Origin of the sequence: Acidovorax sp. Root568, from assembly GCF_001427445.1 — a bacterium.
Taxonomy (GTDB): domain Bacteria; phylum Pseudomonadota; class Gammaproteobacteria; order Burkholderiales; family Burkholderiaceae_C; genus Acidovorax; species Acidovorax delafieldii.
In genome coordinates this window covers 1-56,344 of sequence record NZ_LMGP01000003.1, presented here as the reverse complement: position 1 = coordinate 56,344, position 56,344 = coordinate 1, and the positions used below count along the sequence as shown (strand labels likewise).

General features: G+C 66.6%; 50 protein-coding genes and 1 other RNA gene (1 of these 51 cut by a window edge). 21 read left to right on the top strand and 30 right to left on the bottom strand.

The features are described 5' to 3' along the window. Positions 1-294 carry the 5' end (the start) of a transcription termination factor Rho gene (rho, locus tag ASD75_RS04455; RefSeq protein ID WP_056067265.1) on the bottom strand. 969 nt of this gene lie to the left of the window's left edge, so the window shows 294 of its 1,263 coding nt (coding positions 1-294); it begins with the start codon at positions 292-294; its stop codon lies off the left edge, out of view. A 277-nt stretch (positions 295-571) separates the two neighbouring features. Next, positions 572-904, bottom strand: coding sequence for a thioredoxin TrxA (trxA, locus tag ASD75_RS04450; protein WP_008906761.1), 333 nt, complete (start codon positions 902-904; stop codon positions 572-574). Positions 905-1,014: 110 nt separating this feature from the next. Here trxA and ASD75_RS04445 point away from each other — a divergent pair, with 110 nt between their 5' ends. The 3 genes from ASD75_RS04445 (at position 1,015) to ASD75_RS04435 (ending at position 8,561) form a co-directional block, all read left to right on the top strand. After that, a complete protein-coding gene (locus ASD75_RS04445; RefSeq protein ID WP_056743576.1) occupies positions 1,015-3,633 on the top strand; it encodes a PD-(D/E)XK nuclease family protein in 2,619 nt (872 codons plus the stop codon). Further along, positions 3,630-7,139, top strand: a complete 3,510-nt coding sequence (locus ASD75_RS04440) for an exodeoxyribonuclease V subunit beta (RefSeq protein ID WP_056743574.1) — start codon at positions 3,630-3,632, stop codon at positions 7,137-7,139. The genes ASD75_RS04445 and ASD75_RS04440 overlap by 4 nt, the downstream gene beginning before the upstream one ends. A 105-nt stretch (positions 7,140-7,244) precedes the next feature. Beyond that, a complete protein-coding gene (locus ASD75_RS04435; protein WP_056743572.1) occupies positions 7,245-8,561 on the top strand; it encodes a TIGR03862 family flavoprotein in 1,317 nt (438 codons plus the stop codon). 77 nt (positions 8,562-8,638) lie between these two features. Here the strand turns inward: ASD75_RS04435 and ffs are convergent. Next, positions 8,639-8,735: signal recognition particle sRNA small type (gene ffs, locus ASD75_RS23100), an RNA gene on the bottom strand. Between the two features lie 102 nt (positions 8,736-8,837). Between ffs and dnaX the strand changes: the two genes are divergently transcribed. From dnaX to ASD75_RS23095, 6 genes are all read left to right on the top strand, one after another. Beyond that, positions 8,838-10,895: a DNA polymerase III subunit gamma/tau gene (dnaX, locus tag ASD75_RS04430; RefSeq protein ID WP_056743570.1), complete on the top strand. Its 2,058-nt coding sequence runs from the start codon at positions 8,838-8,840 to the stop codon at positions 10,893-10,895. 51 nt (positions 10,896-10,946) lie between these two features. Then, positions 10,947-11,279, top strand: coding sequence for a YbaB/EbfC family nucleoid-associated protein (locus ASD75_RS04425; RefSeq protein ID WP_056743567.1), 333 nt, complete (start codon positions 10,947-10,949; stop codon positions 11,277-11,279). Positions 11,280-11,522: 243 nt separating this feature from the next. Continuing rightward, positions 11,523-12,113, top strand: a complete 591-nt coding sequence (recR, locus tag ASD75_RS04420; RefSeq protein ID WP_056743565.1) for a recombination mediator RecR — start codon at positions 11,523-11,525, stop codon at positions 12,111-12,113. Positions 12,114-12,227: 114 nt separating this feature from the next. Further along, entirely contained in the window at positions 12,228-12,653 is a 426-nt protein-coding gene (locus tag ASD75_RS04415; RefSeq protein WP_056743563.1) for an MAPEG family protein, read from the top strand. Positions 12,654-12,807: 154 nt separating this feature from the next. After that, positions 12,808-13,863 (top strand): ABC transporter substrate-binding protein, encoded by a 1,056-nt coding sequence (locus ASD75_RS04410; RefSeq protein WP_056743561.1) that lies wholly within the window; start codon positions 12,808-12,810, stop codon positions 13,861-13,863. A 211-nt stretch (positions 13,864-14,074) separates the two neighbouring features. Then, positions 14,075-14,227 carry a DUF3096 domain-containing protein gene (locus tag ASD75_RS23095; protein WP_015013605.1) on the top strand — a complete coding sequence of 51 codons (153 nt, stop codon included), beginning with the start codon at positions 14,075-14,077 and terminating at the stop codon, positions 14,225-14,227. Positions 14,228-14,302: 75 nt separating this feature from the next. Here the strand turns inward: ASD75_RS23095 and ASD75_RS04405 are convergent, their stop codons facing one another. Together ASD75_RS04405 and gloB are read right to left on the bottom strand one after the other, a co-directional pair. Beyond that, positions 14,303-15,832: a transglycosylase SLT domain-containing protein gene (locus ASD75_RS04405; protein WP_056743559.1), complete on the bottom strand. Its 1,530-nt coding sequence runs from the start codon at positions 15,830-15,832 to the stop codon at positions 14,303-14,305. Continuing rightward, on the bottom strand, positions 15,829-16,605 hold the full coding sequence (gene gloB, locus ASD75_RS04400) for a hydroxyacylglutathione hydrolase (protein ID WP_056743557.1): 777 nt from the start codon (positions 16,603-16,605) through the stop codon (positions 15,829-15,831). Before gloB ends, ASD75_RS04405 begins: the two co-directional genes overlap by 4 nt. Here gloB and ASD75_RS04395 point away from each other — a divergent pair. From ASD75_RS04395 to ASD75_RS04380, 4 genes are all read left to right on the top strand, one after another. Then, on the top strand, positions 16,604-17,458 hold the full coding sequence (locus tag ASD75_RS04395) for a class I SAM-dependent methyltransferase (RefSeq protein ID WP_235511540.1): 855 nt from the start codon (positions 16,604-16,606) through the stop codon (positions 17,456-17,458). The two genes, gloB and ASD75_RS04395, sit on opposite strands and share 2 nt — an antisense overlap. Before the next feature lie 76 nt (positions 17,459-17,534). Then, the gene (gene rnhA, locus ASD75_RS04390) at positions 17,535-17,984 is read left to right on the top strand and encodes a ribonuclease HI (RefSeq protein WP_015013609.1); all 450 of its coding nucleotides are present in this window, start codon (positions 17,535-17,537) and stop codon (positions 17,982-17,984) included. 192 nt (positions 17,985-18,176) lie between these two features. Then, positions 18,177-19,595 (top strand): efflux RND transporter periplasmic adaptor subunit, encoded by a 1,419-nt coding sequence (locus ASD75_RS04385; RefSeq protein ID WP_056743553.1) that lies wholly within the window; start codon positions 18,177-18,179, stop codon positions 19,593-19,595. Positions 19,596-19,634: 39 nt separating this feature from the next. After that, entirely contained in the window at positions 19,635-22,790 is a 3,156-nt protein-coding gene (locus ASD75_RS04380; RefSeq protein ID WP_056743551.1) for an efflux RND transporter permease subunit, read from the top strand. Positions 22,791-22,934: 144 nt separating this feature from the next. Here ASD75_RS04380 and ASD75_RS04375 read toward each other — a convergent pair whose 3' ends face one another. The 6 genes from ASD75_RS04375 to ASD75_RS04350 all read right to left on the bottom strand — a co-directional run bounded on the left by ASD75_RS04375 (position 22,935) and on the right by ASD75_RS04350 (position 27,775). Continuing rightward, positions 22,935-23,261 carry a thioredoxin family protein gene (locus ASD75_RS04375; protein ID WP_056743549.1) on the bottom strand — a complete coding sequence of 109 codons (327 nt, stop codon included), beginning with the start codon at positions 23,259-23,261 and terminating at the stop codon, positions 22,935-22,937. A 93-nt stretch (positions 23,262-23,354) separates the two neighbouring features. After that, positions 23,355-24,710: a molybdopterin molybdotransferase MoeA gene (locus ASD75_RS04370; RefSeq protein ID WP_056743547.1), complete on the bottom strand. Its 1,356-nt coding sequence runs from the start codon at positions 24,708-24,710 to the stop codon at positions 23,355-23,357. Between the two features lie 19 nt (positions 24,711-24,729). Beyond that, positions 24,730-25,275: a GNAT family N-acetyltransferase gene (locus ASD75_RS04365; RefSeq protein ID WP_056743544.1), complete on the bottom strand. Its 546-nt coding sequence runs from the start codon at positions 25,273-25,275 to the stop codon at positions 24,730-24,732. Between the two features lie 16 nt (positions 25,276-25,291). Beyond that, positions 25,292-25,930: a molybdenum cofactor guanylyltransferase MobA gene (gene mobA / locus ASD75_RS04360; protein ID WP_056743543.1), complete on the bottom strand. Its 639-nt coding sequence runs from the start codon at positions 25,928-25,930 to the stop codon at positions 25,292-25,294. Between the two features lie 241 nt (positions 25,931-26,171). Then, positions 26,172-27,308 carry a GTP 3',8-cyclase MoaA gene (gene moaA, locus ASD75_RS04355; RefSeq protein ID WP_056743540.1) on the bottom strand — a complete coding sequence of 379 codons (1,137 nt, stop codon included), beginning with the start codon at positions 27,306-27,308 and terminating at the stop codon, positions 26,172-26,174. A 47-nt stretch (positions 27,309-27,355) separates the two neighbouring features. Beyond that, complete coding sequence (locus ASD75_RS04350) at positions 27,356-27,775, bottom strand: BLUF domain-containing protein (RefSeq protein WP_056067298.1); 420 nt, start codon at positions 27,773-27,775, stop codon at positions 27,356-27,358. Positions 27,776-28,005: 230 nt separating this feature from the next. Between ASD75_RS04350 and ASD75_RS04345 the strand changes: the two genes are divergently transcribed. Continuing rightward, entirely contained in the window at positions 28,006-28,818 is an 813-nt protein-coding gene (locus ASD75_RS04345; RefSeq protein WP_056743538.1) for a type IV pili methyl-accepting chemotaxis transducer N-terminal domain-containing protein, read from the top strand. A 28-nt stretch (positions 28,819-28,846) separates the two neighbouring features. Here ASD75_RS04345 and ASD75_RS04340 read toward each other — a convergent pair whose 3' ends face one another. From ASD75_RS04340 to ASD75_RS04315, 6 genes are all read right to left on the bottom strand, one after another. Continuing rightward, positions 28,847-29,524, bottom strand: a complete 678-nt coding sequence (locus ASD75_RS04340) for a hypothetical protein (RefSeq protein ID WP_235511539.1) — start codon at positions 29,522-29,524, stop codon at positions 28,847-28,849. Continuing rightward, complete coding sequence (locus tag ASD75_RS04335) at positions 29,524-30,498, bottom strand: hypothetical protein (RefSeq protein WP_082564886.1); 975 nt, start codon at positions 30,496-30,498, stop codon at positions 29,524-29,526. Before ASD75_RS04335 ends, ASD75_RS04340 begins: the two co-directional genes overlap by 1 nt. 379 nt (positions 30,499-30,877) lie before the next feature. After that, the gene (locus tag ASD75_RS04330; RefSeq protein ID WP_056067300.1) at positions 30,878-31,639 is read right to left on the bottom strand and encodes an SDR family oxidoreductase; all 762 of its coding nucleotides are present in this window, start codon (positions 31,637-31,639) and stop codon (positions 30,878-30,880) included. Positions 31,640-31,695: 56 nt separating this feature from the next. Then, positions 31,696-32,322: a DUF2889 domain-containing protein gene (locus ASD75_RS04325; protein ID WP_056743536.1), complete on the bottom strand. Its 627-nt coding sequence runs from the start codon at positions 32,320-32,322 to the stop codon at positions 31,696-31,698. A gap of 88 nt (positions 32,323-32,410) precedes the next feature. After that, positions 32,411-33,844, bottom strand: coding sequence for an aldehyde dehydrogenase family protein (locus ASD75_RS04320; RefSeq protein WP_056743706.1), 1,434 nt, complete (start codon positions 33,842-33,844; stop codon positions 32,411-32,413). A 103-nt stretch (positions 33,845-33,947) separates the two neighbouring features. Further along, positions 33,948-34,652 carry a Crp/Fnr family transcriptional regulator gene (locus ASD75_RS04315; RefSeq protein ID WP_056743535.1) on the bottom strand — a complete coding sequence of 235 codons (705 nt, stop codon included), beginning with the start codon at positions 34,650-34,652 and terminating at the stop codon, positions 33,948-33,950. Between the two features lie 117 nt (positions 34,653-34,769). On the opposite strand from ASD75_RS04315, the gene ASD75_RS04310 reads away from it, so the two are divergent. Next, positions 34,770-35,306: a DUF962 domain-containing protein gene (locus ASD75_RS04310; RefSeq protein WP_056067306.1), complete on the top strand. Its 537-nt coding sequence runs from the start codon at positions 34,770-34,772 to the stop codon at positions 35,304-35,306. On the opposite strand, the gene ASD75_RS04305 is transcribed toward ASD75_RS04310, so the two are convergent. From ASD75_RS04305 to ASD75_RS04285, 5 genes are all read right to left on the bottom strand, one after another. Then, positions 35,300-36,508, bottom strand: coding sequence for an ABC transporter permease (locus tag ASD75_RS04305; RefSeq protein ID WP_200947562.1), 1,209 nt, complete (start codon positions 36,506-36,508; stop codon positions 35,300-35,302). The genes ASD75_RS04310 and ASD75_RS04305 overlap by 7 nt on opposite strands. After that, positions 36,508-37,680 carry an ABC transporter permease gene (locus tag ASD75_RS04300; protein ID WP_056743533.1) on the bottom strand — a complete coding sequence of 391 codons (1,173 nt, stop codon included), beginning with the start codon at positions 37,678-37,680 and terminating at the stop codon, positions 36,508-36,510. Before ASD75_RS04300 ends, ASD75_RS04305 begins: the two co-directional genes overlap by 1 nt. Before the next feature lie 216 nt (positions 37,681-37,896). After that, positions 37,897-38,883, bottom strand: coding sequence for an HlyD family secretion protein (locus tag ASD75_RS04295; RefSeq protein ID WP_056743531.1), 987 nt, complete (start codon positions 38,881-38,883; stop codon positions 37,897-37,899). 17 nt (positions 38,884-38,900) lie between these two features. After that, positions 38,901-40,343 (bottom strand): TolC family protein, encoded by a 1,443-nt coding sequence (locus ASD75_RS04290; protein ID WP_235511538.1) that lies wholly within the window; start codon positions 40,341-40,343, stop codon positions 38,901-38,903. Between the two features lie 18 nt (positions 40,344-40,361). Then, positions 40,362-41,183 carry a metal-dependent hydrolase gene (locus ASD75_RS04285; protein ID WP_056743529.1) on the bottom strand — a complete coding sequence of 274 codons (822 nt, stop codon included), beginning with the start codon at positions 41,181-41,183 and terminating at the stop codon, positions 40,362-40,364. A 140-nt stretch (positions 41,184-41,323) separates the two neighbouring features. Here ASD75_RS04285 and ASD75_RS04280 point away from each other — a divergent pair, with 140 nt between their 5' ends. Beyond that, on the top strand, positions 41,324-41,947 hold the full coding sequence (locus ASD75_RS04280) for a TetR/AcrR family transcriptional regulator (protein WP_056743527.1): 624 nt from the start codon (positions 41,324-41,326) through the stop codon (positions 41,945-41,947). Positions 41,948-41,990: 43 nt separating this feature from the next. Here ASD75_RS04280 and ASD75_RS04275 read toward each other — a convergent pair whose 3' ends face one another. From ASD75_RS04275 to ASD75_RS04250, 6 genes are all read right to left on the bottom strand, one after another. Further along, a complete protein-coding gene (locus ASD75_RS04275) occupies positions 41,991-42,377 on the bottom strand; it encodes a VOC family protein (RefSeq protein WP_056743524.1) in 387 nt (128 codons plus the stop codon). A gap of 17 nt (positions 42,378-42,394) precedes the next feature. Next, entirely contained in the window at positions 42,395-44,926 is a 2,532-nt protein-coding gene (locus ASD75_RS04270; RefSeq protein ID WP_056743522.1) for a cation-translocating P-type ATPase, read from the bottom strand. A gap of 112 nt (positions 44,927-45,038) precedes the next feature. After that, on the bottom strand, positions 45,039-45,203 hold the full coding sequence (locus tag ASD75_RS04265) for a rubredoxin (RefSeq protein WP_056743520.1): 165 nt from the start codon (positions 45,201-45,203) through the stop codon (positions 45,039-45,041). Between the two features lie 32 nt (positions 45,204-45,235). Then, positions 45,236-46,003, bottom strand: coding sequence for a cytochrome b/b6 domain-containing protein (locus ASD75_RS04260; RefSeq protein ID WP_056743518.1), 768 nt, complete (start codon positions 46,001-46,003; stop codon positions 45,236-45,238). Beyond that, the gene (locus tag ASD75_RS04255) at positions 46,000-46,572 is read right to left on the bottom strand and encodes a diheme cytochrome c (RefSeq protein ID WP_056743515.1); all 573 of its coding nucleotides are present in this window, start codon (positions 46,570-46,572) and stop codon (positions 46,000-46,002) included. The genes ASD75_RS04260 and ASD75_RS04255 overlap by 4 nt, the downstream gene beginning before the upstream one ends. Positions 46,573-46,582: 10 nt before the next feature. Further along, positions 46,583-46,987 carry a DUF1924 domain-containing protein gene (locus tag ASD75_RS04250; RefSeq protein ID WP_056743700.1) on the bottom strand — a complete coding sequence of 135 codons (405 nt, stop codon included), beginning with the start codon at positions 46,985-46,987 and terminating at the stop codon, positions 46,583-46,585. A gap of 115 nt (positions 46,988-47,102) precedes the next feature. On the opposite strand from ASD75_RS04250, the gene ASD75_RS04245 reads away from it, so the two are divergent. Genes ASD75_RS04245 through ASD75_RS04235 form a run of 3 tightly spaced genes read left to right on the top strand, consistent with a single transcriptional unit; the run spans position 47,103 to position 49,645 of the window. Continuing rightward, positions 47,103-47,489 carry a PepSY domain-containing protein gene (locus ASD75_RS04245; protein ID WP_056743699.1) on the top strand — a complete coding sequence of 129 codons (387 nt, stop codon included), beginning with the start codon at positions 47,103-47,105 and terminating at the stop codon, positions 47,487-47,489. A gap of 24 nt (positions 47,490-47,513) precedes the next feature. Further along, the gene (locus ASD75_RS04240) at positions 47,514-48,206 is read left to right on the top strand and encodes a response regulator transcription factor (RefSeq protein WP_056743513.1); all 693 of its coding nucleotides are present in this window, start codon (positions 47,514-47,516) and stop codon (positions 48,204-48,206) included. Next, positions 48,203-49,645, top strand: a complete 1,443-nt coding sequence (locus ASD75_RS04235; protein WP_200947561.1) for a sensor histidine kinase — start codon at positions 48,203-48,205, stop codon at positions 49,643-49,645. Before ASD75_RS04240 ends, ASD75_RS04235 begins: the two co-directional genes overlap by 4 nt. A 212-nt stretch (positions 49,646-49,857) precedes the next feature. Here ASD75_RS04235 and ASD75_RS04230 read toward each other — a convergent pair whose 3' ends face one another. Beyond that, positions 49,858-52,227 carry a DUF1631 family protein gene (locus ASD75_RS04230; protein ID WP_056743511.1) on the bottom strand — a complete coding sequence of 790 codons (2,370 nt, stop codon included), beginning with the start codon at positions 52,225-52,227 and terminating at the stop codon, positions 49,858-49,860. Between the two features lie 97 nt (positions 52,228-52,324). After that, positions 52,325-54,406 carry a sodium-translocating pyrophosphatase gene (locus ASD75_RS04225; protein WP_056067326.1) on the bottom strand — a complete coding sequence of 694 codons (2,082 nt, stop codon included), beginning with the start codon at positions 54,404-54,406 and terminating at the stop codon, positions 52,325-52,327. Between the two features lie 256 nt (positions 54,407-54,662). Between ASD75_RS04225 and ppa the strand changes: the two genes are divergently transcribed. Then, positions 54,663-55,199, top strand: coding sequence for an inorganic diphosphatase (gene ppa, locus ASD75_RS04220; RefSeq protein WP_056067328.1), 537 nt, complete (start codon positions 54,663-54,665; stop codon positions 55,197-55,199). 213 nt (positions 55,200-55,412) lie between these two features. After that, positions 55,413-56,344: methyl-accepting chemotaxis protein (locus ASD75_RS04215; RefSeq protein WP_156400943.1), on the top strand; the 932-nt coding region annotated here is incomplete at its 3' end.

The following is a 56,344-nucleotide window of genomic DNA, read 5'->3' as shown; positions in this document are numbered from 1 at the left end:
TTCGATCATGTCGCCGGTGTGCAGGTTGAAGCGACGCACCTGGCTGGGGCTGATGTAAATATCGTCCGTGCTGGCAGTGAAGCTGGTGTCCGGGCTGCGCAGAAAGCCGAAGCCATCAGGCAGGATTTCCAGCACACCGTCTGCAAACACCTGCTCACCCGCCTTGGCGCGCTTCTTGATGATGGCAAACATCAACTCCTGCTTGCGCATGCGGCCCGTGTTTTCGATTTCGAGTTCTTCGGCCTGCTTCAGGACTTCAGACACGTGCAGTGCCTTGAGTTCGTTTAAGTGCATGGATTGACTCCTTGGCGGAGCTGGTATGAATCTTGGGGGAGGTGGGCTGATGCCGAATGGGCTGCTGTTTGCAGGTCCGGCTCGCCAGGGATCTTGGTCCGGCTGCCAATGCGTGCAGCCCGGTGATCTGTGGGAATTATGACAGGAAAAAATGCGGGGGTCCCAGGGGCGCAAGGTGTGGGCTTGCGCAACTGCCAGCGTGTTGTTTCCCCGCAGGTCTATCGCTTAACAAAAAAGCCCCATCGGCAGTCGTGCCGAGGGGGCTTGGGGCAGTGGGTCAGGCCAGTTGTTGGTCGATGAAGGCGGTCAACTGTGCCTTGCTCATCGCGCCGACCTTGGTGGCTGCCAGTTGGCCATCCTTGAACAGCATCAGGGTGGGGATGCCGCGGATGCCGAACTTGGCGGGAATCTCGCGGTTCTCGTCCACGTTCATCTTGGCGATCTGCAGCTTGCCTTGGTAGGTGCCTGCGACTTCGTCCAGGATGGGCGCAATCATCTTGCAGGGGCCGCACCACTCAGCCCAGTAGTCCACCAGCACGGCGGAGCCCGGTTGGAGCACGTCGGCTTCAAAGCTGGCGTCGGAGACATGTTTGATGAGTTCGCTGGCCATGGCGGAATTCCTTGATTTTGGGCGGGTTGCGACCGGTGTACGTTTAAAGTCTGGGCATTGTGACAGAAACCAATCCCACGTTCACCGGTGTGGCCGGGTCTTGCGACGCTATGACAGTCATAGCGAAAAGCGATCAAACCAGTGGATTTGCAGCCGCAAGCACCGCCCTCTGGCAACGCGCACTGGCCCGGGTGGCCGCGCATGCCCAAGCCCATGGTGCCCATTTGGCGCGCACGGTGGTGCTGGTGCCCTACGCCCAGCTCATGCCCTGGGCGCAGCGCCATTGGGTTCAGCAGTTCCCGCAGAGCTTTGCACCACGTTTTGAAACCACCCGCAACTGGGCTCGCCAGCTGCAAGCTTTCGAGCCCACGGGCGACGACCTGGCGGGCGACGTTGCGCGCGACACGCTCACGGCCCGCACCTTGCTCGACCGCGTGGGGCAGGGCGGGCAGCGCGAGGTGCTGGCCACGCCACTGCAGGAGGCTGCAGCCCAATTGGCCCCGGTGATTGCTGCCGTGCCCCCAGCCCTACGCGCTGCCTGGGGTGACGAGGCACGGAAGCTGCTGGCCACGCCGGAAGAAGGTACCGCCCTGCATTACGAGGCCCTGGTGGCTCGCTTGGCGCTGGAATGGGCACTGGCATCGCGCTACGCGACCGATGTGCTGTTTGAGCCCGGCGTTCGCGGGGCGGTGGATGCGCTGGTGGTGTTGGAGGGATTTCAGTCTGACACGCTGACCCGGGCCCTGCAGGCGCATTGGGGCGAACAAGGTTTGTGCATTGCGCTCCCCGCGTTGGTCGGTGATGCGGGTTCACCACCGCAGTGGGCCCTGCACGCCGCAACGGACGCCGAAGACGAGGCCCACCGTGCTGCGGCCTGTGTGCTGCGTCATGTCGAGCAGGGGCGGGTGCCCGTGGCCCTCGCGGCCACTGACCGCGCACTGATCCGCCGTGTCCTGGCCCACCTGGACAGCAGTGGCGTATTGGTGCGCGACGAAAGCGGCTGGATTCTGTCCACCACGCGCGCCGCTTCACGGGTCATGGCCGTGCTGCAGGCCGCTGCGTGGAATGCCTCTTCCAACGAGGTGCTGGACTGGGTCAAACACACCCCAGCGCTGATGACTGGCGAGGTCAATCGCCTGGAGCAATGGCTGCGCAAAGGTGTGGTGCAGCACTGGAGCGCCGCCGCCCAGTGGGGTTTGAAGGGCGACGTGGGTGCGCAGCCCCACCTGGCCCGCACCGTGGCCACCGTAGAAGCATGGCGCAACACCCTGCGCGCTGCACGGCCGCTGGCGCAGTGGCTACCCGCTTTGCGCACGGTGCTGGAGCAGGCCGGCCAATGGCAGGGTCTGCAGGCCGACCCTGCTGGCATGCGGGTGCTGGCCGCCTTGCGCCTGCAAGACGGTCAGCAGTCAGAGCTGGACGGCTGGGGCGACAGTGCGGGCCGCCGCATGACACTGGCCGAATTCACCCGTTGGGCCAAAGACGTGCTGGAGGCCGGGCGCTATGTGGCCGCGCAGGCGGCTGGTGCCCCCGTGGTGGTGGTGCCCATGCCGCAACTGCTGGGCCGCCCCTTCGCCGCCGCCGTGTTGCCGGGTTGCGACGAAAAGCGCCTGCAACCTGCTCCCGAACCCACTGGCGACTGGACACAGGCCCAGCGCGAGGCCTGGGGCCTGCCTACGCGCCAGTCGCTGGAGGCTGCCCAGCGTGCCGCCTGGGCCCATGCCCTGCGCACGCCGGTGGTGGATGTGCTGTGGCGCACCGGTGACGAAGGCGGTGAGCCCCTGCTGGCCAGCGCGCTGGTGCTGGCCCTGCAACTGGATGGTGCCGCCCTGCCGGGAACCGATGAGCGCGGTGCGCGCGAGGTGGTCGCCACTCCCACGCTACGCCCCTTGCCTGTGGGCCAGGCGCTGCCGGTGACCCACCTGTCATCCACGGCGTATTCCGATTTGCGCCACTGTCCTTACCGCTTCTTTGCCCAGCGCCAACTGGGCCTGCGCGAGGCCGACGAGCTGGATGCCGAAGTGGACAAGCGGGACTTTGGCACCTGGCTGCACGCGGTACTGCAGCACTTTCATGAAGCCTTGCTGGCGGAGCCGACCGATGGTCTGGATGAGCGACGTGTGCGCATGGACGCCGCCGCCGAGGCCGTCACCCGCGAGCAGCGTTTGCAGGACGGCGACTTTCTGCCCTTTGCCGCAGGCTGGACGCAACTGCGCGACGGCTACCTGCAATGGCTGGCAGGGCATGAGCAACAGGGCGCCACCTTCCGCCAGGCCGAGGTCAAGGCCCGCCAGCCGCTGGGCGATCTGGAACTCATCGGCACCATCGACCGCATCGATGGGGTCTCGTCCACTGGCGAGCCTGCGGTACTGGTGATTGACTACAAGACCGAAAGCGACAGCGTGACCCGCCAGCGCATCAAGGCTGGAGCGGAGGACACCCAACTTGCTTTTTACGCGGCCTTGTTGAGCCACGACACCCTGCGTGCGGCTTATGTCAACGTAGGCGAGCGCGGCGAGACGCAGCTACACGAACAGGACGAAGTGGTGCACCTGCGCGATGTGCTCATCGAAGGCATCCAGCACGACATGGCCCGCATCGCCGCCGGCGCGCCGCTGCCCGCGCTGGGCGAGGGATCGGTGTGCGAGTTCTGCGCCGTGCGCGGCCTGTGCCGCAAAGACTACTGGGCGGACGCTGAACAGGCGTTGCCCGCGCAAGAGACGCCATGACCGAGAGCCATTCACCACCCGCCCAGGCCGCTTACGAACACAACGGCCGCCCCGTATCGCGCGAGGCCTTCTACGCCATCGCCTGCGACCCTGCCCGCAGCGTGGCGGTGGAGGCCTGCGCCGGTGCGGGCAAGACCTGGATGCTGGTCTCGCGCATGCTGCGGGCGCTGCTCGACGGCTGCGCGCCGCACGAGATCCTGGCCATCACCTTCACCAAGAAGGCGGCCGGTGAAATGCGCCAGCGTTTGCAGGAGTGGATGGAGCAGTTCAGCCACAAGCCGCTGGAGGAACTCACGGCCGAGCTGGTTGCAAGGGGAATCAGCCCCCAAGGTGCACTGGACAAGCGCGAGGCGCTGCAAAATTTATACCGCCAGCTGCTCACTGCAGGCCGCCCGGTGCAGATCCGCACCTTCCACAGCTGGTTTGCCGCGCTGCTGGGCACGGCGCCGCTGGCGCTGCTGCAACAACAAGGCCTGCCCGCGCACTTTGAGCTGCTCGAAGACGATGCCGAGGCCGTGCGCGAGGTCTGGCCCCCGTTTCTGCAGACCGTGGCCGACAGCGCCAGCCTGCGTGCCGACTACGAAGCCGTGGTGGCCCGCCATGGCCGCTCGCAAACGCACAAGGCCCTGGCAGCGGCGCTGGCCAAGCGGGTGGAGTTCGATCTGGCCGACGAGGCGGGCGTGGTGGATGCCTCGGTGCCGCCGTTCCAGCAGGCCTACCCCGAACTGGCCGCTTTATCCGAGCCTACCGAGGCCCTGCAGACCGAAGCCGCCCAGCAGCGCTGGCGCAACCGTGCCAGCGCCTTGGGCGCCGAGTCCAACAAGACCCCGCAAAAGGCGGCGGACGCCATCATCGACGCCCTGGCCTGCACCGACCTGAACCAGCGCCTGGACCAATTGCGCCGTGCGATGTTCGTGGCCAAGGAAGACCGCCTGTCGAAGAACCTCGAGAAGTTCCCCGCCGCGCAAGAGGCCGAGCCCGAACTGCAGCGCCTGCTCACCGCCCGCCGCCAGCACGAGGCCTGGCAGCACCAGCAGCGCATGGCCCGGCTGGCGCGTTGCCTCATCGCGCAGTTTGTGGCCGTCAAGCAGCAGCACGGCTGGGTGGACATGAACGATGTGGAGCGCACGGCCCTGGTCATGCTGGCGGACCCGGTGCTGTCGGGCTGGGTGCAGGAGCGGCTCGATGCCCGCATTCGCCACCTGCTCGTCGATGAGTTTCAGGACACCAACCCGCTGCAGTGGCAGGCGCTGCACGCCTGGCTGTCGGGCTATGCGGGCTCGGGCGGCGGGTCTACCGCGCCCAGCGTGTTCATCGTGGGCGACCCCAAGCAGAGCATCTACCGCTTTCGCCGCGCCGAGCCGCAGGTGTTCATCGCCGCGCAGGCCTTTGTGCGTGATGGGCTGGGCGGCGATTTGCTGAGCTGCGACCACACACGCCGCAACGCGCAGGGCGTGATCGGTGCCGTCAACGCCGTGATGGGTGAGGCCCAGGCGCAGCACGAGACCAGCGGATTCCGCGACCACACCACAGAATCCAAGCATCCCGGCCAGTTGCTGCGCCTGCCCGCCATCACCGATGCGGACGGCGACAGCCAAGGCGCAGGCCGCGACGCCCTGGCCTGGCGCGATAGCCTGACCGAACCCCGGCACGAGGCCGAAGAAACCCAGCGCATGCGCGAATGCACCCAGGCCGCCGCCTGGGTGGCCGCGCAGATCGCCAGCGGCACGCCGCCCAAAGAAGTGCTGGTGCTGGCCCGCAAGCGCGACCGCCTGGCCAGCATGCAAGACGCCCTGCGCGCCCTGCACCTGCCCTGTGTGCAGCCCGAAAAAGCCGACCTGTTTGACGCGCCCGAGGTGCAGGACATGGTGGCGCTGCTCGACGTGCTGGTATCGCCCACACACGACCTGTCTTTGGCCCGCGCGCTCAAGTCACCCCTGTTTGGCCTGGGCGACGACGCGCTGGTCGCGCTGGCGTTGTTGCGCCGCCAGCCGGAACACGCGGGCTGTAGCTGGTTTGATTTGCTATTGAAAAGTGAGCTTCTGGCGCATGAATATCAACCGCTTGGAGCCGTTTTAGCCCAATATCAGACGTGGGTGGGTACTTTGCCGCCCCACGACGCGCTGCACACCATTTACGAACAAGGTGACGTGCTGGCCCGCTTTGCTGCCGCAGCTCCTGTATCCCAGCGCCAGTCCGTGCAGGCCAATCTGCGCGCACTGCTGGCGGCATCGCTGCAGCACGACGGGGGGCGCTACCTCACGCCCTATGCCTTTGTGCGGGCCATGAAAAAGGGCGGTGTGCGCGCCCCAGGCCGGGCGGATGCGCAGGCCATCCGCTTGCTGACGGTGCACGGTGCCAAGGGGCTGGAGGCCGATTGCGTGCTGCTGCTCGATACCGACACCCGTCCACAAAAGGCCGAGACCATGGGCGTGCTGGTGGACTGGCCTGGCGAGCAGGCCGTGCCGTCTGCCTTCGTCTTTTTGGCCAGCGAATCGAGCCCGCCACCCAGCGCAGTGGATGCGCTCGCCGCCGAGCAGCAGGCCCGCAGCCGCGAGGAACTGAACATGCTCTACGTGGCCATGACGCGTGCCAAGCATTGCCTGGCCCTGTCATCAGTACAGCCCGGTAACTCGGCCCCCGGCAGTTGGTGGAATCGGCTCGCTCCCTTGGTCACTGAAGTGGACACGCAGGCGTTGGCCCCCGCAGAACATGCCGTGGCGGCCGTAGCGCCCGCGCAGACCTTCACCATCCCCTGCCTGCCCGCGCTGCCCGAGGCGCTGCGAAGCGCGCGCGTGCAAACCGATGCGGGATTGCCGGGCGACAGCCCTGTGGCCATGCCGGGCGACGGAGAGTCCACCCCCTTGTCGCGCCAGGGCGATGCCATGCACCAGTTGCTGGAGCAAGCCGGCGTGGCTGGTGCCCCACTGGCCGACTTGCGCGCCCAGGGTTGGGCTGCCGCGCGCATTGCCCGCCTGGCTCTGGACCACGACATTGCCCCCGCTGCCGCCGAGTTGGCTGCCCGCATGGCGCAGGCCATTCTGGCGGGCGAGGGGGCCTGGGCGTGGGACGCTGCCCTGGTGCAGACCGCCATCAACGAAGCCCCGCTGCACTATCAGGGGCAGAGCCTGCGCATCGACCGCTTGGTGCAGCGCCGCGCGGCACACGCCGGCGATGCAGAGGCCGGCTGGTGGGTGCTGGATTACAAAAGCGCCACCCAACCCCAGCGCCAGCAGGCACTGGTGGCCCAGTTGCAGCGTTACCGCGAAGCCGTACAGGCCCTGATGCCGGGCGAGGTGGTGCATGCCGCCTTTCTCACGGGCGATGGGCGGTTGGTAATGGTGGGCGATGCGCAGGGCTCAGCAGGGGCATCGGCGGCCCAGGCCCCCGCGGTGGGGCATACTCGCCCGCCCGTTGCCCCCATTGCGCCGGTTGCCCCAGCACAACCAGAGCGCGCGCCCACCGCGCCAGGCCCTGCGGATTCTCCGCAAGGCTCCCTGTTCTGACGTGCCGCCCCTGCGACGCGCTTCTTTATTCAGCAAGGCCCTCACGTGTCCCACCCCCTTCCTCCTTCCGATACATCCCCTGCACTTGCCCAGTCTGCGGAGGCTTTGCAGTGCGACGTGGCCGTCGTCGGCGGTGGCCCGGCGGGTCTCATGGCCGCAGAGGTGTTGGCCCAGGCGGGGGTGGCCGTGCACGTGTTTGACGCCATGCCTTCGGTGGGCCGCAAATTTCTGCTCGCGGGCAAGGGCGGGCTCAACCTCACGCATTCCGAGCCCCACACGCCTTTTGTGAGTCGCTATGCCGGGCGCGAACCACAGATTGAGCCTCTGATTCAGGCTTTTGGCGGCCCCGAGATGCGCGCTTGGGCGCAAGGGCTGGGGGTGGAGACCTTTGTGGGCACTTCGGGCCGCGTGTTCCCCACCGACATGAAGGCCGCGCCGCTGCTGCGCGCCTGGCTGCAGCGCCTGCGCGGGCAAGGGGTTCTGTTCCACATGCGCCACCGCTGGCTGGGCTGGGCCGAGGAGGGGGCTCTGCGCTTTGCCGCACCGGCAGGCGAGGTGCGGGTGGCCGCCAAGGCGGTGGTGCTGGCGCTGGGCGGCGGCAGCTGGGCACGCCTGGGGTCTGATGGTGCCTGGGTGCCGCTGCTGGCGCAGCGCGGCGTGGTTGTGGCTCCGCTGCGCCCGTCCAACTGCGGCTTTGATGTGCTGCGTGCAGACGCACCTGCGGGCGAGACGCGCCGCGCCTTTCTGCAGGAGCTGCTGGGCCGCACGCCTGCGCCCACCGTGGGCTGGACGCCGCATTTTGCCGAGAAGTTTGTGGGCCAGCCCTTCAAGACCGTGGCGCTCAGCTTTACCGACAGCCGGGGCCACAGCTTCAGTCGTCGGGGCGAGTTTGTGGTCACGGCCACAGGGGTGGAGGGCAGCCTAGTCTATGCCGCCTCGCACCTCCTGCGCGACGAGGTGGAGGCCCATGGCCACGCCACGTTCCACCTCGATCTGCTGCCCGACCATGCGCCTGAGCGCGTGCTGGTGGAAGTGCGCCACCCGCGCGGTTCCCGGTCGCTCTCCAGCCACCTCAAGAGCCGCCTGGGCCTGGATGGCATCAAGGCGGGCATCCTTTATGAACACCTCGGCAAGGAAGGCATGAACGACCCCGTGGCACTGGCCCATGCCATCAAAGCCTTGCCCATCACCGTGGTGGCCACGCGCCCGCTGGACGAGGCCATCAGCACGGCGGGCGGTGTGGCTTTTGAAGCGATGGACGCGCACCTCATGGCGACGGCGTTACCAGGTGTGTTCTGCGCGGGAGAAATGCTGGACTGGGAGGCGCCCACCGGGGGCTATCTGCTGACCGCCAGCATGGCCAGCGGCCGTGTGGCGGGAGAGGGGGCGCTGCGCTGGCTGGGGCAGTCCGCCGCGGCTTGAGTGGGCGTGAGGCGCCCGGCGCGCTACGGAAATGCTGGAGATGGGAATTTTCGCGCGACCGCGCAAAAAAAGAAGAAGTTGACGAGCCTTACCCCCGGCACTGACTCCACAGTTAGGGCTGCTTGGTTCCCCACCTGACCCGGTTGGCCGCTTCACCATGCGAGGAGGCCCGTCACCGCTGATTGTACGTCGGATGGAGGCCCTGATTTTTCAGTGGCTGTTTTGTTTGCCCTGGTGGCGCCAGGGGCGCATGGCCCAGCCCGTAGAATCGACCGCATGTCCTACCTCGTGCTCGCCCGCAAGTACCGTCCCCGCAATTTCACCGAGATGGTGGGGCAGGAACATGTGGTCCAGGCCTTGTCGAATGCGCTGACCCAGCAGCGCCTGCACCACGCCTACCTGTTTACCGGTACGCGCGGCGTGGGCAAGACCACGGTGTCGCGCATTCTGGCCAAGTCGCTCAACTGCCAGGGTGCGGACGGCACTGGCGGCATCACCGCTACGCCCTGCGGCGTGTGCCAGGCCTGCACCGACATCGACAGCGGCCGCTTTGTGGACTACACCGAGCTGGACGCGGCCTCCAACCGGGGCGTGGACGAAGTGCAAAGCCTGCTGGAGCAGGCGGTCTACAAGCCGGTGCAGGGGCGCTTCAAGGTCTTCATGATCGACGAAGTGCACATGCTGACCAACACGGCGTTCAACGCCATGCTCAAGACGCTGGAAGAGCCGCCTGAGTACCTCAAGTTTGTGCTGGCCACGACCGACCCGCAGAAGGTGCCGGTCACGGTGCTGAGCCGCTGCCTGCAGTTCAACCTGCGCCCCATGGCGCCTGAAACCGTCCTCTCGCACCTCACGCAGGTGCTGGCGACCGAGAACGTGCCTGCCGAGCCCCAGGCGCTGCGCCTGCTCTCACGCGCTGCGCGGGGCTCCATGCGCGATGCACTGTCGCTGACCGACCAGGCCATTGCCTTTGGCAGCGGCCAGCTGCAGGAAGCCGGTGTGCGCCAGATGCTGGGTGCGGTGGACCGCTCCTATGTGTTCCGGTTCATCGAAGCGCTCGCCCAGGGTGACGGGAAAACCGTGGTGGAGACCTCGGACACGCTGCGCATGAACGGGCTGTCTGCCGCCTCCACGCTCGAAGAGATGAGTGCCGTGCTGCAGCGCATGGCCGTGTTCCAGGCCGTGCCCCAGATGGCCGGTGCCGTGGATGCCGACGACCCCGAGGCTGCTGAAACAGCCCGCCTGTCTGCACTGATGCCCGCCGATGAAACGCAGTTGCTCTACAGCATGTGCCTGCACGGGCGCGGCGAGTTGGGCCTGGCGCCCGACGAGTACGCGGCACTCACCATGGTGCTGCTGCGTCTGCTGGCTTTCAAGCCCGTCAGCGGTGCAGGGGGCGCCGGCGAATCGGCTGAAAAAAAAACTCTGACGCGGGCTGAAACGCCCCCCTCAGGCGCTGTTGCATCAACTGCAGCAGCCCCTGCTGCAGTGGTGGCCACGCCAGGGCCTGTGGGAGGGGCAGCGGTGAAGCCCCCCCAGGCCCTGTCTGTACCGTCGGCGCCTGCAGCTCCGGTGCGTGCTGCCCCGCCAGTCCCGTCTGCGGCCCCCGCGCCTGCAGTCCCGGCCCCCGTTCCGGCAGTGGCTGCAGGCACCGCATCTTCTGGCGGCGGAGACCATCCGTCAGAGTCGTTCAACGATTCTGAGCCACCCCCATGGCCAGGTTCTGACGAGCCCGGTACTGTGACCACTGCGGCTGCACCCGCTGCCACGGCGTTGCCGGTACGCACCACCGAGAGGTTTGATCAAAATCCCGGCGTAGCGCAATCATTCAAAGCACAGAATGCTCCTGAATATGTAGCAATCCCAGTGCGTGAGTCCCCGGAGCCCGGCGAACGGTTGCAGCCGCTTCCACTGTCTGCCCCGACCCCGGTATCTGCCCGCTACACCCCCACCGAAGAGGGGGACGTCTGGCATGCCACGGTGCAGCAACTGGTGGCAACAGAGGCCATCACGGCGCTGGTGCGCGAACTGGCCCTGCAGTCGCAGCTGGTGGCGCGCGATGGTGGTCACTGGCTGTTGCGCGTCGAGCGCGAATCGCTCAACCAGCCCACGGCGCGCGAGCGCCTGCGTGCGGCCCTTGAAGCTGCGGGCCATGCGACCCAGATCAGCGTGGAAGTGGGCGTGGTCATCGACAGCCCCGCCCGTCGCAACGCCGCCGCCGCCGCCGAACGCCAGCGTCGCGCGGAAGAAATCGTGCACAACGACCCCTTCGTGCAATCGCTGATGCGTGACTACGGCGCGAGAATCGTGCCGGGCAGTATCAAACCTGCATGACGGACAACCTCTGTTACTCATTTCACTAGAAACTGAAAAGGAAACCACACCATGTTCAACAAAGGACAACTCGCCGGCCTCATGAAGCAAGCCCAGGCGATGCAGGACAACCTCAAGAAGGCCCAGGACGAACTGGCTTTCATCGAGGTGGAGGGTGAATCGGGCGCGGGTCTGGTGAAGGTGGCCATGACCTGCAAGCACGACGTCAAGCGCATCACCATCGACCCTAGCCTGCTGGCCGAGGACAAGGACATGCTGGAAGATCTGGTGGCGGCTGCGTTCAATGCGGCGGTGCGCAAGGCGGAGGAGACATCTTCGGAGAAGATGGGCAAGCTGACGCAAGGTATGCCAGGCCTCCCCGGCGGCATGAAATTCCCTTTCTGATACTGGCTACCGAGCGGGCCATCTGCGTCGTTGGGCGGTGCTCGCCATCCTCACGTACTTCAAGTACGTTCCGGTGGCTGTGCTCCGTCCGCCTAGCAGCTGATCCCGCTCGCTACCCCCTTGAGGGTGGGGGTCAAGGCAGGGGTGAATTCCCGTTGTTTTCCCACATCCGTTTGGGCTTGGCCTGTTGAGCCTCGCTCCACTGCTTCGTACGACCTTACGCGCCTTATCTCCAGCCTTTCCATGTCCACCACCAACTCCCTCGACGTTCTGATCCAGGCGCTGCGCCGGTTGCCGGGGGTGGGGGTGAAGTCTGCGCAGCGCATGGCGTTTCATCTGTTGCAGCACGATCGCGAAGGGGCGCTGACCCTGTCGCGGGCGCTCTCGGAAGCGGTGGGCACGGTGCACCACTGCGCGCGTTGCCATACGTTCACCGAGGCCGAGGTGTGCAGCACCTGCCTGGACCCTGACCGCGATGCCACGCGGCTGTGCGTGGTCGAAACGCCCGCTGACCAGTCTGCACTGGAGCGCACGGGGGCCTTCAAGGGGTTGTACTTCGTGTTGATGGGGCGGCTCAGCCCGCTCGATGGTGTTGGTCCCAAGGAGATCGGCCTGCACAAGCTCATGGAGCGCGCCACGGATGGCACCGTTCAGGAGGTGATCCTGGCCACCAACTTCAATGCCGAGGGGGAGGCGACTGCGCATGTGATCAGCGAGGCGCTGAAGAGCCGTGGGTTGCATGTCACGCGGCTCGCGCGCGGCGTGCCTGTCGGTAGTGAGCTGGAGTACGTGGACCTGGGAACGATCGCGCATGCGCTGGTGGATCGCCGGTGATGCCAAGGCGCCTGCCAGCCCGTCGTCCTGACAATGTCTGCGGCTAAAATACTCTCAATTTAATAGCTACCAGCGCTTGTATTTGCTGCGCTGTTGCCCTCAAAAGCCTCGAAAATGAATACCACCTTGCACGTCGCGCGGTTCACCGTGGCCTATTGGTGCGTGCTGTTCGCAGCACTGCTGCCCATCGCTTGTGCCTGGTTGGCCAAAAGTGGCAACTTTGGCAAGTCCCGCAAAGAAGGCGGTTTTGACAACCACGATCCGCGCGGCTGGCTCTCGCGGCAGACCGACTGGCGCGGACGTGCCAACGCAGCGCAGGCCAACAGCTTTGAAGCGCTGCCGTTTTTCATCGGCGCGGTCATCATTGCGCACCTGCTGGGGGCGGGGCAGACGTTGCTGGACCTGCTGGCGTTGTTGTATGTCTTCCTGCGCATCTTCTACGTGATGATGTACGTGGCCGACATGCCGATGGCCCGCAGCGCAGTCTGGGCCGGCGGTTTTCTGGTCAATATTGCCATCCTGTTCATCGGTTACCGTTGAGCGCCCCGGGTGCGCGCCACCCGTCTTGCGGTGTGCTGCGGTTGAAGGCTGTCTATCGCGGTACGTAGTAACCCGCAGGGATTCACCCTGATGCGGGTTCGCCTGTGCTGCGGCACGATTGTTGCAATGCAGCATTGTCTTTTTGCCTGATTCCATGTCTCTGCCTCCACTCACCCGCCGCGCCTTTGGCGCCGTATCTGCCTTGTCGGCGGCTGCGGTGTGGGCGCCTGCCATCCGGGTGCGTGCGCAGACCGATGGCGCTGCTCTCGGGCGGGTGACCGTGGCGGTGGGAGGGCAGGGCGTTCTGTACCACCTGCCGCTGGCGCTGGCCGATGCGCTGGGGTACTTCCGCCTCGAAGGCCTGGACGTGGTGGTGCGGGACTATTCGGCGGGGGCGCTTGCTTGGCAGGCGGTACAGGACGGTGCGGCAGATGTCTGTTCCGGTGCCTTCGAGCACGTGTTGCGTGCGCAGGCGCGAGGTCATGCGTACCGCGCGCTGGTGCTGCAGGGGCGGGCCCCGCAGCTGGCGCTGGGTGTGTCACTGCGGTCGGTGCCTGCGTACAAGGACCTGGGCGACCTGGCGGGGCGCAAGGTGGGGGTGTCGTCGGTGGGCTCATCCACCCACCTGGCAGCCAGCCTGATGCTGATGCGTGCGGGCGTGCCGTTGCGCGATGTGGGTTTTGTGGGGGTGGGCTCGGGCACCAATGCCATGAACGCGCTGCGTTCCGGCCAGGTGCATGCACTGTGCCATGCCGATCCCATCATGACCTTGCTGGAGCAAAAGGCAGATACCCGCATCGTGGGCGATCTGCGCTCTCTCAAGGCAGGGCAGGACATGTTCGGTGGCACCATGCCCGCCAGCTGCCTTTATGCCCCGCAGGCCTTCATCCAGAAGCAGCCTGCCCAGGCCCAGGCATTGGTCAATGGCGTTGTGCATGCGCTCAAGTGGCTGCAGACGGCAGCACCGGCAGACCTGGTGAAGGCGGTGCCTCCCGCCTACCTGATGGGTGACCGGGGGCTCTATCTGGCGGCGTTCAGCCGGGTGCGCGAGACCTACTCCACCAACGGCCTGATGCCGGACGAAGGCCCGGCTACTGCACTGCGGGTGTTGTCGCGCGCGCTGCCCGAACTGGCCGAGGCCAAGGTCGAACTGGCGCGTACGTCCAGCAACGATCTGGTGCGCAAAGCCCGCCAAAAGTACAGCGTCTGACAAGCCGCTGCGGCGGGAGACCCCAAGGGCCTGCTTACCTCTCCTGCGAGACTGTCAACAGGCTCTGAGGGCCCTGGCATCGACTACAGTGTCAGCCGCCTGCCCACCTGCCACTGCACCGCAATCACACCGTGCGATACGCATCGCGCAGGCTACGTACGCAGCAGTTGTGCTGCGCCATTCCCGTGCCATTTTTCAAGGACTATCCACCATGTCGCTGAGCCTCAGCATCGGCCCGCTCGTCTCCCTGATCGCAGGCATCCTCATCCTGGTCATGCCGCGTTTGCTCAGCACCATCGTGGCGCTTTATCTCATCATCATGGGAATCCTGGGGCTGCTGGGCATGCACACGCTCCGGTTCTGATGCAGGGGCCCAGCGACCGGCCAATCAATGCCGGGCTTCGCCGGGCCCAGGTGGCTTTGCTGAGGCGCCTGCGTCTCAGCGGCGCTTGACCTTGGAGGGGGATCCGCCACGCCGCGCAGGCGCTGGAGCCTGGCGTTTGCCCGCGGGGGCGGCCGATGCGCGAGCGCTGCCGCCGCTGCTGCGCGCCTGACTCTGGCGCACCGGCAGGTACACCACAATCTGCTGGCCCACCTTGAATGCGGCATTCGCCCGCACATCGTTCCAGTCCGCCACGTTGGCGGCTGCCAACTTGTAGCGCCGCGCAATGCTGGCCACCGTGTCGCCCTTGCCGGCCCGCACCGTGGTGCGACGGGTGACGATCTCGGGGGTAAGGCTCAGTTGGCCGTTGTCGGCCAAGTGGGACGACACGTCTTGCCGGGTGGTCGTGGAGCGGGGCACCATCAGCGCCGAGCCTGCTTTGATGAGCATGCGCGGCGGGATGTTGTTCATGCTGCGCAGATCCGCCTCGCTCATGCCGGCACGTTGTGCCGCCTCGGCCACCGTCATGGTGGTGGGCACAGACCACACGGTCCAGCTCGCGTACTGGCCTTCACGCTTGGCCTCCAGGTTGCGCTGGAAGACCTTGGCGTTGTCCCAGGGCAGCAGGATTTGCGGCGTCCCGGCGGCGAGGATCACGGGTCGCTTGTACGACGGGTTGAGGGCACGGAAGTCTTCCTCGCGAATACCCGCCAGTGTGGCCACCAGCGACACATCGATGTCGTGCGTGATGTCCACGGTCTGGAAGTAGGGGTGGTTCTCGATCAGGGGCAACTCTGTGCGGAAGGCATCGGGGTTGGCCACGATGTTCTTGACCGCCTGCAGCTTGGGCACATACATGCGGGTCTCCGCAGGCATGTTCAGGTCGGTGTAAGTGGTGCCCAGTCCCAGCTTCTGGTTGCGGGCAATGGCCCGGCTTACGCTGCCTTCACCCCAGTTATAGGCCGCCAGGGCAAGGTGCCAGTCGCCAAACATGCCGTAGAGTTTTTGCAGGTAGTCGAGTGCCGCCCGGGTGGACGCCAGCACGTCGCGACGGTCGTCGCGGAAGGCGTTCTGCTTGAGGTCGAAATAATTGCCCGTAGCGGGCATGAACTGCCACATGCCTGCGGCCTTGGCGCTCGATACCGCTTGGGGGTTGAACGCGCTTTCAATGTAGGGCAGCAGCGCCAGTTCGGTCGGCATCCCCCGGCGTTCCAGCTCTTCAACAATATGGAACAGGTACTTGCTGGAACGCTCCGTCATGCGCTGCATGTAGTCGGGGCGCGTGGCATACCACTGCTCGCGGTCCTGTACCAGCTCATGCTGCAGGTCGGGCATGGCAAAGCCACGCCGGATGCGGTCCCACAAGTCGGCGGGGGCTGAGAGCGATGCCACCTCGCCACTCGTGGCTTGCGCGGCAGTGATGGGTTTGAGCGGGCCGTTGGGGATGACAGGGGTGTGGGGCGACGCAGGGCCCTTGGTGCTGGTGGTGTTTCCGCTGGCGGACGCCTGGTCGGGCGTCGAGCCCGTAGTGGCGCAGCCTGTCAGCCACAAAAGGCCGGCCAGGCAGGCAATGTGCAAAATTTTCATCGGAACTCGTTTTTCCATTGACGCAGCGCGGCCAGCACCGCTACGGCGTCGTCAAGGGGCACCTGCGCGTCGTAGCCCTGGGCGGCTTGCGCCACCGGGCCCTGCCGCACGCGCAGAAAGGGGTTGATGTCTCGCTCAAGCGCCATGTGCGAAGGCAGTGTGGGCTGGTTCTGCTCCCGCAGGGCTTCGCATTGGCTGCTGTAGTGGAGCAGGGCGGCGTTGCCAGGTTCCACGGCCCGCGCAAACTTCAGGTTAGACAGTGTGTACTCGTGGGTGCAACACACCCGGGTGTTGCCAGGCAGTGCCGCCAGCCGGTCCAGCGAGTCGAGCATTTGCGCAGGTGTGCCTTCAAACAGCCGGCCACAACCGCCTGAGAACAGCGTATCACCACAAAAAAGCAGGGGCGCTCCGTCCATCTCGCGACAGTAGTAGGCAATGTGGCCCGCCGTGTGCCCTGGCACGTCCATGACCTGGAACTGAAACCCCAGCGCGTTGACGGTATCGCCTTGCGCCAGCCGCTCCAGCGGCTCGGGCATGCGCTCCCGCGCTGGGCCATACACCCGTGCACCGGTGGCTTGGCGCAGGGCATCGACTCCGCCGACATGATCGGCATGGTGGTGCGTGACTAGAATGACTTGCAATGACAGGCCCCAGCGGTGCAAGGCCTGCTCCACCGGCGCGGCTTCTCCCGGGTCCACAACGATGGCCTGGCGGCCGTCGTGCAGCATCCAGATGTAGTTGTCGGTAAAGGCGGGCAGCGGTAGCAAGTTCATGAGCGATCAAATTATAGGTTTGCACCACTGGTTCGACTCCCCCCCTGGCCGCTACCTGCTCGCATGGGAGCAGGCACGCTTTGACGAGGCGGTGGCCGATATTTTTGGATATCACAGTCTCCAGCTCGGCATGCCGCTGCTGGACGGCCTGCGCGCCAACCGCATGCCCCACCAGTGGCTGGCGATGGGGCAGGAGGCCGTGGAGAGCTCCATCGCCTTTGTGGAGACCGGTGATGACGATGGGCCGCTGCAGCGCCGCGCGGTGGACCTGCTCACCGAGCCTGTGGCCTTGCCCTTCCCCGCAGCGAGCCTGGACCTGCTGGTGTTGCCCCACACGCTGGAGTTGAGCATCGACCCCCATGCCGCGCTGCGCGAGGTGGAGCGGGTGCTGGTGCCCGAAGGGCGTGTGGTCATCAGCGGCCTGAACCCCACCAGCCTGTGGGGCCTGCGGCAGCGGCGTGCGCGGCTGTACCAGCGCCTGGGGCGGGGCACGCTGTATCTGCCCGACGTGGGCGAGTTCATCGGCTATCGCCGCCTGCGCGATTGGCTGCGGCTTTTGAACTTCGAGGTCGAATCTGCCCGATTTGGCTGTTATCGTCCAGCGGTGCGCAGCGCGCAGTGGCTGGAGCGTTTTGGCTGGATGGACCCTTTGGGTGAGAAATGGTGGCCCATTCTGGGTGCCGCGTATTTTCTGGTGGCCGTCAAACGGGTGCATGGCATGCGTTTGCTGGAGCCCGCCTGGCGCACCCACCGCCAGCGTGCTGCGGGCACCGTGCCCATCGCCAACCGGGTGTCTCAAAGTGGGGTGAATCCTTCGCGCACTGCGCCCACTGCAGCCCGGCACAAGCCTTGAGCACAGCCTTCCGCGGTTGCCGTGGGCTTCCATGCCCCGTCATGGCAACCATCCACCTCATTGTCAGGAACAGAGTTTGAACCAGGTAGAGATTTACACCGATGGCGCCTGCAAGGGCAATCCGGGCCCCGGCGGGTGGGGCGTGTTGCTGCGCTCCGGTGCGACCGAAAAAGAGCTGTTTGGCGGCGAATTGGGTACCACCAACAACCGCATGGAGCTGATGGCGGTGATCGAGGCGTTGTCGGCCCTCAAGCGCCCCTGTGCCGTGACGCTGTACCTGGACAGCGAGTACGTGCGCAAGGGCATTACCGAGTGGATCCATGGCTGGAAGGCCAAGGGCTGGCGCACGGCCTCCAAGCAGCCGGTCAAGAACGTGGAGCTGTGGCAGCGGCTGGATGCGCTGGTCAGCACCGGCGGCCACCGCATCGAATGGCGCTGGGTGAAAGGGCATTCGGGCGACCCGGGCAATGAGCGGGCCGACGCGCTGGCCAACCGGGGCGTGGACCAGGCCCTGGGCCGCAGGTAGATCCATTGCCAGCTGCTTACCGCATGCAAGCCTCTTCGGAGGCTTTTTTTGTGCCCGCGTCCGAGGCGGCCAGTACGGCCATCACGCCCCAGCGGCGAATGCTCCGGGATATTGCTGCGGGTGGCTGCGGCTGCACACACCCACTGTTACATTGTGTGACTGCGCATCCCACCTCACTGGATTGATTGACCCATGGCGTCCAAGAGCAAGTACAAGTACCTCGTTTTCGCTGTCATCGGCATCGCTGCCGCATCGGGCGCTGCCTGGTGGCTGCAGAAGCCCGTGCAGCCGCAGCAGCGTGCCGAGGTCGGGGCGGGCGGTGCAGGCGCTGGCGCATCGGCTGGTGGCACCGCGCCCGCTGGTGCTGGCCGCCCCGTGGCCGTGGAAACGGTGACCGTGCGGCAGATGGCGCTGCGCGACGATGCCGAAGCCGTGGGAAGCCTGCGGTCGCGCCAGAGCGTGATGCTGCGGCCCGAGGTGGGCGGGCGTATCACCCAGCTCAACTTCCGTGACGGCCAGCGTGTGCGGCGCGGGCAAGTGCTGGTGCAGCTGGATGACCAATTGCCGCGTGCGCAGATCCAGCAAAGCCAGGCCGAGTTGTCGATTGCGCGGGCCAACCACAAGCGCAATCAGGAGCTGGTGGCCCAGGGCTTCATCAGCCAGCGTTCGGTGGACGAGAGTGCGGCCAACCTGGAAGTGGCCCAGGCCAAGCTGGCTTTGGCCCAGGCCACGGCCCAGCGCCTGAAGATCCTGGCCCCGTTCGATGGTATCGCAGGCATTCGGGGCGTGAACGTGGGCGACTACCTCAAGGACGGGGCCGATATCGTCAACATCGAAGACCTTGATGCGGTGTATGTCGATTTCCGCCTGCCCGAGCGGTTGCAGGGCAAGGTGCGCCCGGGGCAGACCGCGCAGGTCACCTTTGATGCACTGCCGGGCGCGCGTTACGCCGCCGTGGTGCAGGCCATCAGCCCACAGATCGATGCGGATGGGCGGGCCATCGCGGTGCGTGGCTGCATCGACAACCGCCGCCTGCAGCTGCGCCCCGGCATGTTCGCGCGGGTGACGACCGTGTTTTCCGAACGCAGCGACGCGCTTGTGGTGCCCGAGGAAGCCATCGTGCCCGACGGCACCAGCCCCTATGTGCTCAAGGTGGTGGAAGGCAAGGAGCCCAGCAGCAAGGTGACGCGCCGCACGCCGGTCAAACTGGGCGTCCGTTCACCTGGGTGGGTGGAGGTGGTGGACGGCTTGAGCGCCGGAGACCTGGTGGTCACGGCGGGCCAGCAGCGCATCCGCAAGGACGGCACCGAGGTGCGCGTGGTGGAGCTGGGCAAGCAGGGCAACGGTGGTGCGGCGGCCGCGGCAACGCGGCCGGCTCCGGGCGCTTCAGGTGCTGCGACTGGGGCGGGCCAAAAGGCATCGCCGGTGGCTGATGCGCCTGCGCAGAGCACCTCTGCGGCATCGGCATCTCCATCTCCTTCTGCCGCCCCCTCGGTGGCCCGCGTGATGGCGGCTCGCAGCGAACCCGATCCGCTGCCCGGCCCCAACCCTTGCCAGCTGGCCGGAACCTCCAGCCGGTCCACGCCCACTGGCAGCCGCCCTCCCGTCTGACGGACTGCCGTCCTTACCCTCTGATGCCTCTGGACTGCCATGCAACTCGCTGAAATCTCCATCCGCCGGCCGGTGTTTGCCACCGTGCTGTCACTGCTGGTGCTGTTGATTGGCGCGGTGAGCTTCACACGCCTGTCGGTGCGCGAATACCCCAAGATCGACGAACCCGTGGTCACCGTCAGCGTGCGGTATGCGGGCGCGTCGGCCGAGGTCATCGAATCGCAGGTGACCAAGCCGCTCGAAGACTCCATCGCCGGTATCGACGCCGTGGATGTAATCACCTCCATCAGCCGGGCCGAGCAAAGCCAGATCAGCGTGCGCTTTCGCCTGGAGAAGGACGCTGACAACGCTGCCGCTGAAGTGCGCGACCGCACCGCCCGTGTGCGCAACCGCCTGCCGCTCGCGGTGGATGAGCCCGTGATTGCCAAGGTGGAGGCCGATGCATCGCCCGTGCTGTGGCTCGCCTTCAGCAGCGATACACGCAGCCCGCTGGAGATCAATGACCTGATCAACCGCATCGTCAAACCCCGGTTGCAGACGGTGACCGGTGTGGCTGATGTGCCGATTTATGGCGAGCGCAAATACGCCATGCGCGTGTGGCTGGACCCCGAGCGCATGGCCGGCTATCGCTTGACCACGCAGGACGTGGAAGATGCCATCCGCCGCAACAATCTGGAGCTGCCAGCAGGCCGCATTGAATCGCAGCAGCGCGAGTTCAGCGTGACGTCCCAGACCGACCTGAAAACCCCGGCACAGTTTTCCGACATCGTGATCCGCACGGTCAATGGGTTTTCAGTGCGCGTGCGTGATGTGGCCCGGGTGGAAGAAGGCCCCGCCAGCGACCGCAGCCGCGTGCGGCTCAATGGCCGCGACGCGATCTCGGTGGGTGTGATCCGCCAGGCCACGGCCAACCCGCTGGAGCTGTCCAAAGGCGTGCGCGCCATGATCCCCTTGCTCAAGGCCGACCTGCCGCCAGACATCGGCATCGACATTGCCAACGACAACTCGCTGTTCATCGACCGCTCCATCAAGAGCGTGTACTCCACCATCATCGAGGCCGTCGTGCTGGTGGCCCTGGTAATCTTTGTGTTCTTGCGCACGTTCCGTGCGTCCATCATCCCCATCATCACCATCCCGGTCAGCCTGGTGGGCAGTTTTGCGCTGATGTCGCTGGCCGGCTTTTCGATCAACACGCTCACGCTGCTGGCGCTGGTGCTGGCCATTGGCCTGGTGGTGGACGACGCCATCGTGATGCTGGAGAACATCTACCGCCACATCGAAGAGGGGCTCGACCCGTTTTCTGCCGCCATCAAGGGCGCACGCGAAATCGGCTTTGCCATCGTGGCCATGACGCTCACGCTGGTGGCGGTGTATGCGCCACTCGCATTCACACCCGGCCGCACGGGGCGCTTGTTCGTGGAGTTTGCGCTGGCGCTGGCCGGGGCCGTGGTGGTGTCGGGCTTTGTGGCGTTGACGCTCTCGCCCATGATGTGTTCGCTGCTGCTCAAGCACAACCCGAATCCCAATTGGTTTGACCGCTCCATGGAGCGTTGGCTCACCGCACTCTCGGATGCCTATGGCCGCTTGCTGCGCTGGATCGTCACGGCCCGCTGGAGTGGTGCGGGCGCGGGGCGCAGTGGCGTGCGGGGTGCGCTGTTCCAGGCCCGCTGGATCGTGCTGGGCGTCATGGCCCTGAGCGGCGCGGCGCTGGTGCTGGTGTTTCCCAGCATGCGGCAGGAGCTGTCGCCGCTGGAAGACCGAGGCACCATTTTGGCCAGCGTGACCGCGCCCGACGGCGCCACGCTGGACTACACCAACCGCTATGCGCTGGAGCTGGAAAAGATCGGTAACACCTACCCCGAATTCGACCGCGTGTTTGCCAACATCGGCAACCCCACGGTGGCACAGGGCAGTGTCATCTACCGCACCGTGGACTGGGAAAAGCGCGACCGCACCACGCTGGCCCTGGCCAAGGAGCTGCAGCCCAAGGTGGCGGGCCTGCCCGGCGTGAACGCCTTTCTGATCACGCCGCCATCGCTGGGCCAGGGCTTCCGCTCGCGGCCCCTCACCTATGTGATCCAGACCTCGGACAGCTACGAAAACCTGAGCAAGGTGGTGGCCGCGTTCATGGCCGAGATTGCGCAGAACCCCGGCATCGTGTCCCCCGACGTGGACCTGCGCCTGAACAAGCCCGAGCTGCGCATCGAGGTCAACCGTGAACGCGCCGCCGACCTGGGCGTGAGCGTGGAAGTGGTGGCAAAAGCCATCGAGACCATGCTGGGCGGCCGCACCGTCACACGTTACAAGCGCGATGCCGAGCAGTACGACGTGATCGTGCAGACCGAGGCCCGGGGCCGCACCACGCCCGAAAACATCGACACCATCTATGTGCGCGGCCGCAACGACGCGATGATCCCGCTGACCAGCCTGGTCAACGTGCGCGAAAGCGTGAGCCCGCGCGAGCTGAACCACTTTGGTCAGCGCCGCTCGGCCACCATCACGGCCAACCTGTCGTCCGACTACTCGCTGGGCCAGGCCATCACCTTCATGAACGAGACGGCGGCCAAGGTGCTCAAGCCCGGCTACACCACCGACCTGAACGACACCTCGCGGGAGTTCAAGAACTCGCAAGGCGCGCTGGGCGTGGTGTTTGTGCTGGCGCTGGTGTTCATCTTCCTGGTGCTTGCCGCGCAGTTCGAGAGCTTCATCGACCCGCTGGTCATCATGGTGTCGGTGCCGCTGTCGATGATCGGCGCACTGCTGGCGCTCAAGTGGAGCGGCGGCTCGCTCAATGTGTATTCGCAGATCGGGCTGATCACGCTCGTGGGCCTGATCACCAAACACGGCATCCTGATCGTGGAGTTCACCAACCAGCTGCGCGAAGAGGGCATGGAGATGGTGGACGCGCTGGTCAAGGCCTCGGCCCAGCGACTGCGCCCCATCCTGATGACCACGGGGGCCATGGTGCTGGGCGCCATTCCCCTGGCTTTGGCCACGGGCGCTGGCGCCGAAACGCGCACCCAGATCGGCTGGGTGATTGTGGGTGGCATGTCGCTGGGCACGCTGCTCACCATTTTTGTGGTGCCCACCATGTACACGCTGTTTGCCCGCAAGGCGGTGCCAGGGGCCAACACAGCGGTGGCCGTGGATCAGCCAGCCCACCCAGTGCACCCGCACGACTATGTGGCCAAGTAGCCTTCAGTGGGAGTGCAAAGTGAGCTGCCAAAACAGCAGAAGCAAAGCAAGACAAGAAAGGGCCCGGCAGGGCCCTTTCTGCTTTCTGTTGTGCAGTGCCAGCGTGAGGAAGGTCTGGGTCCAGCGGGTTGCAGCGCGGGTGGCTTAGGCCAGCACCGCCTGCACCGCGTTCTGCAATTCCTGGCCGCTCTGCGGGCGTACCAGGCGCGCCACTTCCTTGCCGTCTTTCATAAAGACCAGTGTCGGCCACAGCTTCACGCCGAACGTGCGGCCCAGGCGCTGGCCAGGGCCGTCTTCCACCTTGACGTGGGCAATGTCCGCGCGGTCTTTCAGGGCGGTTTCGATCAGTGGCTGGGCGCGCTGGCAGTGGCCGCACCAGGGGGTACCGAACTCGACCACCGTGGCGCCGGGCAGGCGGTCCACATCGTTTCGGGATGGGGGTTGTGCAAGGTGTTGGGCGGCGTAGGGCATGGCGTGATTCGCGGTTTTTGAACAGGGCGAGAGGCTGGTTTCAGGTTACCTTGACGGCCGATGCCATGCACCGGCTGGCGGCGCATTGCCGTGTCAGATCACGCCCTCAAACACCATCACATCCACGGCGTCGCCTACCGCTACATTGCCCTGCCCGTGGTGCAGCACGATGAGCCCGTTGGCCTGCACCATGGAGCTGAGCACGCCTGAGCCCTGGTTGCCGGTGGTGCGCACCTGCAGCGTGCCGTCGGCCGCGGTGGTGACCAGGCCTCGCTGGTACTCGGTGCGGCCGGGCTTCTTGCGCATGGGCTCGGTGCTGATGGCGCGCAGCAGCGGGGGCGCCGCGCGGGTGCTGCCCATCATGCGCAGCAGGGCGGGGCGCACAAAGGCGAGAAAGGTCACCATCACCGCCACGGGGTTGCCGGGCAGCCCAAACAGCACAGCGCCACCGGTGGGTGCGTTGATATTATTTTGATAGCTGTCAGCGCTTGATGCACTAGCGCTTGAGACCGAAATGGCTTGATTTTCTGCGTTGCCGATGCGCCCCACGGCCATGGGGCGGCCCGGGCGCATGGCGATGCGCCAGAAGGCCACGTCGCCCAGCTTTTTCATCATGGTGCGGGTGTGGTCGGCCTCGCCCACACTCACGCCGCCGCTGGTGATGATGGCGTCGGCCTGCTGGGCCGCCTGACGAAAGGCAGCTTCGAGCAGTGCAGGCTCGTCACGCACCACGCCCAGGTCAATCACCTCCACCCCCATGCGCGTGAGCAGGCCGAACACGGTGTAGCGGTTGCTGTCGTACACGGCGCCTTCGCGGGGAGCCTCGCCCAGGCTCAGGATCTCATCGCCGGTGGAGAAGTACGCCACCCGCAGCCGGCGGTACACCGTGACGGTGGGCAGGCCCAGGCTGGCCACCAGGCCCAGGGCGGCGGGCGTCAGCAACTCGCCACGGGCCAGGGCCACGCGGCCTTCCATGATGTCCTCGCCCTTGAAGCGGCGGTTGTCTCCGGCGCGCAGCACATCGGCTGCGATGGTGATCTGGCCGTCGGCAGCGGTGGTGGTGAACTCCTGCGGCACCACGGTGTCCAGCCCGGCGGGCATGATGGCGCCGGTCATGATCTTCACGCATTCGCCCGCAGCCACCGTGCCTGCCCAGGCCTTGCCCGCCAGGGCGGTGCCCACCACGCGCAGGGTGAGCGGCTGCCCAGCCACCAGTTGCGCACCCGCAAAAGCGTAGCCGTCCATGGCCGAGTTGTCGTGGGGCGGCACGCTGACGGGCGAGATCACATCCTGCGCCAGCACGCGGCCCAGCGCGCTGAACAGCGGCAGCACTTCGGTGGCGGCAACGGGCTCGACCAGCCGGTCCAGAAACCGGTTCACATCGGCGGCGCTCAGCGCCTGCGGGTCGTAGCCTCGCAGCTCGGCGGCAATCTGGGCAATGGTTTTCATGGGTGGGATTCGCTTGAAGTCAGTGGGAGAGCAGCCGCACCATGTGCAGCTTGTCGTAGCCCACGCCATCCACCACGATGGCGTTGGGCAGCAGGCCCCAGGGGCGGAACCCGGCCTGCTCGTACAGGCGCACCACGTGCTGGTTGGACGCGGTGACGGTGAGCACCAGTTGGGTCAGCCCCGGCACCTGGCTGGCGGCCTGCACGCAGGCCTCCACCAGCATCCGGCCAACGCCCCGGCGCTGCGAAGCAGGCGACACCATCATGCCGACCACCACCGCACAGTGGCGCTGTTTGGTGCGTTGCTCGCGCTCGCAGCCCAGGCAGCCGAGCAGCTGGCCCGCCGTGTCGAAGGCGCCCAGGAAAAACTGGCCGGACTCCAGCGCGCCAAACCGCGCCACGTACTCGCTGGCATCGCGGCCCACGGAGGATTCGTAGTCCGAGGTGAAGGCATCCGGCGCTGTGCGCAGTGCCTCGTCGCGCAAAGCCTTGTAGGCCAATGCGTCTGCGGCGACCAGGGGGCGGATCTGCACCGCGCCAGCGTCCAGCAGGGGGCGACTGTTCATGGGGTTGGCGCGCGGGTCAGGCCTGGGGCGCGCTGCTGTTTTCCAGCGCGTGCAGCTCGGCCAGCGTGTTGGCGTTGAAAAAGGCCTGGGGGTCGTCGCCCGGCTGGTCGAACGGCACGATGGCGCAGCGGTGCTGGCCGGTCCACGCGTCGATCTTGCGGCCACCGGCCTGGGTGAAGGCGACCAGGCTTTCCAGCAGGTCCACGCGCAGCAGGCAGAACACCGGCTGCGGGCGCACGGTGACGTGGCCCTTGCCGTCGTCTTCCGGGGCTGCGGCCATGGCAATGTCGGCGCCCTCGGCGTCTGCCGCTGCCGCCAGGCGCTGGGCGAGGTCCAGCGGAAACAGCGGCGTGTCGCAGGGCACTGTCAGCAGCCAGGGGGTTTCGCAGCGCTCCAGCCCGGTCAGAAAGCCTGCCAGGGGCCCGGCGTAGTCGCTCAGCACGTCCGGCCACACCGGCGTGCCAAAGGCCTCGTAGGCCGCCAGATTGCGGTTGGCATTGACCATGGTGGCGCCGGTCTGCATCTGTAGCCGCATCAGCGTGTGCAAGGCCAGCGGCAGGCCGCGAAAGTTCTGCAGGCCTTTGTCCACCCCGCCCATGCGGGAGCCGCGGCCCCCTGCGAGGACCAGGCCAGTGATGTCTTGCTGATTGATCAATTGAAATCCTGTGGGCAATGGGTTGTGTGCTGGATAGCCGGCGCTGTGCATGAGCGCAACGCTTTTTCTACAGAGCCGCTAGTGTGCTGTCCCGCAAATAGCTGCACGAAATGAAATCGATGGCATCGCGCCCAGGGCAAGGCGCAAACCGCAGTGATAGCCGTAGCTATCGCGAGGATTTGCAACGCAGCCTTGGGGGTGAGGACGCGATTTCATGTGCAGTTATTTGCGGGACAGCACACTAGCCCCCGATGTAGCTCATCTCAACGCGGCGCGCACCCTGGCCGGTGTCAGCGGGCAGGCTGCTGCGCAACTCGGAGTAGCGGTCGTTGCGCTGCTGCCAGATGGGGGCGATGGCCGAGGCAATCTCTGCATCGCTCGCGCCCCCGCGCAGCAGGCTGCGCAGGTCGTAGCCCTGGCTGGCAAACAGGCACAGGTAGAGCTTGCCTTCGGTGGACAGGCGTGCGCGGTTGCAGTCGTGGCAGAAGGCCTGGGTCACGCTGCTGATCACGCCGACCTCGCCCAGTGCGGGGTCATGCCGGCCCTGGGCATCGGCATAGCCCCAGCGCTCGGCGGTTTCGCCAGGGCTGCTCGGGTCCAGCTGCACCAGCGGCAGCTCGGCGCGCAGGCGCGCAATCAATTCTGCGGAGGGCAACACCTCGTCCATGCGCCAGCCGTTGGTGGCCCCTACGTCCATGTATTCGATGAAACGCAGCGTGGTGCCCGTGCCCCGGAAGTGCCGCGCCATGGGCAATATCTCGTGGTCGTTGGTGCCGCGCTTGACCACCATGTTGACCTTGATGTGCGACAGGCCCGCCGCATGCGCGGCCTCGATGCCGGCCAGCACATCGGCCACCGGAAAGTCCACATCGTTCATGCGGCGAAAGATCGTGTCGTCCAGGCCGTCGAGGCTCACGGTCACGCGGTTCAGGCCGGCGTCTTTCAGTGCCTGGGCCTTGCGCGCGAGCAATGAACCGTTGGTGGTGAGCGTGAGGTCGGGCGCCACGCCATCCACGGTGCGCAACTGGGCCAGTTGCGCAACCAGGTCTTCGAGGTTCTTGCGCAGCAGGGGCTCGCCGCCCGTCAGGCGGATCTTGCGCACGCCATGCGCGAGAAAGAGCCGCGCCAGCCGCGTGATTTCCTCAAAGCTCAGCAGCGCCCCGTGCGGCAGGTAGGGGTAGTCCTTGTCGAACACTTCCTTGGGCATGCAGTAGTTGCAGCGGAAGTTGCAGCGGTCCGTCACGCTGATGCGCAGGTCGCGCAGCGGGCGGCCCCGCGTGTCGGTGAGTTGGCCCGTGGGGCTCACCAGCCGCGCTGGCACCGTGGCTGCCAGCGCGGCCAGGCGCTCATCGACCAGCGGAATCACGCGTTCAGACATGGGTGGGCTCGTTCAGCAGGACGGGAGGGCACATGCCCCGCATTTTCTCACTCCAGCCAGCGCACGTTCTGCAGGATCTCGTCAAAGAAGCTGCGCAGCGTCAAGGTGTTCATGCTGAACGGGTCGAAATCGGGGGTGCTGGAGTATTTGAGGAACAGCTGCCGGTTGGCGTCCAACGAGCCCAGAAGCCCCATGGACCAGCTGGTAAACCGGCGGTGCGGGATCTCGCCAAAGTCCAGCACGGCCGTGTCCTTGTGGCGCGTGTCCTTGAGCAGTCGGTGGTACAGCGCGTTGACCGCAGCACGGTCGCCTTCGAGCTGCTGCAGGAAGATGCCGTTGTTCAGGCACAGCGCACCAGTGATGCCCGCGCGGGCATTGTTGCGCTGCGACGCGCCCAAGATGTCCTTGATGTCCGCAGGGCCGAGCACACGGGAGGTGCGGCTGGCATAGGTCAGTTGTATCAACATGTATGTCTCCTGAACGGCGCAGTGTGTCAGGTTTGGTGCGCATCAGTGGGCCCGCCCGCCAATGACCCTGAAGATGGGTTCTGTGTTTTCGCAGGTGTGGGACCCGCGGATGGGGGATGTTTGATCTGGCGCAGGGCGTCTAAATGCTGCGTTGCAACAATGCGGGCATCCGATTTCAGGGGGTTCCCGTGCCAGTTCGCGAGCTATTGAACAGGTTCTCCGCCGACGCCATGCCATGCCAGCGCCGTGTGGCGGTGCAATGGGTGGCGGCGGGCATCCTGCTGCCCACCTGGGCCAATGGGGCCCAGGCACAGATGGGATTGTCGGGGGCCATCAACTATGCGGGCTGGTTTCGCGCACTGTCGCAGCGCATGGCCAAGGCCTATTGCCAGCAGTACCTGCAGGTGCTGCCTGCTGCGGCGGTGGATGTGATGGGGCTGGCGCGCAAGATGGTGCAGACGGGCAGCGGCGAACTGGCCCGAGGCATGCAGTCGGGCCAGTGGCCTGCAGAAGTCGGGCGGCAGCTGGCAGAAGTGCAAAAGCAGTTTGCCCTGCTCAACCAGATGACTTCGGCGCCCGCCACCACCACGGCCCTGGTAGTGGCGGCATCGGAACAGGCCGATCGAACGCTGCTCATTGCGCAGGCCGTGACCGAGGCCATCGAAAAATTGGCACAGGCCCCCAGTGCCCGCCTGGTGAACCTGGCGGGCCGCCAGCGCATGCTGTCGCAGCGCCTGGCCAAGAACTACTTTTTGAGTGCTGCCAAGGTGGATTCCAAGGTGGTGCAGGCGCAGCTGGCGTCCGATGCGGCGGACTTCCGCCAGGCCTTGCAGACATTGAAGGCGGCGCCCGTGTCCACATCGTCCATCCGCAACGAGCTGGAGTTGGCCGACTCACAGTGGCTGTTCTTCGACTCGGCCCTGCGCCGCCCGGCCGATGAGGCAGGGCTCAGTGCCGTGGCGACCACCAGCGAACGCCTGCTGGGCGTGATGGACAAGCTCACCAGCCTCTACGAGGCCGCCCTGCGCGAGGTGCTGGGCTGAGCCGCACCGCACGGCTGGGCGCATCCGGTCAGTGGCCGCCACAGGCGGCAGGCAGCGTGAATTCCGCCAAATGGCAATCGCGCCCCACCAGCACCAGCCGTGTATCCAGCGCGTCGAAAAATCCTGGCGGCGGTGGTAGCGGCAAGTTCTGCACGCGCTTGTGCGCGTCGATGCGGACCGCTGCCAGCTCATAGTCGCGCGCCAGGGCCATCCACAGGCCGTGCGCGCCGGCAGACTGGCGTGCGCCAGTCATGAGGCTGCGGCCAGAGTCCAGCCACCAGCGGTAGATGGCGGTGGCAATGCCCATGCGCCGGTAGCCGTGCGCTACCTTGGTGTGGGGTGCGCGCAGGTGGCGGTCGGTGCGCCGGTCCACCTCCACCAGCCGGTTGAACACGGTGTAGGCCACGATGCGGTTGCGCAGCGGGTCGATGGCGTACACAAAATATTCGCCATCGGCCTCGCGCAGGCGGAACACCAGCCCGCGCAGATGCAGGGGCAGCGGCTGCATCGCATCGCGCGTGCGGTGGTTGGTGCGAATGCGGTCGTACAGCGCATCGAATTCGCGCTGGATGTCGCGGCCCGACAGGTCCACGTCGATGCGCAGTTCGGTCAGCCACTGGGCCCAGCGGCCGGGGCTGGTCGATGCCTTGGTGGTTCCGGTGGTGGTGGCATGGCCAGGCAGGTGCAGGCAAAGGGCGCTGGCCATCATGGCGTGCTCCCCGTGCCCCCGGTCCAGCAGCCGCTCAGCAGGCGTGCCGGCTGTTCGCGGGCGCACACCTGGGCGCTGTGGGGCCAGTCGGGCAAGGGCACGTCCAGGCCCGCATACACGCCATAGGCGTCGCCCGCGGCAATCGTTTCACCCGCCCAGAGGCTCTCGCCCGCACGGATGGCCCCGCCGGTGTGAATGTGACCACCGGCCCGCACACCCCAGCCCACCTGCAGGTGGCCCTTGCAGTCCACATCGCCCATGGCCCACACGCCCCGGGCGGCCTGCACGGCGGCATCGGCTTGCAGATGCCCTCCCACCTTGATGCCGCCGTCGCAGCCCAGGTCGCCCACCACCCGCAGATCCTGGGCCACCCGGCAGTGGCCACTGACGTGGGCGGCGGCGCCGCAGTCCAGCTCGCCGCCCACACGCAGGCTGCCTGTGCACTGCAGCCGCTGCGCCACGGTCAGCGACCAGCCCACGCGCACATCACCGTGCAACCGTGCGCTGCCCTCGCAGCGCACCGCGCCCGCCACGCGCAGGTCTTCGCCCACGCGCAGCGCACCGCCCACCCGCAGGCCGCCCAGCACGCTCAGGCTGCGGCCGGTGCGCAGCACACCCTCCACATCGGCATGGCCCCGGCAGCGCACGCTGCCCGCAAACACCAGCGCGTCTGCCTCCAGGTGGTCCACCTCCAGCACATCGTTGGTGGGGCCGAACTGGTCCAGCATCCAGCACGCGTCTTCCACGCGGCCTTCGCGCACCAGGTCGTCCAGCAGCGCCTGGTAGTTGCTGGCGCCCTCCTGGCGGCGCAGGTACCAGCGGTAACCGTCGGCACAAGGCCGCTTGGCGCGGATGAAGTGGCGGGTGATGTCGGTGGCGGCAGACGCGTTGGCGATGGCCTCATCGGCGGGCAGGCTGTGCGCAAGGGCGCACGGGGCGAGCGAAATCTCGCCCGAAGGGAACGGGGGCATGGACACTCCTGACGTCCGCGCCCCGGCGGTTGCCAAGGCGCAAGCTGGCGCTGGGCGTGGGGCCCGGCGACAAGAGGTGCGCGAAAAGAATGCGGAGGGGAGGGGGTGTCGCCGGGCTCAGGAATCTGCAGCGAGGGTGCAGAGAGCGCGGTCACCGGCCTGGAGCGTGGCCTGCGAGCGCGCGCCACGGCGCAGCGGCGCGGTGGCGCTGGCAGCTGTGGCGGGAGAGTGGCTCGCAAACATCGGCGGCACTATAGGCAGCAGGGCCAGCACCGTCAAATCAATCCGCACTGCCCCAGTGCGGATTGGGCCGCTCAAAAAGGGGCGTGGTGGCTGCTTCACAGAGCATGCCGCGACGCCTGTTTGTTTGCTTGCTGACTTAAACGCAGCGCCCGCCATCCACCTCAATGCACACGCCGCTGATGAACGACGCCTCTTCGCTCGCCAGGTACAGCGCGGCGTTGGCCACGTCCAGCGCGGTGGAGAAGCGGCCCAGCGGAATGGTGGCCAGGAACTTGGCGCGGCGCGCATCGTCCACCGGGCCGCCCGCAAACTCGGCGGCCAGGCCGGTGTCGGGGTTGAACACGGGGTTGATGCAGTTCACGCGGATGTTGTCCGGGCCCAGCTCAGCGGCCATGGACTTGCTGGTGATGATGACGGCGCCCTTGGAGCCGTTGTACCAGGTCAGGCCTGGGCGGGGGCGCAGCCCGGCGGTGGAGGCGATGTTGATGATGCTGCCGCCACCCGCCTGGCGCAGTGCGGGCACGGCGTGGATGGCGCTCAGGTAGATGCTCTTCATGTTGATGGCGTAGACCTTGTCGAACTCGTCCTCGCTCACTTCGAGCATGGGGCGGTTGCGGTGCGTCCAGCCTGCGTTGTTCACCACCACGTCCAGGCGGCCGTACAGGCGCACGGCTTCGTCGACCATCGCCTTCACTTCAGCGGACTTCGTCACGTCGGCCTTGAAGAACGCGGCGGTGCCGCCGGCGGCCGTGATCTCGGCCACCACACGCTGGCCGCCCACCTCGTTGATGTCGTTGACGATGACCTTGCCGCCTTCAGCGGCCAGGCGCTTGGCGATGCCTTCGCCAATGCCGTTGCCAGCGCCGGTGACGATGATGGATTTGTTCTGCACACGCATGGGTGTCTCCGATGGGTTGTGGTGATATATCAAAATTGATAGCTACCAGCGCATATTCAACTAGCGCTAGCGCCCGATGGGGCTGAAATTTCAGTGGCCGAAGCTGTATCGGCCGCAGGGGCTGCCGGGGCGGGTGCCTTGGGCTCCCGGCCATAGAACTGCGGAAAGAACTCTTTGACGCCATTGCCGTTGAAGTCCCACCCCGTGCACTGGCCCAGATGGCGTGGCGGCTCGTCGGGGTGGCTGGCGGCAAACACGGCAGGCACTGACTGGAACGCCGCCGTGGCCAGGTTGAACAGCAGTTCGCGCAGGTGCGTGCAGCTTTCCACGCCGCCCAGGTGCTTCTGGATGGCCTGGCGCCAGCCGCGCGCCATGCTGCAGCCCACCATGCGCTGCAGCGCGGCCTGGGCCTCAGTGCAGCCCTTGAGCGGGTGCGAATCCATGGACACGTCCACCGCCTGCACCACCAGCTGGCGGTTGACGGTCACGCGCAGCCACATGTGGTGGATGGCTTCGCCCGCCAGGCGCGTGCGCGTCGGGTCGCGGTGCGAGGGGGCGTCGTAGGCCTTGCTGTCATGCAGCTCGCCTTCGATGTCCCACAGGCCATCGTCGCGTTCAAAGCCCTGGTAGTTCACCCGGCGGACATGCTTCAGGGTGCGGGGGGCGGGGGGGCTCAGGGGCATGGGGGAAGAAAAATCGTCGTACAGAAGCAGCCGAGGTTAGCGGGGCCCGCCCGTGCCGTCGTGCGCGGGCGGGACACCTTGTGGTGCTTCAACCGTACTTGATGGCGACGGTCTTCAAGGTAGTGAAGCCGTACAGCGCCTCAAAGCCCTTTTCGCGTCCATAGCCGCTGGATTTGACGCCGCCAAACGGCAGCTCCACACCGCCGGCCGCGCCATAGTTGTTGATGAACACCTGGCCGCTGTGCACGCGCTTGGCCATGCGGAACTGGCGCGCGCCGTCGCGTGTCCAGATACCGGCCACCAGGCCGAACTGCGTGGCGTTGGCCAGCTCCACCGCATGGTCCTCGTCCTGGAAGGCCATGGCCGACAGCACGGGTCCGAAGACTTCTTCCTGCGCCAGGCGGTGGCCCACGGGCACATCGCGCAGCAGGGTGGGGGCCTGGTAGTAGCCGGTCTCGGGCGCGTCGTCCACCACCACGCCCTGGGCCACCATGGGGATGCCGGCCACTTGCGCGTCCGATAAAAAGTCCCACACGCGCTGCTGCTGCGTCTGGCGGATCAGCGGGCCCACATCCAGGTCCATGGCAGCGGGGCCTACGCGCAGCTTTTCAAACGCCTTGCCCAGGCGCTCCAGCAGGGGTTCATAAATCAGCGAGTCGATCAGCACGCGCGAACCGGCCGAGCAGGTCTGCCCCGCGTTCTGCACGATGGCGTTTATGACCACGGGGATAGCGGCGTCCAGGTCCGCATCGGCAAAGATGATCTGCGGGCTCTTGCCGCCCAGCTCCAGCGTCACGGGGCAGTGGCGTTCGGCAGCCACCTGCTGGATGAGCGTGCCGATCTTGGGGCTGCCGGTGAAGCTGATGTGGTCGATGCCGGGATGGCGCGCCAGCGCGTCGCCCACCTCGTGGCCGTAGCCGGTGACGATGTTGAGCGCCCCGGCGGGGAAGCCAACCTCCGCTGCCAGCTGCGCCACGCGGATCAGCGAGAGGCAGGCGTCTTCGGCCGGCTTGACCACGCACACATTGCCCGCCGCCAGGGCGCCGCCCACGCTGCGGCCAAAGATCTGCATGGGGTAGTTCCAGGGGATCACATGGCCCGTGACGCCGTGGGGCTCACGCCAGGTCAGCACGCTGTAGCCGTCGGAGTAGGGGATGGTCTCGCCGTGGAACTTGTCGCACGCACCGGCGTAGAACTCGAAGTAACGGGCCAGTGCAATGGCGTCGGCGCGTGCTTGTTTGGTGGGCTTGCCGCAGTCGCGCTGCTCCAGCGCCGTCAACTCGTCCGCATGCTCCAGGATCTTGGCCGAGAGCTTTTGGAGCAGGCGGCCGCGTTCCACCGGGGCCAGCTTCTGCCACACCGCGTGGTAGCACTGGCGGGCTGCATGCACCGCCGCGTCGATGTCGTCGGCGTTGCTGCGCTGGATCTCGTCGAAGGGCTGGCCGTCGGACGGGTCGATCACGGGGATCGTGCGGCCCGAAGACGAGGGCACCGAGGCGTTGGCGATGTAGTTCAGTTGCATGGCCGCCATTTTGCCCGGAAATGGAATGTGTGCTTAGTATTTGTGTGAAAACACGCCGATGCGCCAGTGCAATATGCCTTGATTGCTATTGATTTGATAGTAATCAGGCGCAGGCACCCCGCAGGCCGGCCAGGTCCAGAATCTCCACCTCGCCGCGCTGCACGCGCACCAGGTGGCGCGACTCCAGGTCCTTGAGGATCTGGTTGGTGGTCTGGCGCGAGATCGCCAGCATCAGCGACAGCTGCTCTTGCGAGATCTCGATCACGCGGCGCGACTGCCCCTCGGCCGTCCACTGGCCGTAGCCCTCGGCCATCATCACCAGGCGCCGCGCCAGACGCTGCGGGGCGGGCAGCAGGGCCAGCTCTTCCATCGCAACAAAGGCCGAGCGCAGCTTGTCGGTCATCAACAAGGCCAGCGCATGCCAGTGCTGCGGGTGGGCCTGCAGCCAGTGCTGCAGCCGCTCGTGCGGGATGTGCACCAGGGTGGTGGGTTCGGTGGCCTGTGCATCGTGGGTGCGGGCCGAGTTGTCAAACACCGAGATCTCGCCAAACCAGTGCGGCGGCTCCAGGCGGATCAACAGCGCCGCACGCGCCTCGTCGGCACGCCCCCCGGTGCCCGAGATGCTGACCGCGCCGCGCACCACCGCATACAGGCCACAGGGCGCATCGCCGCGCCGGAACAGCACCTCGCCCGTCGGCAGATGGCGCAACTGCGCCATGGCAATCAGCGGCTGGGAAAAGTCGGGCGGCAGGTGGGCAAACCAGCGGCCAGACTGGAGGACAGGCAGGTAGGCGGAAGGGGTGGACATGGGATGCGATTGAACGTGGCAGGAGGGCGCGGCGGCTTTTTGTCGTCTGCACGACAGACGCTGGCGCGGCCTGAGAGCGAGTATTGATGCTGCGCAAAACACATGCTGGAGACACCCATGAAAACCCTGATCGACCACCTGTCCCAATACGCCGACTACCACCGCGACCCGCGCAACATCCACACCCATTTTGTGGGCGTGCCCATGATCATGTTCGCCGTCGTCATCCTCCTGTCGCGTCCGACCTGGATGGTGGGTGCGCTGCCGCTAAGCCCGGCGCTGCTGGCAGCGCTGGTGGCCAGTGTTTTCTACTTCCGGCTGGACATGCGTTTTGGCCTGGCCATGGCAGCGCTGCTGGCCGCCATGCTGGTGGGCGGGCAATGGGTGGCGGCACAGACCCTGGCCGTCTGGCTGGCCACGGGCATTGGCCTGTTTGCCGTGGGCTGGGTGATCCAGTTCGTGGGCCACTACTACGAAGGCCGCAAGCCCGCTTTTGTGGACGACCTGGTGGGCCTGATCGTGGGCCCGCTGTTTGTGGTGGCCGAGTGGGCGTTTGCACTGGGCCTGCGCAAGGAGGTGCAGGCGGCGGTGGAAGAGCGCAGCGGCCCGGTGCGCTTGCGTACCGGGCAACAGGCTGCGGCCCACCCTCAGTAAGCTCTGCGCTCGCGCTCCGCCGCGTTTGCTGCTTGAGCGCCAGGGCTTGACGGCCTCGCAAGGGCCAGCACGGCCCCTGCGCACACCGCACCCAGCGCCACCAATGCACACAGGTAAGGCAGCGCGGCAGACAGCGGCGCGCCCAGCTGGTTAAGCCGCAGTGATGCCTGCACGCCTGAGGTGCTGGGCAGCAGCCAGCGCAGCCACTGCAGCGGCTCGGGCAGGGCCTCCACCGGCCACGAGAAGCCTGCGACGAACGCGATGGGCAGTGTGGTGAACAGCAGCACCTGCAGCGCGCGTTCACGGTTGCCAAACCACAGCCCCAGCAACACACCCAGCGCCGCGATGGCCGGGATGTAGCAGGCCAGCAGCGCCAGTGCCCCCAGCGGGTTGCCGCCGCGCGGGTAGTCGTGCAGCACAAAGATCCAGCCAAAGTAGAAAAGGCCGCTGGCCCAGCCCAGTGTGCACAGCGCCAGCAGGCGGCCCAGCCAGGTGGTGGCGCGGGCGCGGTGCTGGCCGCTTTCCACCCAGGTGCCGGTGAGCATCGCAGCGCCCATCAGCAAGGTCTGCTGCAGGATGAGCAGCGCCACCGCAGGCACCACAAAGCTGCCGTAGCCCTCGGTGGGGTTGAACAGCGCCACCATCTGCAGTTGCACCGGCGCGCGGCTGGCGCGGGCCTGGGGCGCGCTCTGGCCGCTGGCCTGCAACTTGCGGATCTCGACCCCGGCAGACACGGTGCCGACGGCCTCTGCGAAACCGTATTGCACGGCCTTGTTCAGCAGCGCGTAGGCGCCGTTGGCCTCGATGCTGACCACGGCGTTTTCGCCGCGCACCACGCTGCGCTTGAGCCCGGCAGGGATCACCGCGTAGCCTTCGATCTCTCCGCGCCACAGGGCCTCCTGCGCCTCGCGTTCGCTGGCGGCGACAAAACGCACTTCAATGCGGGGGTCGGCGTCGGCAAACCGAGTGATCTGGCGCGACAGGCTGGTGTGGTCCCTATCCACCACGGCCACAGGCACGCGGGTCAGTACCTCGTCGGCATAGAACCAGGGGTAGAAAAAACCGTAGAGCACAGGCGCTCCTACCAACAGCAGCAGCACGCCCTTGTCGCGCACCACGGTGGCCAGTGCTTGCAACCAGGCGCCCAGCAGGCCCTGGCGGGGTGGCGTCGTCACCGGCATGGGTTGCATCGGTGCGTTCATCAGCGGCCTCCCCAGGTGTCTGGGCGCGTGTGCGCCACGGTCAGCGCCGTGGCGCCTACCAGCCACAGCCCTGCGGTGGCGATGGTCAGCGCCACCATCGTCGAGACGCTGGTAGCCACCGGTGCGCCCATTTGCAGCTGCTCGATCTGCAGGCGGATGTAGTGGGTGAACGGCATGGCTTCGGCCCACGCGCGTGCGCTGCCGGGCATGCCCGAAAGGGGAAACGCCACGCCGCTGAACGCAAACGCCGGTGCCGCAAAAAAGCCCGCACCCGACAGTGCGGTGCGCAGCGACCGCGTGATGCCTGCCAGCGCAGCGCCTGCGGTGATCGACACCGCCATCAGCAGCGCCAGCGCCGCAGCCACCCACCACAGGTTGCCCGGCGGGTGCCAGCCCCGGCCCCAGGTGATGCCCACCAGCGCCAGCAGGCCCACCAGCGTGAGTGTTGCCCAGGGCAGGGCGAGCTTGCCGACCAGCGCGCCTGCAGTGCGCACCCAGCCCCCTGCGCCCAGCCACTCGCCCAGCGTGCGGTCGCGCAGCTCGCGGCCCACCGTCCAGGCACCGGCCGTCATGGCCAGGATGTGCAGCAGCGCGGGGATCAGCGCTGCGCCCAGAAACTGCTCGTAGTTGCTGGACACATTGAACAGCGCCACCATCTGCGTGTGGATGGGCTCCATGCTCACGTGCACGGCCTGGGCGCTTTCGCCGCGTTTGTTGCGCGCGGCCATCTCGACACCGGCCGACAAGGTGCCCACGGCCGTGCGCACATCGCGCTGCAGCAGGCCGGAGTGGGTGGACATCTGCGCGTTGTGCAGCAGCGTGACCTGCGCGGCGCGGCCTTCCTTCACGGTGCGCGCAAAGTCGCGCGGGATGGAAACCACGGCGTACACGTCCACCGCGCGCAGCGCGCGTTCGGCTTCGGCCGCGTTGGTGAAGTGCTGGGTGATCTGCACGCCCGGTGTGGCGTCCAGCATGCGCACCAGCTGGCGCGACAGGCTGGAGTGGTCGTCATCCACCACGCCCACCGCCAAGTGGCGCGGCAGGCCGGCCGAGAAGATCCACCACAAGAGCGCCACGCCCAGCAGCGGCACCCAGGTGACCATGGCCAGGTCCCACGGATCAGCCGCCAGGCGGCGGGCTTCGCGGCGAAGGCTGCTTGCTATTGAGTTCATAGCTTTTTGCGCTTGTAAGATAAGCGCTGGAGGCACTTTTTGGGATCGGTTTTCCATCGCGCTCCACTCCCGTCGCGGAATTCGGAACAGGCGCGGCCCGGAGAGGGCAGCCGAGCAAGGGCCGCCCCGCAGCGAGGGCTGCGTCCCCCTGCCCGCAACGCATAGCGTTGCGAGAGCGGGGGGAAGCGCCGAAGGCGCTCAGGGGGGTGTCGCATTTCAGTTCACCAGCACCGTCATGCCGGGGCGTGCGCCTTCGATGGGGGCCGCCGGGCGCGCGCGCACTTCAAACGTGCGGGCGTCAAAGCCCTGGCCTGCGCGTGTGGCGCGCCAGGTGGCAAAGTCGGGCAGCGCAGCCGTGTGGTAGACCTTGAACTTCACGGTTTTGCCGCCCAGCGCGGGCAGCGTGGCGTCGAACTCGTTGCCGATAGCAAAGCGCTGCAGACGGTCTTCGCGCACATTCAGCACCACCCACTGGTCCTTCAGGTCTACCACCGTGACCACGGCCACGCCCTGGGGCGACAGCTCGCCCGTGCGGGCCAGCACCTTGGCCACTTCGCCGGCGACGGGGCTCTTGAGCTCGGTCTCGGCCTGGGCCGCCTGCACCTCCGCCACCACGCCAGCCACCTGGCGCGCCTGGGCGCTGGCGGCGGATCGGTCTTCGCTGCGGGCACCGGCGCGGGCCAGGTCGTACTGGGCCTTGGCGGCCAGCGCCTGGTCGCGCGAGGCCTTGAAGTTGGCCTCGGCCTCGTCGCGTTTTTGCGCCGCCACCAGGCCCTCGCGGGCCAGGCCGTCCACGCGCTTGAAGGACGATTCGGCCAGGTCGGCAGCGGCCACGGCGCGCTGCCAGTTCAGGCGGGCCATTTCAATCTCTTGCGGGCGCGCGCCGTGCTGGGCCTTGTCGGCCACGGCCTGGGCAGCCTCTTGCGCCGCCGTGGCCTGGGCCAGCTTTGCGGTGACTTCGGGGCTGTCCATGCGGATCAGCGGTGCGCCCACGGTGATCTGGTCGCCTTCCTTCACCAGGATCTGCGCGATGCGCGCGGTGACCTTGGGGGCGATGTCGGCCTCTTGCGCTTCGATCTGGCCCTGGAACACCTCGGGTGCAGGCTGCGAGGCCTTCCACAGGCCAAAGCCCACAAAGCCTGCCACGGCCACAAAGGCCACCGTGCCGATCACGGCCGCCTTTTTGCTGTTGTTCTTGCTCATGTTCGTTCCACCTTTACTCATTCCACCCGCACCGCATCAGCGCGCGCCATGTATTTGCCAAAGTCTTCCGACAGGCCGCAGGCCTCCAGCAGATCGGCCAGCGCCTTCACGTAGTCGTGGGCGGCCTGCGCACGTTCGGTCTGGGCCTTGGCCTGGTTGACCTGGGCGTCGATCAGATCCAGCGTGGTGCTGGTGCCCGCCTTCAGGCCGGAAATGCGCAGGCGCAGCACTTCGTCGGCCAGCTCCAGACCCGGCTGCAGCGCAAAGTAGGCGCGGCGCGCTTGCTCCAGGGCCTGCCAGCGCTTTTCCACCAGCAGGGCAATGTCGTTCTGCGCCTGTGCGCCGGTGCGCTCAGCCTGCTCGATCTGGCGGTTGGATGACTCGGCCAGTGCGTTGCGGTCGATGGAGTCCCACAGCGTCCAGCGCACGCCCACGCCAGCCACCCAGTCGGCGTCGCGGCCGGTCTTGAGCTGGCGCTGGCCAAATGCGAACACCTGGGGCTTGCGCAGTGCCTCCTGGGCGGCATGCAGTTGCGTGGCTTGTTCTTTCTTGGCGGCAACTTTGTCCAAACCTGGGTGGTGGGCCAAGGCGGTGTCGATGAAGTGGGGCAGGGGCTCGACCGGCTGGCTCAGCACAAACAGGGGGCTGGTGGGCGTCACAGGGTCGGACGCCTTCAGGGTGCGGGTCAGCGCCGTGGCGGCCAGCTCGGCATCGTCGCGGGCCTTGCGCGCGTTGCGGCGGGCCTCTTCCAGCGCGGAGCGGGCCTGCAGGCGTTCAACGCGCGCGATCACACCGGCGTCCAACATCTTCTGCGCGGCAGCGTCGTGTTGTTCGATGGTGGCCAGGGCCGATTCGCGCAGCACGGCGGCGCGCTGCGCCAGCTGGGCGCCAAAGTAGCGCTGCACCAGCAAGGTGGTGGCCTCGTGGCTGGTTTTGGTGGCGTCGGCCTGGGCCTCTTGCGCCTGGGCATCCAGCAGGCCCCGGGCCGCATTGCTGGCGCCCCCCATGTAAATCGGCCAGATGGCAGAGACCGAGGCCGTGGTGTCGCTCTTGCTGCGGTTGAGCGTGTAGCTGGACGGCAGATGCGGCAACTGGGCCAGCGAGCCCGCCAGCTGGGGTGGCAGCTGCGACAGCACGCCGGGCAGGGCGCGGTTCAGCGGGTTCAGGTCCACGTCCAGGTTGGCGTTGTAGGTGTAGGCCGCGCCACTCAGGTTGACCACCGGGCCGCCCAGGCGCTGCATGGCGTCGCGGCGCAGCTGCGCGCTTTCGACGGCGTTGCGCGATGCGGCCAGCTGGTCGGAGCGCTGCTGCAGCTGCTGCAGAGCGGCATCAAATGCCAAGGGGCCGGCGTGGGCCTGCAGGGGCAGCAGAGACAAGGGGGCCAAGGTGGTCGATGCAAGCAGGCATAGCAAGGCCGCGCCTGCCCGGCCTGTGTGCCGGGGCGTGATGGGATGGGTCATGGTGTCAGGTCGTGGTTGTCAGCGCGCACCCACGGGGGTGTAGGCGTTGCTGTGCTCTGCCAGCCAGCGTGCCGACAGGTCGGTGCCGTGCTGGCTGGGGTGAAAGTCGGGGCGCAGGTACTCGCGCCAGGGGCGCCAGGTCTCGCGCACCAGACCGCCCTTGCCGAACAGCGTGCGTGCGGCGCTGGTCCACGTGCTCCATTTCCACAGCGAGCCATCGCGGCGCAGGTTCAGCACCGTCTGGCGCAGCACATCGCCGAGGAACACCACCGTGATGCGGCGGAACCAGGTGATGCGCCACTCGTGGTTGCCGCCCAGCGCCTGGTAAAGGTCGAAGGCCGTGTTCTTGTGCTCGGACTCTTCAGCGCAGTGCCATTGCCACATCGTGGCCAGGCGCGGCTCGGCGCCCTGCAGTACCTCGGGGTGGGCGAGCAGCCATTCGGCGAGCAGGGCGGTGAAGTGCTCGTTGGCAGCGGTCACAGCCAGCGGATGGCGTGGGTCGGCGCCCGCAAACAGCTTCATGCGCTCTTGCGCACGCGGGGCCCATTCATTGGCGAGGCCCTGCTGGTCGAGGTGGCCGTTGAACAGCGCGTGGATGCGGCGGTGTGTGGCCTCCTGCCCGATGAAGCCACGCACTTCGTCGGCAAACTGCGCTTGCCTGTCGGGGGGCAGGGCCTTGTGGCCGTCACGCACGGCGTCGATAAAGAACTGCTCGCCCACCGGAAAGCTCATCGACAGCGCGTTGAACAGCGCAGAGCGAAACGCGTCGCCACCACACCAGTGGCGCGCAAATGGCGTCTCCAGGTCGATCAGCAGGCGGCGGACAACGAGTTCGGTCATGAAGAGGGCTCCTGGCGCAAGGGGGCCGCGCGGTGGTGCATGGATTTGGTACTTTGTAGTACCGGTGGATTTGTATGATGCAGATCAACTATGGTACTGTCAAGTACCTCGTCGAATTTTCTGCATTGCGATCAGCCTCCATGAGTGAAGTCACCGCCCCAATTGCTGCGCCCGCTGCACCCGCTGCGGGCACCGAACACCGCGCCCGCCTGCTGGAGGGCATGGCGCGCGCCGTGGCCGCCAAGGGCTATGCCGACACCACCATTGCCGACATCGTGCGCGAAGCCAGCGTGTCGCGCCGCACCTTTTATGAAAATTTTGCCGACAAGGCCGAGTGCCTGACAGCGCTGTACGAGGCGGCCAGTGGCAACGCGATTGCGGTGCTACGCGCTGCCATCGATCCGCACAGCGACTGGGAGGCCCAGGTGGAGCAGGCCATGGCCGCCTACTTTGGCGTGTTGGCGCGCAACCCCGTGCTGCTGCGCACCTTGTTCATCGACATCCTGGGCCTGGGCCCCACGGGGCTGGCCGCGCGCCGCCGCGCCAACCAGCAACTGGCCGACCTGATGCTGGACGTGGTGAACAACCGCCCGGGTGAGCGCAAACGCAAGACGCCCCTGCAGCCCATGATGGCCATGGCCGTGGTGGGGGGCATCAACGAGATGGTGCTGCACTCTATCGAGCAGGACCGGGCCGGGCAGCTGCAAGAGCTGGTGGAGCCCGCGGCAACTTTGTTGCGGGCGGCGATCTCGGCCGAGTTCTGATCGTTGTGTTGGAGACCGTACTGCGATCGGTGCAGCCAGCGCCTCACACCTCGTTGGCAATCTCGACCAGGTTGTCGTCCGGGTCGTAGATGTAGACCGAGCGCAGCCGGTGGCGGGCGCCCGTTGCTCCCACCGGGCCTTGCACGATGGGGACGCCTTCGGCCTGCAGGTGGGCGACGACGTCGTCGAGCGGCATCTGGGTGAGAAAGCACAGGTCGCCCGAGCCCGCCGTCGCGTGGCGCACATTGGGGTCCACCACCGTGCCCACTTCGTGCAGGTTGATCTTTTGCGCGCCGAAGTGCAGCGCGTACCGCTGGGGCTTGAACTCCCGCGCGGTCATGCCCAGCACACGCTCATAAAACGCAATGGTTTTGTCGATGCTGGCGACGGTGAGCACGACGTGGTCGATGGATTCCAGAACAATGGGCATGGTGTAGGGCGGGAGGATCAGGCGAGGGAAGTATGGCGCGCCAGTGTGGCGGGCTGCAGCCAGCGCTTGTTGGCCATAAACACCACCGTGAGCAGCAGCCCGGCCAGCAGGGCCATGAACCAGTGCAGGGGCGATAGCGGCACAAACCGGAAAGCGTTGGCCAGCCACGGCACGGTGGTGATGGCCGTCAGCGCGGCCAGCGTGCCGCCCGCCACCCACAGGCTGACCGGGGTGAGTCCCGCCCACAGGCTGCGCCACACCGTCTGGCTGCTGCGGCTGGGCAGGATGAGCGCGGCGTTGGCGGCCACCAGCACCACAAACGCGGCCGTGCTGGCGGTGGCGGCATGTGCGGGCTGGCGCAGCAGCCAGGCATACAGGCCCACCACGGCAGCGGTCACCACGCTGCCCTGCAGCACGCTCAGCAGGATGTGGCGGGCGGACAGCAGGGGTTCGTCGGCTGCGCGCGGCGGCTGCTGCATGAGGTCGGCAGCGCCTTCTTCGGCCTCGAACACGATGGAGCAGGCCGGGTCGATGACCAGCTCCAGAAACGCGATGTGCAGCGGCGCCAGCACCAGCGGCAGCCCGAACAGCACCGGCAGCAGCGCCAGCCCAATGATGGGTACGTGCACCGCCAGCGTGTAGACCATGGCCTGGCGCAGGTTGGCAAAGGTCTGCCGCCCCCGGTGAATCGCCAGCACGATGGCCGCGAAGTCGTCGTGCAGCAGCACCAGGGCAGCGGCCTCGCGGGCTACGTCGGTGCCGCGCTGGCCCATGGCGATGCCGATGTGTGCGGCCTTGAGGGCCGGGGCATCGTTCACGCCGTCACCGGTCATGGCCACCACCTCGCCCTGGGCCTTGAGGGCTTCCACCAGCGCCAGCTTCTGATGCGGCTTGATGCGCGCAAACACGCTGACCTGCCGGACCTGGTCGGCCAGCACCTGCGGCGGCATGTGGGCCAGCTCGTCGCCGGTGATCACGCGGTCGCTGGCGATGCCTGCCTGGGCGGCAATGGCGCGCGCGGTGCGGGGGTGGTCGCCGGTGATCATCACCACGCGAATGCCCGCCTGGCGGCACTGCGCAACGGCCTGGGGCACCTCGGGGCGCAGCGGGTCTGCCAGGGCCACCAGGCCCAGCCATTCAAAGTCAAAGCCGTGCTGGGCGTCGGGCCAGGTGTCTTGCGTGCCGTGCCGGGCCTTTGCCACGCCCAGCACCCGCAGGCCCCGGTCCGCCAGGCGCGCGGCCTGGGCGCTGACGGCGGCGCGCTCGGCGTCGGGCAGGTGGCAGAGGTCGGCCACGGCTTCGGGCGCGCCCTTGGTGGCTACCGTGTCGTGCGCCGAGGTGCCATCGCGCCACAGGTGGCTCATGGCCAGCAGCTGGGGCGACAGCTCGTACTCGCGCGCCAGCGACCATGCGGGATGCAGGTGCTCGGTGTCCACCAGGTGGTCCGCCGCCATGCGATGAAAGGCCTGCTCCATGGGGTCGTGCGGTTCTATCTCGCTGGCCAGCACGGCGTATTCGAGCAGTTCGTGGAAGGCATCGGGCAGCGCGCTGCCATCCGCCGCGGCTGGCAGGTGTTGCACATCCAGCTCCTTGCCCGCAATGCAGAGCGCCGCCACCGCCATGCGGTTTTGGGTGAGCGTGCCGGTCTTGTCCACGCACAGCACGGTGGTCTGGCCCAGTGTCTCGATGGCGTTGAGCCGCCGCGTGAGCACCTGCTGCGCCGCCAGCCGCCGAGCGGCCAGGGCCAGGAAGATGATCATGATCACGGGCAGTTCTTGCGGTAGCACCCCCATGGCCAGCGTGATGCCTGCCAGCACGGCCTGCAGCCAGTCGCCCCGCAGCGCCCAGAACAGGGCCACCAGCAGCGCGCACAGCGACAGGCCAATGACCACCAGCTTGCGCGTGAGCCGCGCCATTTCCTCGCGCAGCGGCGAGGCCTGCAGGGCAATGGTGTCGAGCGACTGGCCAATGCGGCCCAGTTCGGTGTGGCGTCCCACGCCGGTCACCCGCAGCAGGCCCTGGCCGCTGACCACCAGCGTGCCCGCAAACACCTTGTCGGCAGGTTGTTTGGCCACAGGCTCCGACTCGCCGGTCAGCATCGACTCGTTGGCGGCCAGCTCGTGGGCCTGCAGCAGCGTTCCGTCGGCCGGGATGCGGTCTCCCTCGGCAATCATCAGCAGGTCTTCGCGCACCACGTCGCGGCCGGCAATGTGCACCATGGTGCCGCCGCGCAACGCCAGGGCCCGGGGGCTGGAGAGGTCGCGCAGGGTGTTCAGCGCGTTGTCGGTGCGGCGCTCCTGCAGCACCGTGATCGCCATGATGATGACCACGAAGCCCAGCAGGATCATTGCCTCGTGCGCGTCGCCCATGGCGAGGTAAATGGCACCTGCACCCAGCAGGAGCAGGAACATGGGCTCGGTGACCACGTCCCAGGCCATGTCGCGCAGCGTGCGGCGCTGGCTGATGCCCAGTTCGTTGGGGCCTTCTTCACGCAGGCGCTGGGCGGCCAGTGCCGGGTCGAGGCCAGCGGGGGAGTCGGTATTGGGCATGTGGGGCTTGAGGCTGCTTTGCAAGGAGGGTCGCAGCGGTGTAACAGTTATACCGCGCGCTGGTGTCAGCCGCCCTGACGGAGCGCAGTGCGCCGCATCCCATCCGCCTTCTTCACACCTCGCACATCACAAAGTCTGCCTTGCCGACATTGCATTCGGGGCAGCGCCAGTCGTCGGGCACGTTGGCCCAGAGGGTGCCGGGCGCGATACCGTGGTCGGGCAGGCCCGCAGCCTCGTCGTAGATCCAGCCGCAGACGGCACACATGTAGATTTTCATAGGGCGGTTCCTTCGTGTTCGGTGGCTCTGCGTCAGTCGTCATCGTGGTGCCGTTGGCGTTCGGTCGACGTGCCGCTGGCAACCCAGCCGCTGGGCGACTGCTGCCACTGCCAGGCACCAAAGGCCAGTGTTACGATCAGCAGCAGGGCGGCGAGCCAGGTGCGGTTCTTCGGGACCAGGTCCGGCCCTTTGCCCTCTACCCGGCCGGTGAGCATGGGCAGTGCCTGGTTCTTGCGGCGCAGCAAGCTCAACCCTGCAATCAGCGCGATGTGGACAAGCACCACAAACAGCAGGGCGTTGCCGAAGAACTCATGCACTTCTTCCATCGCTTCTCCCATCCAGTTGCCACCCAGCGTAGCGCCCCAGTCGTTGTACGTGGCATATCCGCTGAGCGTGAGGGGCACCACCAGCGCCAGCAGCAACACGATGGCCAGCGCCATCAGCAGGTTCTGGCCCTGGCGCCAGTTGATCTGCGTGATCGATGGGGCCTGGGGCAATGTGCGCAGCCATGCGGGCGTCCCCGCCAGCTTGCGCCACAGCAGGCCCAGGCCCGAGGTGCGTGGCCCGAAGATGCCGTACAGCAGTCGAAAGCCCAGCAGCCCCGCCATGGAGTAGCCCAGCGTGACGTGCAGCAGCCGCCAGTGTTCGCCGTCGGCCGTGGCGTAGGCCCCCGCAAAGCAAAGTGCAAACAGCCAGTGGAACATGCGCGTGGGCGCATCGGTCACCCGGCGGCTGGGGGCCTTGGCAGGGGCTGACTGCGCCGTGGCGCTGGCAGGGTGGAGGGAAGGGGCGTTGTTCATCGTGTTCTCCTTGTGGGGACGCCAAAGGTTTCTGTCGGTGGCAGCCAGTCGTTCCACGCGCGGCGCGATCGGACATCCAGCCCTGCAGGCATGCGCAGGTTGTGTTCGTCAAACTGCCCCTGGTCTGCGCCCGTGTGGCAGGCTGCACAGTTGGCAGCGCTTTTCACGCTGGCGAGCTTCCAGGTGGTGGGTTCGATCTTTCGGTGCTTGCGTTCAAACCAGGCCGAGCGGGTGATACGGTCCTCGGGTGGCTCCTCATTCACCCGCTTGTAGGTGCCTGCGTGGGCCTGCAGCCACTGGTTGAGTTGGCGTACGGTGGCGGCGTCCAGCGATGCGTCGGTGCCGTAGTGCTTGTCCAGGCCCGTCATCACGCGGTTCCAGGATGCTGCGGGCAGCAGGCCGGGCGGGTAGGAGGTGTGGCAAGCGGCGCATTCCTGTGTGTAGGCACTGGGCACGTTGCGAGGCATGGCGCGCCCGCTGTCTGCATGGGCGCTGGAGAGTGACAGCAGGGTCAGTGCGCACACAGCGGCGGCCAGGGCTGCAGGGCGTAATTGGGCTGGTTTTTGCATGGTGTCGGTCTCAGGGCTTGAGGGCGTTGAGGTAGGCCAGCACGTCGGCTTTTTCCACTGCTGTGCATTCACGGCTCACCACGTCGTTGCAGTTGCGGCGGAACCACTTGTCCACCTTGGCGGTGTCGGTGAACGCCTTGGGGTTGAAGGCCGGAGCCAGGGGCGCAATCGACTTGCCGGTGCTGGCGTGTTTGCCCTGTGTGGTGGGCGGTGTGCCGTGGCAGGATGCGCAAGACCATTCGCTACCATGGCGTGCGTTGAAGAACACCTTGCCTTTGTCCGCATTGCCTGGGCTGCCGGCCTGTGCGCTCCAGTGGGCGAGCTGCTGGGCAGCGGTGGTGTCAGCGGCGTGGCTGATGCTGGTGGCTGCAAGTGCACAGAGCGTCGCCAGAGTCAGGGTGCGAAGGGAAGTCATGCTGTGGTCCTTGTGGGTTTCATCGCTTGTGCAGCCATTGTTGAAATCCCCGCCTGAACGGCGCGTGAAAGGGCTGTTCATCGGCCGTTCAGATATCGCGCAGGACAATGCGCCCATGCCTTTCTCCTTCCACTCTGCTTGTGCGGGCCGCCATGTCCGGTGCATGTGCTTGGCGGCGTGTGTGCTGTGGGCTGCCGCGCTGGCCGTGTCGTCCGCGTGGGCCAGCGGCAAGGAAGACCACGACCGCGCCCGGCAGGCCGTGCAGGCGGGCCAGGTGCTGCCACTGCCCGTCGTGCTCGATCGCCTGCAGCGCGAGGTGCCTGGCCAGGTGCTGGAAGTGGAGCTGGAGCAGGAGCGCGAGCGCTGGATCTACGAGATCAAGCTGCTGACGCCTGCCGGGCAGTTGACCAAGGTCAAGCTCGATGCGCGCACGGCGGAGGTGCTGCGTGTGCGATCCCGAGAATCGCGCGAAGATCTGCAGCGAAGCCGTGACAATCGCTGACACCCTTCCGACCACGACACCTCCATGCGCATCCTGCTGGTAGAAGACGACACCCTGCTGCGCGCCCAGTTGCGCAATGCCCTGCACGGCGCGGGGTACACGGTGGACGAGGCAGACAACGGGCGCGACGCACAGTTTCTGGGCGACACCGAGGCAGTGGATGCCGTGGTGCTGGACCTGGGCCTGCCGGTGGTGGACGGGCTCACGGTGCTCAAGCGGTGGCGGGCCGAGGGGCGCAACATGCCGGTGCTGATCCTCACCGCGCGCGACAACTGGCACGAAAAAGTCGCAGGCATCGATGCCGGCGCCGACGACTATCTGACCAAGCCCTTTCACCTCGAAGAACTGCTGGCGCGCCTTCGCGCACTCATCCGCCGCGCCAGCGGGCAAGCGTCGGCCGTGCTGCAGTGTGGAGACTGGTCGCTGGACACACGCAGTGGCCGCGTGACCTGTGCGGGCCAGCCGGTGACGTTGACAGCGCATGAGTACAAGGTGCTCGACTACCTCATGCACCGGCCTGGCGTGCTGGTGTCACGCGCGGAGCTGACCGAACACATCTATGCGCAGGACTTTGATCGGGACTCCAACACCATCGAGGTCTTTGTGGGGCGCTTGCGCAAGAAGATGTCGCCTCCTGCGGCTTCGTCGGCTGCCCTGGCGGATTCGGCCCGCATCGAAACCGTGCGTGGCATGGGCTACCGCCTGGTGCCGCCATGAGCGCGCAAGCTGTGCCACCTGCGCCGCCCGTGCACTGGTCCCGGTCGTTGCGGGTGCGGCTGCTGGCCGTCACGCTGGCGGGGGCGGCCGTAGCCATGGCGCTGGCTGGGCTGGTGCTGAGCGGATTGTTCCGCGAGCATGTGCAGCAGCAGTTTCAGGCTGCACTGCAGCTGCAGCTGGACCAGATCACGGCGCGGCTGGAGTTTGACGCCCAGGGGCAGCCGGTGATTGCTGCCGAGGCGCTGTCCGACCCGCGCTGGCTCAAGCCCTACTCCGGCCTGTATTGGCAGGTGGACGCCATGGCGCCCGACGGGCGGGAGCGGGCAGGGGTGTTGCGCTCGCGCTCGTTGTGGGACACCAGCCTGGCGCTACAGGTGGATGCGTTGGCCGATGGCACCGTGCATGTGCACGAGATGACAGGCCCGCAGGGCGCGCCTTTGCTGGTGCTGGAGCGCACGGTGCGCGCCGAGGGCGTGCATGCAGCGCGCTGGCGCTTGATTGTGGCCGCCGACCTGCAGGCCACGCAGGCAGCCACGGCCCGGTTCACTGGCGTGCTGGGGCTGTCGCTGGCGGTGTTGCTATTGCTGCTGGTGGCCGCCGCCTGGGCGCAGGTGGCGGTGGGGCTTAAGCCCCTGCAGGCGCTACAGCGCGCGGTGCAGGATGTGCAAGAAGCGCGGGCTTCGCAATTGCAAGGCAGCTTCCCTGCTGAAGTGCAGCCGCTGGTCGACGACTTTAATGCCGTGCTGCGCCGGCATGGCGAGGTGGTGGAGCGGGCACGCACCCAGGCGGGCAACCTGGCCCATGCGCTCAAGACGCCCCTCACGGTGCTGGAGAACGCGGCCCGCACACAACAGCCCACTGATGGCCCGGAGCTGGCGGCGCTGGTGCGAGAGCAGGTGGTGGTGGCCCGCAGGCACATCGACTGGCACCTGGCGCGGTCGCGGGTGGCGGCATCTGCGCGCTTGCCCGGGCAGCGCACGCCGCTGCAGCCGGTAGTGGATGGGCTGGTGCGCGTGATGAACAAGGTGCATGCGGACCGGTTGCTCGATATCAGTGTCGAGTCTTCAGCGGTGCCGCTTTTCTTTGCGGGCGAGGCGCAGGACCTGCAGGAAATGCTGGGCAACCTACTGGACAACGCCTGCAAGTGGGCGCAGGCTGCGGTGCGGCTGCAGATGCAACTGCTGCCCGCCGGATCGGGCGCTGCGCAGCCCCAACTGGTGGTTGCGGTGGAAGACGACGGCCCCGGCATTGATGCCGCGCAACGTGATCAGGCGCTGGAACGCGGCGTGCGCCTGGATGAAACCGTGCCCGGCACGGGACTGGGCCTGGCCATCGTGCAGGACCTGGCAGCTTTGTATGGGGGGCGGCTGGATCTGGAGCCCGCAGGCCTTGGCGGCTTGCGGGCGACGCTCACCCTTCCTGCCACGAGCGCTCACTGAGCCACAGTGGTTGCGGCTGTTCGACACGCCAAAAAAGTCCTCCTGGGCGGGGCGCCTAGAGAAAAACCGCCAAAGCGGAAACCCATTAAAAAAGCCCGCCAAAGCGGGCTAAGGCCCTGACAAATTCCCCTGAATTTTACAAAGCCTTGGAGTGATGGAGACAGGGTATCACCGTCTGCCGTATTTGACCACTTTTGTTGTGCAAGCGGCCTTCAGTGCCTGCTTTCCACGCTGTTTTGCATGGCTGTCTGAGCGACGGCGTCCAGGGCGTTGTCCACCACGGTGTGCTCGGCCAGCACCTGCATCGCTCCCTGTTGCAGTAGCCGGTCCAGCAGCCGCAGGGTCATCGATTGGGTGCGGCCAGCGGCGCTGGTAAAGAGGAACAGGTTGCCGTGCGAGCCGATCCAGGACAGCTGTGTGCGCTCCCACTGGCCCGCCACCTGCAGATTGACCCAGGTGCCCACCGTGATGGTGGCGGCGGGCAGCGGCAGGGGCGCAGCGCTGCTGGGAGCAGCCTCGGGGGCCGTGTCTGCGCCCTCGCTCTCGGGCGATTGCGAGATATCGATGTAGCCGGACTCCCTCGCTTCGGAGGGCGCAACCCAGGGGTCGTCGTCATCAAGGGGCGCCGGTTGTTGCGGCTCTGCCGTGGGCGTTGCAAAAGTCGCTGCGGCTGCAGGGGCTGGCGCAGCCACCCTGGGCCCGGGTTTGAAGGCCTGCTGGTGCAGTTGCATCAGCAGCTCAAAAACAGCCTCTGTGCGGTCTGTTGGGTAGTCGATGGACGCCAGACCTTCGCGCAATTTGGCCAGCAGCTTGGGCAGCAGGCGAGCCAGCTGGCCCGTGTTGGCGCGCGTCAGTTCGGGTTGTACGCTCCAGATCAGCGCGTCCACCAATTCCTGGTAGCGGCCCGGGTCGGTCGTGCCTGATTTGTCCGAAAGACGCGCCTCCGCCATGACCTGGGCCCAAGCGCCCAGCAAAAAGCGCGAGATGGCGTTCGGCACCTTGCCAATGTCGGGCAGCAGCCAGATCTCGCGCGATATCTGTGCGGCCAGCAGATGGCGCTGCTCTGCGTGCTGCAGGGCCTCGATGGCGCGCAAGCGCTCCTGCTTGAGCGCCTGGTCCTTCTCGGCCCATTTGGTGTGCAGTTGCTGCAGCACTTGTTCAAAGTCATCAGCGCTGTCGATGGTGGCGGTGGCCAGCGGGCCTGCGATGTGCATGAGCGAGCGCATGAAGCTCTGAAAACCAGGGGCTTCGGGGCTGTTGAAGGCCTGGCTGCGGTCGGTGATGTCCTGCAGCAGGCGGCGCGCGGCATGCTCCTTGTGGCTGAAAAAGCGAGGGTCGGCCAATGCCAGCTGCATCAGCGCAGGCTCCAGCGCGCGGATGAACTGTTGCACCGGCCACAGCAGCCGGGTGTCGCGCGCGATGTTGTCCACCATCAGCGCCACCACCTCCATGCTCAAGGCCTGGCCCAGGCCCTGCGCCTGTGCCCGCTGCGCGGCAGCAGGGCTGCCGTCTGCATCGTTGCCGGCTGGCGCGCGTGGCGTACCCAGGCGCTCCATCATCTGGCCGACCTGGTTCATCTCTTGCAGCGCCTCAAACGCTGCGGGCACCGTCATCGCGAAATCCGTGGCCGGTGGGTCGATCTGCGGCAAGCCTTGTGACGGGTGTTCAAACTCCCGGTCAAACCGGGCTGCGAAAGATTCCTGGGGGTTGTCGCCGCTGGCGTGCATGTCCGCAGGGGCGGGTGCGTCATTGAACTCGCCCAGCAGCAGGCGGCGCAGGCGGTCCAGCGTCAGCAACGGGTCGCCCGTGCTGGTGGACGACACGTACAAGTCGTTGTCGGCTGCAAAACCGGGGGACGCCCCGGCGTCGGCCGGCGCCACATAGACCACTTCGCCCGTGGCCTGCCGCATGGCGTAGCCCACAGGCTTCACACCACTTTGCTTGAGCTGGTCGATTTGCGCGAGGTACAGGCTGCGCAGCTCGGCGCCCAATGCCTGTGCCATCAGCCCCACCCAGTCGTGGCGCACCTGGGGTGTGACCTGCATTTGCGACACCACGGACTGCAGAGCCTGCAAGAACACGTCGGGGCGCAGCGGGTTGTGCTCCGGCTGCACCCGGGACAGCCCCTGGGCCGCGCACACCAACGCGTCGAGGTCCGCCAGCGGACCTTCCACTGCAGAGATCAGTACCTGACGGGCACGTGCGCGCTCCACGCTGTCGTTGATCTGCGCCTCGTCCATCAGTTCGAGGTCGTCAAAGTGCACGGTGAACAGTGACCGCGTGGGCTTGTCGTCGCCCTGTGCCGTGTCCTGGTCCAGCGCCTTGCGCAGTGCGTCGGGGTAGCGATCTGCCATCACCGATGCCAGCCGCACCAGTTGCTGCCGTGCCTCCTGCATCGCATGGTGCTCGCCGGGGGTGCGGGCACTGTCCAGGCGCGCTTGCAGGGACACGCGCGTGGCCTCAATGACGCGCTCCACCACAGGCCGGGCCTGGGCCAGCGCGATCTGGACGATGCGCTGCTGGGGCGCAGCGGGGCTGTCGGTCGGGGCCGGGGCGGGCAGGGTGGTGTGTGTCAAGGCCATCTTCAGTGGAACGCGATACCAGTGGCTGCTGCAGTGGATGCGATGTTACGCGTCAAAAAGGGGCCAGAGGCCCCTTTTTGACGATGGTGGGACGGTTTTACCCGCCGTGGAACTTGACCACCAGCGGCACGATGAGCAGTGCCACGATGTTGATGATCTTGATCAGCGGGTTGATGGCCGGGCCGGCCGTGTCCTTGTAGGGGTCGCCCACGGTGTCACCGGTCACGGCGGCCTTGTGCGCCTCGCTGCCCTTGCCGCCGTGGTGGCCGTCTTCGATGTACTTCTTGGCGTTGTCCCACGCGCCACCGCCCGTGCACATGCTGATTGCGACAAACAGACCTGTGACGATGGTGCCCATGAGCAAGCCGCCCAGCGCCTTGGGCCCCAGCAGCAGGCCCACCACAATGGGAACCACCACCGGCAGCAGGCTGGGGATCACCATTTCCTTGATGGCGGCGGTGGTCAGCATGTCCACGGCCTTGCCGTATTCGGGCTTGCCCGTACCGTCCATGATGCCCTTGATGGTGCTGAACTGGCGGCGCACCTCCACCACCACAGCGCCTGCGGCCCGGCCTACAGCCTCCATGGCCATGGCGCCGAACAGGTAGGGAATCAGCCCGCCGATGAACAGGCCCACAATGACCAGCGGGTCCGACAGATCAAAGGTGATGGCCTTGCCATAGCTCTCCAGCTTGTGGGTGTAGTCGGCAAACAGCACCAGTGCAGCCAGGCCGGCAGAGCCGATGGCGTAGCCCTTGGTCACAGCCTTGGTGGTGTTGCCCACGGCGTCCAGCGGGTCGGTGATGTCGCGCACACTGCTGGGCAGCTCGGCCATTTCGGCAATGCCACCCGCGTTGTCGGTGATGGGACCATACGCATCCAGCGCCACCACAATGCCCGCCATGCTCAGCATCGATGTGGCTGCCACCGCAATGCCGTACAGGCCAGCCAGGCCGTAGGACACGATGATGGCCGTGCACACAAACACCACCGGCCAGGCCGTGGAACGCATCGAAACGCCCAGGCCCGCAATGATGTTGGTGCCGTGGCCGGTGGTGGACGCCTGGGCAATGTGCTGCACGGGCGAGTACTGCGTGCCGGTGTAGAACTCGGTGATCCAGACCAGCGCGGCCGTCAATACGAGGCCGGTGGCGCAGGCGCCAAACAGCCGCAGCTGGGTGCCCGTGGCCGTGACCGCGTTGTCCGGCATGATCCACAGCGTGACGAAGTAGAAAGCGATGAGCGACAGCACGCCCGCGATCGCCAGACCCTTGTACAGCGCGGGCATCACGTTCTTCATGCCGGGCGTTGCCTTGACGAAGAAGCAGCCAATGATGGATGCGACGATGGACACCGCCCCCAGCGCAAGCGGGTACACCACCGCATTGACCTGGGCCGTGGCCACCATCAGGGCGCCCAGCACCATGGTGGCGATCAGTGTCACCGCGTAGGTCTCGAACAGGTCGGCCGCCATGCCGGCGCAGTCGCCCACGTTGTCGCCCACGTTGTCGGCGATCACGGCCGGGTTGCGCGGGTCATCCTCGGGGATGCCTGCCTCCACCTTGCCCACCAGGTCGGCGCCCACGTCCGCGCCCTTGGTGAAGATGCCACCGCCCAGGCGCGCAAAGATCGAGATCAGCGACGAGCCGAACGCAAAGCCGATCAGCGGGTTGAGCAGCGTGGCCAGATGGGTGGTGGGCGTGTGGTTGCCGTTGCCCGCCAGGAACCAGTAAAAACCCGTGACACCCAGCAGACCCAGCCCCACCACCAGCATGCCGGTGATGGCACCGCCACGGAACGCGACATCGAGCGCCGGGCCAATGCCTTGAGTGGCCGCCTGCGCGGTGCGCACATTGGCGCGCACCGAGACATTCATGCCGATGAAGCCGCAGGCGCCCGAGAGCACGGCGCCCACCACAAAGCCGACCGCCGTGGTGCCGTCCAGAAACACGCCGATGAGCACCGCCAGCACCACGCCCACGATGGCAATGGTCTTGTACTGGCGGGCCAGGTAGGCGGCGGCACCGGCCTGGATGGCGGCGGCAATCTCCTGCATGCGGGCGTTGCCCGGGTCTTTGGAAAGGATCCAGCCCCGGGCCCAGATGCCGTAGGCCACCGCAATGAGCCCGCAAACGAGGGCGAGGATGAGAGGGGATGTCAGTGCTGAACTTGCAGCCATTCAATTCTCCTTGGTGTGTTGCACGGAGGGGGACCAACGCATCGGTGGCTTCCCCGCTGCGTTGCTTCCTCGTGCTACCCATGCGTTTCGCGCAGGAGCCGATTGGCCAACAGGCCCAATTTACAGGCAAACGCCGGTTTGCAAGCGGGCAGAAAGGGGCGTGCGCCTAAAATCAGGGTTAATCCCGACGCTTCGTTGCGCTGCATCAGTGCCGAAGGCCTCGCGGGTTATCGTCAACAAACCACTATCCAAAGACATGTCCCTCAACAACGTCCCCCCAGGCAAGAACGTTCCTGACAGCTTCAACGTCGTCATCGAGATTCCGATGAACGCCGACCCGATCAAGTACGAAGTGGACAAGGAATCGGGCGCCATTTTTGTGGACCGTTTCATGACCACCGCCATGCACTACCCCACCAACTACGGGTATGTGCCGCAGACGCTGTCGGGCGACGGCGACCCGGTCGATGTGCTGGTGATCACGCCTTACCCGCTGTTCCCCGGCGTGGTCGTGCCCTGCCGCCCCCTGGGCATCTTGATGATGGAAGACGAGGCCGGTGTGGATGGCAAGGTGATTGCTGTGCCCACGTCCAAGATCCTGCCCATGTATGACCACTGGAAGACCATCGACGATGTGAACGCCATGCGCCGCAACGCCATCGCCCACTTCTTTGAGCACTACAAGGACCTGGAAAAGGGCAAGTGGGTCAAGGTGCTGGGCTGGGAAGGCATCGACGCCGCCAAGAAGGAAATCACCGACGGCATCGACAGCTACAAGAAGTCGCAGGCCTGATAGGTCAGATAGGCCGGTAGCGCTGGTGCCGATTGCGCCAGCTGCTATCAAAATAAAAGCACGCCATCCGCCATGGATGGCGTGCTTTTTTGTGGGCGGTGCCCCGGTGGGGTAGGGAAAAGCCGCGCAATGTGCGGTCAGACCCGCTGATAGACTGCATTTGGTTACACACCTGGGGTGGTCCCGGTGTCACGAGGTACTTTGAGGTGATTCATGAAAATTTCTGATCTGCGCATCGGCGTGAAGCTGGCGGCGGGTTTCCTGGCGGTGGTGCTGCTGACCGCCTTGCTCGGCGCCATTGCGCTGGTGCAGATGTCCCGCATCCACGCCAACGCCGAGGAGATCGCTAGCAACCTGCTGCCCAGCGTCACGCAAACGGGCGAGCTGCGGGTGCTGCTCAACCGCATGCGCCGTGCGGAGGCGGGCATGGTCACGGCGCGCAGCGCTGCCGAGGTCAAGGCGTTTGCCGAGCAGGTCGCGCAGCGCCACAAGGACCTGACCCGAGTTGAGGCGATCTACGAGCCGCTCATCGACATGCCCAAGGAGCGCGAGGTGTTCAACGCCTACAAGGCGCGCAAGGCGGCCTATGTGGCGTTGCAGGACAAGCTGGCGGACATTGCCAAGGGCGTGGACTTCAGCACTGCCGAGACCATGGAACTCACGGCAGATGCGTTGAGCATGCTGTATGCGGGCGAATCGGAGTCAGCCTTTGTGGCCACCGCCGAGACCCTGGGCGAGCTGCAAAAGATCAATGCGGACGCTGCATTGAAGGCCAATGAGGAAGCGATGACAGTGTTCAATGCGGCACGCATCTGGGTGCTGGGCACCCTCGCGCTGTGCGTGGCGTTGGCGGCCGTACTGGGTGTGGCCATCACCCGCGCCGTTACGCGCCCCGCCCATCACGCCGTGTTGGCCGCCCGCGCGATTGCCGATGGCGACCTGGCGACCGAGGTGCCCCCCGGCGGCAAGGATGAAATGGGCCAGCTGCTGAATGCGCTGGGCGACATGCGGGCCAACCTGGCGCGTGTGGTGTCGGGCGTGCGCAGCAACGCCGAAGGCGTAGCGTCAGCCAGCGCACAGATCGCCTCAGGCAACAACGACCTGAGCGCGCGCACGGAACAGCAGGCCTCGGCGCTGGAAGAAAC

Excerpts from the sequence above, each read along its gene's own strand:
- trxA (WP_008906761.1), bottom strand. The coding sequence starts at position 904 with ATGGCCAGCGAACTCATCAAACATGTCTCCGACGCCAGCTTTGAAGCC.
- ASD75_RS04445 (WP_056743576.1), top strand. The coding sequence starts at position 1,015 with ATGACAGTCATAGCGAAAAGCGATCAAACCAGTGGATTTGCAGCCGCA.
- ASD75_RS04440 (WP_056743574.1), top strand. The coding sequence starts at position 3,630 with ATGACCGAGAGCCATTCACCACCCGCCCAGGCCGCTTACGAACACAAC.
- dnaX (WP_056743570.1), top strand. The coding sequence starts at position 8,838 with ATGTCCTACCTCGTGCTCGCCCGCAAGTACCGTCCCCGCAATTTCACC.
- ASD75_RS04425 (WP_056743567.1), top strand. The coding sequence starts at position 10,947 with ATGTTCAACAAAGGACAACTCGCCGGCCTCATGAAGCAAGCCCAGGCG.
- recR (WP_056743565.1), top strand. The coding sequence starts at position 11,523 with ATGTCCACCACCAACTCCCTCGACGTTCTGATCCAGGCGCTGCGCCGG.
- ASD75_RS04415 (WP_056743563.1), top strand. The coding sequence starts at position 12,228 with ATGAATACCACCTTGCACGTCGCGCGGTTCACCGTGGCCTATTGGTGC.
- ASD75_RS04410 (WP_056743561.1), top strand. The coding sequence starts at position 12,808 with ATGTCTCTGCCTCCACTCACCCGCCGCGCCTTTGGCGCCGTATCTGCC.
- ASD75_RS23095 (WP_015013605.1), top strand. The coding sequence starts at position 14,075 with ATGTCGCTGAGCCTCAGCATCGGCCCGCTCGTCTCCCTGATCGCAGGC.
- ASD75_RS04405 (WP_056743559.1), bottom strand. The coding sequence starts at position 15,832 with ATGAAAATTTTGCACATTGCCTGCCTGGCCGGCCTTTTGTGGCTGACA.
- ASD75_RS04395 (WP_235511540.1), top strand. The coding sequence starts at position 16,604 with ATGAGCGATCAAATTATAGGTTTGCACCACTGGTTCGACTCCCCCCCT.
- gloB (WP_056743557.1), bottom strand. The coding sequence starts at position 16,605 with ATGAACTTGCTACCGCTGCCCGCCTTTACCGACAACTACATCTGGATG.
- ASD75_RS04385 (WP_056743553.1), top strand. The coding sequence starts at position 18,177 with ATGGCGTCCAAGAGCAAGTACAAGTACCTCGTTTTCGCTGTCATCGGC.
- ASD75_RS04380 (WP_056743551.1), top strand. The coding sequence starts at position 19,635 with ATGCAACTCGCTGAAATCTCCATCCGCCGGCCGGTGTTTGCCACCGTG.
- ASD75_RS04375 (WP_056743549.1), bottom strand. The coding sequence starts at position 23,261 with ATGCCCTACGCCGCCCAACACCTTGCACAACCCCCATCCCGAAACGAT.
- ASD75_RS04370 (WP_056743547.1), bottom strand. The coding sequence starts at position 24,710 with ATGAAAACCATTGCCCAGATTGCCGCCGAGCTGCGAGGCTACGACCCG.
- ASD75_RS04365 (WP_056743544.1), bottom strand. The coding sequence starts at position 25,275 with ATGAACAGTCGCCCCCTGCTGGACGCTGGCGCGGTGCAGATCCGCCCC.
- moaA (WP_056743540.1), bottom strand. The coding sequence starts at position 27,308 with ATGTCTGAACGCGTGATTCCGCTGGTCGATGAGCGCCTGGCCGCGCTG.
- ASD75_RS04350 (WP_056067298.1), bottom strand. The coding sequence starts at position 27,775 with ATGTTGATACAACTGACCTATGCCAGCCGCACCTCCCGTGTGCTCGGC.
- ASD75_RS04345 (WP_056743538.1), top strand. The coding sequence starts at position 28,006 with ATGCCATGCCAGCGCCGTGTGGCGGTGCAATGGGTGGCGGCGGGCATC.
- ASD75_RS04340 (WP_235511539.1), bottom strand. The coding sequence starts at position 29,524 with ATGGCCAGCGCCCTTTGCCTGCACCTGCCTGGCCATGCCACCACCACC.
- ASD75_RS04335 (WP_082564886.1), bottom strand. The coding sequence starts at position 30,498 with ATGCCCCCGTTCCCTTCGGGCGAGATTTCGCTCGCCCCGTGCGCCCTT.
- ASD75_RS04330 (WP_056067300.1), bottom strand. The coding sequence starts at position 31,639 with ATGCGTGTGCAGAACAAATCCATCATCGTCACCGGCGCTGGCAACGGC.
- ASD75_RS04325 (WP_056743536.1), bottom strand. The coding sequence starts at position 32,322 with ATGCCCCTGAGCCCCCCCGCCCCCCGCACCCTGAAGCATGTCCGCCGG.
- ASD75_RS04320 (WP_056743706.1), bottom strand. The coding sequence starts at position 33,844 with ATGCAACTGAACTACATCGCCAACGCCTCGGTGCCCTCGTCTTCGGGC.
- ASD75_RS04315 (WP_056743535.1), bottom strand. The coding sequence starts at position 34,652 with ATGTCCACCCCTTCCGCCTACCTGCCTGTCCTCCAGTCTGGCCGCTGG.
- ASD75_RS04310 (WP_056067306.1), top strand. The coding sequence starts at position 34,770 with ATGAAAACCCTGATCGACCACCTGTCCCAATACGCCGACTACCACCGC.
- ASD75_RS04305 (WP_200947562.1), bottom strand. The coding sequence starts at position 36,508 with ATGAACGCACCGATGCAACCCATGCCGGTGACGACGCCACCCCGCCAG.
- ASD75_RS04300 (WP_056743533.1), bottom strand. The coding sequence starts at position 37,680 with ATGAACTCAATAGCAAGCAGCCTTCGCCGCGAAGCCCGCCGCCTGGCG.
- ASD75_RS04295 (WP_056743531.1), bottom strand. The coding sequence starts at position 38,883 with ATGAGCAAGAACAACAGCAAAAAGGCGGCCGTGATCGGCACGGTGGCC.
- ASD75_RS04290 (WP_235511538.1), bottom strand. The coding sequence starts at position 40,343 with ATGACCCATCCCATCACGCCCCGGCACACAGGCCGGGCAGGCGCGGCC.
- ASD75_RS04285 (WP_056743529.1), bottom strand. The coding sequence starts at position 41,183 with ATGACCGAACTCGTTGTCCGCCGCCTGCTGATCGACCTGGAGACGCCA.
- ASD75_RS04280 (WP_056743527.1), top strand. The coding sequence starts at position 41,324 with ATGAGTGAAGTCACCGCCCCAATTGCTGCGCCCGCTGCACCCGCTGCG.
- ASD75_RS04275 (WP_056743524.1), bottom strand. The coding sequence starts at position 42,377 with ATGCCCATTGTTCTGGAATCCATCGACCACGTCGTGCTCACCGTCGCC.
- ASD75_RS04270 (WP_056743522.1), bottom strand. The coding sequence starts at position 44,926 with ATGCCCAATACCGACTCCCCCGCTGGCCTCGACCCGGCACTGGCCGCC.
- ASD75_RS04265 (WP_056743520.1), bottom strand. The coding sequence starts at position 45,203 with ATGAAAATCTACATGTGTGCCGTCTGCGGCTGGATCTACGACGAGGCT.
- ASD75_RS04260 (WP_056743518.1), bottom strand. The coding sequence starts at position 46,003 with ATGAACAACGCCCCTTCCCTCCACCCTGCCAGCGCCACGGCGCAGTCA.
- ASD75_RS04255 (WP_056743515.1), bottom strand. The coding sequence starts at position 46,572 with ATGCAAAAACCAGCCCAATTACGCCCTGCAGCCCTGGCCGCCGCTGTG.
- ASD75_RS04250 (WP_056743700.1), bottom strand. The coding sequence starts at position 46,987 with ATGACTTCCCTTCGCACCCTGACTCTGGCGACGCTCTGTGCACTTGCA.
- ASD75_RS04245 (WP_056743699.1), top strand. The coding sequence starts at position 47,103 with ATGCCTTTCTCCTTCCACTCTGCTTGTGCGGGCCGCCATGTCCGGTGC.
- ASD75_RS04240 (WP_056743513.1), top strand. The coding sequence starts at position 47,514 with ATGCGCATCCTGCTGGTAGAAGACGACACCCTGCTGCGCGCCCAGTTG.
- ASD75_RS04235 (WP_200947561.1), top strand. The coding sequence starts at position 48,203 with ATGAGCGCGCAAGCTGTGCCACCTGCGCCGCCCGTGCACTGGTCCCGG.
- ASD75_RS04230 (WP_056743511.1), bottom strand. The coding sequence starts at position 52,227 with ATGGCCTTGACACACACCACCCTGCCCGCCCCGGCCCCGACCGACAGC.
- ASD75_RS04225 (WP_056067326.1), bottom strand. The coding sequence starts at position 54,406 with ATGGCTGCAAGTTCAGCACTGACATCCCCTCTCATCCTCGCCCTCGTT.
- ppa (WP_056067328.1), top strand. The coding sequence starts at position 54,663 with ATGTCCCTCAACAACGTCCCCCCAGGCAAGAACGTTCCTGACAGCTTC.